Source organism: Microbulbifer sp. ABE4_465 (genome assembly GCF_056160765.1).
Genome location: NZ_JBSWXV010000006.1, coordinates 1 through 57671, shown reverse-complemented (window position 1 = coordinate 57671; position 57671 = coordinate 1). Strand labels below are relative to the sequence as shown.

Annotated in this window: 45 protein-coding genes and 3 tRNA genes (1 of these 48 running past the window's edge); 22 read left to right on the top strand and 26 right to left on the bottom strand. The window is 56.8% G+C overall.

What is annotated here, in order from left to right:
- Together prfA and hemA are read right to left on the bottom strand one after the other, a co-directional pair.
- Window positions 1-464: the start of a peptide chain release factor 1 gene (gene prfA, locus ACXAG1_RS11450; RefSeq protein ID WP_475092177.1), read on the bottom strand. The gene continues 622 nt to the left of window position 1, outside the view; 464 of the gene's 1086 nt are visible here — the first part of the coding sequence; the start codon lies at window positions 462-464; its stop codon lies beyond the left edge, outside the window.
- Window positions 464-1780: a glutamyl-tRNA reductase gene (hemA, locus tag ACXAG1_RS11445; protein ID WP_475119761.1), complete on the bottom strand. Its 1317-nt coding sequence runs from the start codon at window positions 1778-1780 to the stop codon at window positions 464-466. Before hemA ends, prfA begins: the two co-directional genes overlap by 1 nt.
- A gap of 420 nt (window positions 1781-2200) precedes the next feature.
- Here hemA and ACXAG1_RS11440 point away from each other — a divergent pair, with 420 nt between their 5' ends.
- From ACXAG1_RS11440 to ACXAG1_RS11390, 11 genes are all read left to right on the top strand, one after another.
- Window positions 2201-4090, top strand: a complete 1890-nt coding sequence (locus ACXAG1_RS11440) for a tetratricopeptide repeat protein (RefSeq protein ID WP_475092175.1) — start codon at window positions 2201-2203, stop codon at window positions 4088-4090.
- Window positions 4074-4745 (top strand): lipoprotein insertase outer membrane protein LolB, encoded by a 672-nt coding sequence (gene lolB / locus ACXAG1_RS11435; RefSeq protein WP_475092174.1) that lies wholly within the window; start codon window positions 4074-4076, stop codon window positions 4743-4745. The genes ACXAG1_RS11440 and lolB overlap by 17 nt, the downstream gene beginning before the upstream one ends.
- Window positions 4746-4828: 83 nt before the next feature.
- Window positions 4829-5719 (top strand): 4-(cytidine 5'-diphospho)-2-C-methyl-D-erythritol kinase, encoded by an 891-nt coding sequence (ispE, locus tag ACXAG1_RS11430; protein WP_475092173.1) that lies wholly within the window; start codon window positions 4829-4831, stop codon window positions 5717-5719.
- A gap of 21 nt (window positions 5720-5740) precedes the next feature.
- A tRNA-Gln gene (locus ACXAG1_RS11425) sits at window positions 5741-5815 on the top strand.
- Between the two features lie 210 nt (window positions 5816-6025).
- Window positions 6026-6958, top strand: coding sequence for a ribose-phosphate pyrophosphokinase (locus ACXAG1_RS11420; RefSeq protein WP_475093932.1), 933 nt, complete (start codon window positions 6026-6028; stop codon window positions 6956-6958).
- Window positions 6959-7160: 202 nt separating this feature from the next.
- Entirely contained in the window at window positions 7161-7793 is a 633-nt protein-coding gene (locus ACXAG1_RS11415) for a 50S ribosomal protein L25/general stress protein Ctc (RefSeq protein ID WP_475092172.1), read from the top strand.
- Between the two features lie 32 nt (window positions 7794-7825).
- Window positions 7826-8425, top strand: a complete 600-nt coding sequence (gene pth / locus ACXAG1_RS11410) for an aminoacyl-tRNA hydrolase (RefSeq protein WP_475119760.1) — start codon at window positions 7826-7828, stop codon at window positions 8423-8425.
- 67 nt (window positions 8426-8492) lie between these two features.
- Window positions 8493-9584, top strand: a complete 1092-nt coding sequence (ychF, locus tag ACXAG1_RS11405) for a redox-regulated ATPase YchF (RefSeq protein ID WP_475092170.1) — start codon at window positions 8493-8495, stop codon at window positions 9582-9584.
- A 133-nt stretch (window positions 9585-9717) separates the two neighbouring features.
- Window positions 9718-10632, top strand: coding sequence for a DMT family transporter (locus tag ACXAG1_RS11400; protein WP_475092169.1), 915 nt, complete (start codon window positions 9718-9720; stop codon window positions 10630-10632).
- Window positions 10633-10769: 137 nt separating this feature from the next.
- Window positions 10770-10846 (top strand) — tRNA-Met (locus ACXAG1_RS11395).
- A 39-nt stretch (window positions 10847-10885) separates the two neighbouring features.
- Window positions 10886-10960, top strand: a tRNA-Gln gene (locus ACXAG1_RS11390).
- Window positions 10961-11133: 173 nt separating this feature from the next.
- On the opposite strand, the gene ACXAG1_RS11385 is transcribed toward ACXAG1_RS11390, so the two are convergent.
- The 11 genes from ACXAG1_RS11385 to pgi all read right to left on the bottom strand — a co-directional run bounded on the left by ACXAG1_RS11385 (window position 11134) and on the right by pgi (window position 26690).
- On the bottom strand, window positions 11134-12171 hold the full coding sequence (locus tag ACXAG1_RS11385; RefSeq protein ID WP_475119759.1) for a sulfite exporter TauE/SafE family protein: 1038 nt from the start codon (window positions 12169-12171) through the stop codon (window positions 11134-11136).
- 98 nt (window positions 12172-12269) lie between these two features.
- On the bottom strand, window positions 12270-12986 hold the full coding sequence (locus ACXAG1_RS11380; RefSeq protein WP_475092167.1) for a SapC family protein: 717 nt from the start codon (window positions 12984-12986) through the stop codon (window positions 12270-12272).
- A gap of 254 nt (window positions 12987-13240) precedes the next feature.
- Entirely contained in the window at window positions 13241-14248 is a 1008-nt protein-coding gene (locus tag ACXAG1_RS11375; RefSeq protein WP_475092166.1) for a cupin-like domain-containing protein, read from the bottom strand.
- Between the two features lie 100 nt (window positions 14249-14348).
- Window positions 14349-16970: a TonB-dependent receptor gene (locus ACXAG1_RS11370; RefSeq protein WP_475119758.1), complete on the bottom strand. Its 2622-nt coding sequence runs from the start codon at window positions 16968-16970 to the stop codon at window positions 14349-14351.
- Between the two features lie 388 nt (window positions 16971-17358).
- Window positions 17359-18795 carry a pyruvate kinase gene (gene pyk / locus ACXAG1_RS11365; RefSeq protein WP_475092164.1) on the bottom strand — a complete coding sequence of 479 codons (1437 nt, stop codon included), beginning with the start codon at window positions 18793-18795 and terminating at the stop codon, window positions 17359-17361.
- Window positions 18796-18965: 170 nt separating this feature from the next.
- Entirely contained in the window at window positions 18966-19979 is a 1014-nt protein-coding gene (gene gap / locus ACXAG1_RS11360; RefSeq protein WP_475092163.1) for a type I glyceraldehyde-3-phosphate dehydrogenase, read from the bottom strand.
- Window positions 19980-20081: 102 nt separating this feature from the next.
- Window positions 20082-20711, bottom strand: coding sequence for a bifunctional 4-hydroxy-2-oxoglutarate aldolase/2-dehydro-3-deoxy-phosphogluconate aldolase (gene eda / locus ACXAG1_RS11355; protein ID WP_475092162.1), 630 nt, complete (start codon window positions 20709-20711; stop codon window positions 20082-20084).
- A 63-nt stretch (window positions 20712-20774) separates the two neighbouring features.
- Window positions 20775-21485, bottom strand: coding sequence for a 6-phosphogluconolactonase (pgl, locus tag ACXAG1_RS11350; RefSeq protein ID WP_475092161.1), 711 nt, complete (start codon window positions 21483-21485; stop codon window positions 20775-20777).
- 45 nt (window positions 21486-21530) lie between these two features.
- On the bottom strand, window positions 21531-22988 hold the full coding sequence (gene zwf, locus ACXAG1_RS11345) for a glucose-6-phosphate dehydrogenase (RefSeq protein WP_475092160.1): 1458 nt from the start codon (window positions 22986-22988) through the stop codon (window positions 21531-21533).
- A gap of 60 nt (window positions 22989-23048) precedes the next feature.
- Complete coding sequence (gene edd / locus ACXAG1_RS11340) at window positions 23049-24881, bottom strand: phosphogluconate dehydratase (protein ID WP_475092159.1); 1833 nt, start codon at window positions 24879-24881, stop codon at window positions 23049-23051.
- 57 nt (window positions 24882-24938) lie between these two features.
- Window positions 24939-26690, bottom strand: a complete 1752-nt coding sequence (gene pgi, locus ACXAG1_RS11335) for a glucose-6-phosphate isomerase (protein ID WP_475092158.1) — start codon at window positions 26688-26690, stop codon at window positions 24939-24941.
- A 357-nt stretch (window positions 26691-27047) separates the two neighbouring features.
- Between pgi and ACXAG1_RS11330 the strand changes: the two genes are divergently transcribed.
- Window positions 27048-28094, top strand: coding sequence for a LacI family DNA-binding transcriptional regulator (locus ACXAG1_RS11330; RefSeq protein WP_475092157.1), 1047 nt, complete (start codon window positions 27048-27050; stop codon window positions 28092-28094).
- Between the two features lie 323 nt (window positions 28095-28417).
- Here the strand turns inward: ACXAG1_RS11330 and ACXAG1_RS11325 are convergent, their stop codons facing one another.
- The 4 genes from ACXAG1_RS11325 to nagK all read right to left on the bottom strand — a co-directional run bounded on the left by ACXAG1_RS11325 (window position 28418) and on the right by nagK (window position 33043).
- Window positions 28418-29749 carry a sugar MFS transporter gene (locus ACXAG1_RS11325; protein WP_475092156.1) on the bottom strand — a complete coding sequence of 444 codons (1332 nt, stop codon included), beginning with the start codon at window positions 29747-29749 and terminating at the stop codon, window positions 28418-28420.
- Between the two features lie 69 nt (window positions 29750-29818).
- Window positions 29819-30946, bottom strand: a complete 1128-nt coding sequence (gene nagA, locus ACXAG1_RS11320; protein ID WP_475093931.1) for an N-acetylglucosamine-6-phosphate deacetylase — start codon at window positions 30944-30946, stop codon at window positions 29819-29821.
- A gap of 21 nt (window positions 30947-30967) precedes the next feature.
- Complete coding sequence (gene nagB-II / locus ACXAG1_RS11315) at window positions 30968-32011, bottom strand: glucosamine-6-phosphate deaminase NagB-II (RefSeq protein WP_475092155.1); 1044 nt, start codon at window positions 32009-32011, stop codon at window positions 30968-30970.
- A gap of 81 nt (window positions 32012-32092) precedes the next feature.
- Complete coding sequence (gene nagK, locus ACXAG1_RS11310) at window positions 32093-33043, bottom strand: N-acetylglucosamine kinase (protein WP_475119757.1); 951 nt, start codon at window positions 33041-33043, stop codon at window positions 32093-32095.
- A 538-nt stretch (window positions 33044-33581) separates the two neighbouring features.
- Here nagK and ACXAG1_RS11305 point away from each other — a divergent pair.
- The 3 genes from ACXAG1_RS11305 to ACXAG1_RS11295 all read left to right on the top strand — a co-directional run bounded on the left by ACXAG1_RS11305 (window position 33582) and on the right by ACXAG1_RS11295 (window position 37319).
- Window positions 33582-34898, top strand: a complete 1317-nt coding sequence (locus ACXAG1_RS11305) for a substrate-binding domain-containing protein (protein WP_475092153.1) — start codon at window positions 33582-33584, stop codon at window positions 34896-34898.
- Window positions 34899-34947: 49 nt separating this feature from the next.
- Window positions 34948-35808, top strand: a complete 861-nt coding sequence (locus ACXAG1_RS11300; RefSeq protein ID WP_475119756.1) for a DUF6279 family lipoprotein — start codon at window positions 34948-34950, stop codon at window positions 35806-35808.
- Between the two features lie 239 nt (window positions 35809-36047).
- The gene (locus tag ACXAG1_RS11295) at window positions 36048-37319 is read left to right on the top strand and encodes an aspartate aminotransferase type Ic (protein ID WP_475092151.1); all 1272 of its coding nucleotides are present in this window, start codon (window positions 36048-36050) and stop codon (window positions 37317-37319) included.
- A gap of 73 nt (window positions 37320-37392) precedes the next feature.
- Here the strand turns inward: ACXAG1_RS11295 and ACXAG1_RS11290 are convergent, their stop codons facing one another.
- Complete coding sequence (locus ACXAG1_RS11290) at window positions 37393-38409, bottom strand: aspartate carbamoyltransferase (RefSeq protein WP_475092150.1); 1017 nt, start codon at window positions 38407-38409, stop codon at window positions 37393-37395.
- A gap of 99 nt (window positions 38410-38508) precedes the next feature.
- A complete protein-coding gene (gene sbcB, locus ACXAG1_RS11285) occupies window positions 38509-39948 on the bottom strand; it encodes an exodeoxyribonuclease I (protein ID WP_475119755.1) in 1440 nt (479 codons plus the stop codon).
- Between the two features lie 167 nt (window positions 39949-40115).
- Here sbcB and argS point away from each other — a divergent pair, with 167 nt between their 5' ends.
- Window positions 40116-41852, top strand: coding sequence for an arginine--tRNA ligase (gene argS, locus ACXAG1_RS11280; RefSeq protein WP_475119754.1), 1737 nt, complete (start codon window positions 40116-40118; stop codon window positions 41850-41852).
- Between the two features lie 41 nt (window positions 41853-41893).
- On the opposite strand, the gene ACXAG1_RS11275 is transcribed toward argS, so the two are convergent.
- Both ACXAG1_RS11275 and ACXAG1_RS11270 read right to left on the bottom strand, forming a co-directional pair.
- Window positions 41894-42142 carry a putative signal transducing protein gene (locus ACXAG1_RS11275; RefSeq protein WP_475092147.1) on the bottom strand — a complete coding sequence of 83 codons (249 nt, stop codon included), beginning with the start codon at window positions 42140-42142 and terminating at the stop codon, window positions 41894-41896.
- Window positions 42143-42395: 253 nt separating this feature from the next.
- A complete protein-coding gene (locus ACXAG1_RS11270) occupies window positions 42396-44141 on the bottom strand; it encodes a diguanylate cyclase domain-containing protein (protein WP_475119753.1) in 1746 nt (581 codons plus the stop codon).
- A 492-nt stretch (window positions 44142-44633) separates the two neighbouring features.
- Between ACXAG1_RS11270 and gcvP the strand changes: the two genes are divergently transcribed.
- Window positions 44634-47525, top strand: coding sequence for an aminomethyl-transferring glycine dehydrogenase (gene gcvP, locus ACXAG1_RS11265; protein ID WP_475119752.1), 2892 nt, complete (start codon window positions 44634-44636; stop codon window positions 47523-47525).
- 73 nt (window positions 47526-47598) lie between these two features.
- Here gcvP and ACXAG1_RS11260 read toward each other — a convergent pair whose 3' ends face one another.
- The 5 genes from ACXAG1_RS11260 to purU all read right to left on the bottom strand — a co-directional run bounded on the left by ACXAG1_RS11260 (window position 47599) and on the right by purU (window position 52161).
- A complete protein-coding gene (locus tag ACXAG1_RS11260) occupies window positions 47599-48333 on the bottom strand; it encodes an MHYT domain-containing protein (protein ID WP_475092144.1) in 735 nt (244 codons plus the stop codon).
- A 189-nt stretch (window positions 48334-48522) separates the two neighbouring features.
- Window positions 48523-49260 carry an MHYT domain-containing protein gene (locus ACXAG1_RS11255; protein ID WP_475092143.1) on the bottom strand — a complete coding sequence of 246 codons (738 nt, stop codon included), beginning with the start codon at window positions 49258-49260 and terminating at the stop codon, window positions 48523-48525.
- Window positions 49261-49333: 73 nt separating this feature from the next.
- Window positions 49334-50146, bottom strand: coding sequence for a hypothetical protein (locus tag ACXAG1_RS11250; protein ID WP_475092142.1), 813 nt, complete (start codon window positions 50144-50146; stop codon window positions 49334-49336).
- Window positions 50147-50901: 755 nt separating this feature from the next.
- Complete coding sequence (locus ACXAG1_RS11245) at window positions 50902-51306, bottom strand: hypothetical protein (RefSeq protein WP_475092141.1); 405 nt, start codon at window positions 51304-51306, stop codon at window positions 50902-50904.
- Window positions 51307-51324: 18 nt separating this feature from the next.
- On the bottom strand, window positions 51325-52161 hold the full coding sequence (purU, locus tag ACXAG1_RS11240) for a formyltetrahydrofolate deformylase (protein WP_475092140.1): 837 nt from the start codon (window positions 52159-52161) through the stop codon (window positions 51325-51327).
- 111 nt (window positions 52162-52272) lie between these two features.
- Between purU and pepQ the strand changes: the two genes are divergently transcribed.
- The 5 genes from pepQ (at window position 52273) to ACXAG1_RS11215 (ending at window position 57485) form a co-directional block, all read left to right on the top strand.
- Window positions 52273-53583, top strand: a complete 1311-nt coding sequence (pepQ, locus tag ACXAG1_RS11235) for a Xaa-Pro dipeptidase (RefSeq protein WP_475119751.1) — start codon at window positions 52273-52275, stop codon at window positions 53581-53583.
- Window positions 53584-53723: 140 nt separating this feature from the next.
- On the top strand, window positions 53724-54992 hold the full coding sequence (locus ACXAG1_RS11230; protein WP_475119750.1) for a hypothetical protein: 1269 nt from the start codon (window positions 53724-53726) through the stop codon (window positions 54990-54992).
- The gene (locus tag ACXAG1_RS11225) at window positions 54992-55864 is read left to right on the top strand and encodes a hypothetical protein (protein WP_475119749.1); all 873 of its coding nucleotides are present in this window, start codon (window positions 54992-54994) and stop codon (window positions 55862-55864) included. Before ACXAG1_RS11230 ends, ACXAG1_RS11225 begins: the two co-directional genes overlap by 1 nt.
- A gap of 108 nt (window positions 55865-55972) precedes the next feature.
- A complete protein-coding gene (locus ACXAG1_RS11220) occupies window positions 55973-56905 on the top strand; it encodes a LysR family transcriptional regulator (RefSeq protein ID WP_475092136.1) in 933 nt (310 codons plus the stop codon).
- A gap of 31 nt (window positions 56906-56936) precedes the next feature.
- Window positions 56937-57485: a cytochrome b gene (locus tag ACXAG1_RS11215; RefSeq protein WP_475092135.1), complete on the top strand. Its 549-nt coding sequence runs from the start codon at window positions 56937-56939 to the stop codon at window positions 57483-57485.
- Window positions 57486-57671 lie beyond the last annotated feature (186 nt).

Below are 57671 nucleotides of genomic sequence, written 5' to 3'. Positions count from 1 at the left end.
GGGTTTTCACTGATTACCTCGACGCGCCAGCCCTGCTTTTCCGCGTAGCGGGAATACATGCGGAACAGGTCACCGGAGAAAATCGCCGCTTCATCACCACCGGTGCCAGCGCGAATTTCCAGGTAAACGTTTTTGCGATCGTTGGGATCGCGGGGTAACAGCAGAGTCTGCAGCTCTTTTTCCAGGGGCTCCAGCTGGGCTTCTGCTTCACGCAGCTCTTCCTGGGCCATTTCACGCATTTCCGCATCGCTCTCTTCGAGCATTTCGCGGGCCGCGGCCATATCGTCCTGCAGGGTTTTGTAACGGCTGTAGCAGCTGACCACTTCTTCCAGCTCGGAGTATTCCCGGGAGAGATCGCGGAATTTATCCTGATCACTGATGATTTCCGCATCCCCCAACAGGGCGGAAACTTCTTCGTGGCGCTCGACCAGATTGTCGAGCTTGGTTTGTACCGACGCTTTCATTACTTGAGTTTCTTCTTGTGCTGCTTGTCCGATGCGTCGCTATTTTCAGTAGTGGAATCTGCACCGGTATCGTCCGGGTTCAGTCCAATGATCTGGCGCGCCAGACGTAATTTTTCCATGTCGCCCTCGGCGGTGGCCTGTCGCAGTGCCACCGTCGGTGCGTGTATCAGTTTATTGGTCAGGGAGCGGGCCAGTTGTTCCAGTAGCTGCTCCGGCTCACCGCCGGTGCGCAATTGAATCAGTGCTTTTTCCAGTTCGTCTTTGCTGATCGCCTGGGCCTGACGGCGGTAACTGCGAATGGAGTCCACCGCACGCAGACTGCGGTGCTCGCGCATAAATGCGCAAGCGGCGTCACTGACGATTTCGTCAGCCGCTTCGGCGGCCTGTTCGCGCAGCCGCTTGCCCTCGTCAATTACACCGCGCAGGTCATCCACGGTATAGAGATAAATGTCATCCAGCTTGCCAACCTGCGGTTCGATATCCCGCGGCACGGCGATATCCACCATAAACATGGGGCGGTGACGACGCTGCTTGAGTGCCGTTTCCACCGCGCCTTTACCGAGAATCGGTAACTGGCTGGCGGTAGAACTGATGACGATATCCGCACGGGGCAGGTAATCGGGGATATCTGCAAGAAGAATCGCCTCGGCACCGAAGTCTTCAGCCAGTGCCTGGGCCCGATTGAGCGTTCGGTTCGCGACGATCAGCTGCTTCACACCTTTATCCAGCAGATGGCGCGCCACCAGCTCAATGGTTTCACCGGCACCAATCAACAGCGCGGTCTGCTCACGCAAATCGGTAAAAATGCGCGATGCCAGGGAGACGGCAGCAAAGGCCACGGATACCGGGTTTTCGCCAATCGCGGTCTCGGTGCGCACCTTTTTCGCCACCGAGAACACCTGCTGGAATACATTGTGCAGGGTAGAACCCACACTGCCGGACTCCCGCGCCACCGCGTAGGCGGATTTCATCTGCCCGAGAATCTGCGGTTCCCCGAGTACCAGTGAATCGAGCCCACAGGCCACGCGCATCATATGGCGCACGGCAGACTCATCCGTGAATTGGTAGTGGCAGCTGGTCAGTTCTTCGAGAGAGACCCCGTGATACTCGGCAATCCAGGCCAGCACCGACTCGGGAGTCGCCTCACCGTAGATTTCGGTGCGATTGCAGGTGGAAAGTATGGCCAGTTCCGGGCATTCGAGGGCAATCCGCGCTTCGGCCAAGGCACTGGGCATCACTTCCGGGGCAAAGGCCACCCGCTCGCGCACCGCCACCGGTGCGCTATCGTGATTGATTCCCAGAGCAAGGATTGGCATAAGTTCTCGTCATCTCTTCCAGATACGGCGGTGCACCTGGCACAAAAAGGCCGCACATTGTCCGGGCCCACTGCGGCTGGTGCAAGTGGATTGCGGCTATCTGCCTGATAGCACCTCTCAGTTAACACCCCCGGTCCAATCTGGCTCTACCCGGTATAAATAGATGCTGACTTTGCCGCTGAATCTGGTCCAGGGACAACAGGGGGGCGAATTCAGAACTAGAATTATACGGCGATAACCCGGAAAAATACGCCAAAAGGCGTCTCCTCTGCCGGATTGGCATCGCTTCCAGCGCGCCCGGGGCACACCCCGGCCCACTGGAGTTCACAGGAGACGCGAACGTACGGACACGTTTCTATGCAGCTTTTCTTTCCCTTTTTATATGCCCGGAATCACTCACGCTCGCGGTTGAGTACAGCCATGGAAACGGGCGGTTCCACGCAGCGCCACCGCCCGCTGCGCTTCGCGGCCACCGCGGCGTCCATCGCTATCTTGTGCGCCTGTAGCCAGCAGCCACACCAGTCGAGCGAATCAGGCCAGGCGGACTGGCAGTCCGCCTGGGAGGCTGAAGCCTCGGCAGCACCCGCTCCAGCGCCAGCCAAATCAGCAGAAGAAGGCAATCCTGCAGGGCCCAGGGCACAAGACACTGCCAGAGAAACATCACCGACCGCCGAAGAAGCGGTGGCCGACAACAAGTCCAAGCCATTTCCCATCGAGACCTTTTACACCCTTCTGGTCGCGGAAGTGGCGGGCAACAGGGAGCAATACGACCTGGCACTTGCCAACTATTACTTTCAGGCCGAGCGCACCAAAGATGCCGGGGTTGCCGCACGGGCCACCCGCATAGCCCGCTACCTGAATGCTCGCCGCGCCGCTCTGCGCTCGGCGGTACTCTGGGTCGAACTCGAACCGGAAAGTGCCGAAGCCCAGCTGGCCGCAACAGCGGAGCTGACGCTGGCCGGCAAACTGGATGAAGCACTGCACCACGCGGAACGCGCGCTCGAACTGGGTGGCGATGCGCCACTTCAGTCCGTTGCAGCCACTGCCGTTGACAACGAAGAGCTGGCAGCAAAAGTGCTGCCGGAATTCCAGCGGCTTTCGCAAAAGTATCCCGGCAACTCTGAAGTTTCCCTGGCCCTTGCCATGGTGTTGCGCGCCAACAACCGCTCGGAAGAAGCACTTCAGGTCACCCGCCAGGTGCAGGAACGCGATCCCGCCAATCTGGACGCACCGCTACTGGAATCCCACGCGCTGATTGACATGGGACGCGAGCGCGAAGCGAGACGACTGCTGGAAAATCTGGTGGAACTGTATCCCAAGGAAAGTCGCCTGCGCCTGCAGTATGCCCGTCTGCTGATACGCCAGGACCTCGAGCTGGCCGAGCAACAGTTTGCGGAGCTGGTGAAGCAGCGTCCCAACGACAGCAACCTAATCCTTTCACTGGCGCTCATCCATTACGAAACCAAGCAATACGATGACGCAAAACCTCTGCTGGAAACGCTGCTGGCCCAGGAAGAACACGAATCTGCCGCACATTTTTATCTGGCCGGTATCGCCGAACAGTCCGCCGACCCGCAGCAAGCCGTAACCCACTACCGCATGGTTCGGCCGGGCAGCGATTATGTGCAGGCGATTACCCGCGGCACCAGCCTGCTCGCCGCGCATGGGCAAACGGATGCGGTAAACCAGTGGTTTGCCGAATTGCGCCAGCGCCACCCCACACAAGAAGAACAGTTCTACCTTCTTGAAACCGAATTGCTGACCAAGCACGGGTATGTTCAGGAAGCGCAAAGCCTGTTGAGTGGTGCCATTTCAAAAAATGAAGACAGCAACCGCCTGATCTACGCCTACGCGATGACCAGTGAACAGTTAGGCGATGTGGAAAACTTTGAACAGGGTTTGCGCAAGTTGTTGTCTCGCGACCCGGATAATGCGAATCTCCTGAATACATTGGGTTATAAACTGCTTTCTTACGACCACCGCCTGGAAGAAGCGATGGTGCTGATTACCAAGGCATTGGAGCTGAGCCCGGAAGACCCCGCGATTATCGACAGCATGGGTTGGGCGCATCACCGCCTGGGCAACCACTCCGAAGCGGTGCAATACCTGCAAAAAGCCCTGAGCCTGTTACAGGATCCCGAAATCGCTGCGCACCTGGGTGAAGCGCTTTGGGCGCAAGGCGATCGCCAGCAGGCGATGCAGGTATGGGAACAGGGATTGCAGAAACACCCGGAAAATAAACTAATCCCGGAAGCCATGCAGCGGCTGCAGGATCAACAAAGACTGGAACAGCATGTTACGGAAAGCTGACGTTCTCTCTGCCTCTTATCGTTCAATGAGCTTGCCCCAGGGCGCGTGTCGCGCTCTGAAACTAATCGGTGCATCACTACTACTGACACTGGCGGCCTGTAGTGCTCAAAAGCCGCAACCCCAGCAACCGAGTGAACCCACCACTCAGCAGCAGACGTCTGCGTCCGCGCTGCAGCGATGGGAAGCCAAGGGCAAAATGGGCGTGCGTTCGCCAAAAGAAAATGGCAGTGCCAACCTGGTCTGGCAACAAGCGGACAGGGCCAATTACCGCATTCACCTGAGCGGGCCCCTCGGTGCCGGTGCAACCTCAATCAGCGGATCGCCAGGAGGCGTCAGCCTGCAGCGCGGCAGTGATCCCGCCGTGTTTGCTTCGGATCCCGCGCAGCTCACTGAACAGATCATGGGTTGGCCGCTGCCAGTTTCGGAGATGTTTTACTGGGTGCGCGGCCTGGCTGCACCCGGCGCGGTGAGCGGGCAACAGAAGAATGCACAGGGACTGCTACAAAGCCTGCAGCAAGCCGGCTGGGCACTGAGTTTCAGTGGTTACCAGTCTGTGGGCCCTTACAAACTTCCCGGAAAGATCAAAGCGGAAACCAATAACGCCGCTGGCCCGGTGAGTGTAACGGTGGTGATCAAAGAGTGGAGCCCGCGTTAAACGCTGCGCGCGCAAACCATACACACAACAAGAACGGCGGCTGGTAAACTGACCGCCGTTTTTGCTATCGCCCCTCATTCGTCATGCCCACTTCTCACCTGACACTGTCAGCACCTGCCAAACTCAACCTGATGCTGCGTATCCTCGGGCGTCGCTCCGACGGCTATCACGAGCTGCAAACGGTATTTCAGTTGCTGGACTTTGGTGACACCCTGCGTTTTAGCGCCAGTAGCGACGGCCAGATTCACCTGCACTGCCCTGCGATCAACATACCCGCGGAACAGAACCTGGTGTATCGAGCGGCCGAGCTGCTCAGACAAGCCAGTGGTCACATGGATCTCGGAGCTCGAATTTCCATCGACAAATCTCTGCCTGCGGGAGGCGGTATCGGCGGTGGCAGCAGTGACGCAGCAACCGCGTTACTCGGCCTGAATCACCTGTGGCAGTGCAACCTCGATCTGGATACGCTCGCGGAGTTGGGCAGACAATTGGGCGCGGATATTCCCGTTTTCGTGCGTGGTCGCTCCGCCTTCGCCGAGGGCGTCGGCGAACGATTGACCACTGTTTCCATAGAGCCGCGCTGGTACCTGGTGCTCACCCCCGCCTGCCACGTCAGTACAGCGGCGCTTTTTTCCGATCCGCGTTTGACAAGAGATTCTGCCGCAATTACATTAGCGGCCCTTCGCGACAGGCGGCTGAACACACACTGGCTCGATGAATATGCCGGTAACGATTTTCAGCCATTAGTAGAAGACCTCTACCCCGAGGTGCAGCAGGCCAGAGAGTGGCTTGCGCAACATGCCAAGGCATATCTGACGGGAACCGGCGCTTGTGTATTCGCCGGATTCGAATCAGAAAGCACGGCGCAGGCGGTGTTAAATGCACGGCCTGAAGGGTGGCAAGGTTTTGTTGCCAAAGGAGTGGATGAATCACCCGCTCACCGGCAACTCGCGAAATTTGCAGCAACGGTCTAAATTGACTATCTGCAACATTGCTGGGGTGTAGCCAAGCGGTAAGGCAGCGGGTTTTGATCCCGTCATGCGAAGGTTCGAATCCTTCCACCCCAGCCACATTTCCTTTTTTATAGGTATCCCAACCTCGCGGATACAGACGGAGCCTCCGGCCCTGCCGGAACACGCCTTAACCAGATACTTGCACCAATGGTCGCCCAATGAAACGGCATCACACTACCCTGCAAGCAGTTCTCGCTCCGAAACTCACCTGAATTTCACTACTATCTTCTACTCCCAACGAAAAAGGTACTCGCAGTGGCTGACTTAATGGTCTTCACCGGCAACGCAAACCCGGAACTGGCACAAAAGATTGTTGAGCATATGGCGATACCGCTGGGAGAGGCGGTGGTTAAGCGCTTTTCCGACGGTGAGATCGCCGTGGAAATCACCGATAACGTGCGCGGCCGCGACGTATTCGTGGTGCAGTCCACCTGCCAGCCCACCAACCGCAACATCATGGAACTGATCCTGCTGGTAGACGCCCTGCGCCGTGCCTCCGCCGGCCGTATCACCGCGGTTGTGCCCTACTTCGGCTACGCCCGCCAGGATCGCCGCGTACGTTCCCAGCGTGTACCGATTTCCGCCAAGGTTGTGGCCGACATGATGGTGAGCGTGGGCATCGACCGCGTTCTGACCGTCGACCTCCACGCCGAGCAGATCCAGGGCTTTTTCGACGTACCTGTGGATAACGTCTACGGCTCCTCCGTACTGCTGGACGACATCGAGCGCCAGGGTTACGAAGATCTGGTGGTAGTTTCCCCGGACATCGGCGGTGTTGTGCGCGCCCGCGCTGTGGCCAAGAGCCTGGACTGCGACCTGGCGATCATCGACAAACGTCGCCCGGCCGCCAACGTGGCGGAAGTGATGAACATCATCGGTGAAGTCAGTGGCCGTACCTGCCTGCTGGTGGACGACATGGTCGACACCGCCGGCACCCTGTGCAACGCCGCCAGCGCCCTGAAAGAACACGGCGCCAAAAAGGTTGTGGCCTACTGTACCCACCCGGTACTGTCCGGCAAAGCCATCGACAACCTGAACAACTCGGTAATGGATGAACTGGTAGTCACCGACTCCATCCCCCTGGGCGACAAGATGGAGAAAGCGCCGAAAATTCGTCAGCTGACCCTCTCTGCAATGCTGGCCGAATCCATGCGCCGCATCAGCAACGAAGAATCCCTGTCGGCAATGTTCAGGTCTTAAGGGTTCCGCTCTTAAGAGCTCCCCCCTCAAGATCCCGCCTTTAAGCGCTGGCATTCCCCAGCGCTTCCCCTTAGAATACGCGCCCGCCCGGTACTGCCGGGCGTTTACTATTGGGCGTTTCAATAGATTCTGCCCAGCTTATAGCAACGCCAGAGGGTACCGGTCGCAGGTCCTTCTGGACAGACAACCTGAGGTTTTCCCAATGTCTGATTTTAAATTGAACGCCAACGTCCGTAGCGACGAAGGGAAAGGTGCGAGCCGCCGCCTGCGTCGTGAGGAAGCAAAAGTTCCGGCCATCATTTACGGTGGCGAAGCGGAACCGCAATCCATCGCTCTGCTGCAGAAAGATCTGTTCAAAGCACTGGAAAGCGAATCCTTCTTCTCTTCCGTTGTGACCCTGAGCGTCGACGGTAAAGACGAGACCGTGATCCTGCGCGATCTGCAGCGTCACCCGGCCAAAGCCATCCTGCTGCACGCTGACTTCCAGCGCGTTTCCGCCAACACCAAAGTTCACGTAAAAGTGCCGCTGCACTTCCTGAACGAAGACACCTGTAAAGGCGTTAAGGCTGGCGGTATCGTTTCTCACACCCTGAACGAGCTGGACATCAATGCCCCGGCTTCCAAGCTGCCTGAGTTCATCGAAGTTGACCTGGCTGACCTGGAACTGGACGGCACCGTTCACATCTCCGACATCAAACTGCCGGAAGGTGTTGAGTCTGTAGATCTGGCGCACGGTGAAGACCACGACCTGGTTGTTGCCTCTGTACACAAGCCGCGCGGCGCTGTTGAAGCCGACGCTGAAGATGCAGAAGGCGAAGAGTCCGGCGAAGCATAAGCCGGCTTTTCTCCAGGTAAGGTAACAGTACCTTGAGCAAGGCTCCGGACACGCCCATCCAGTTGATTGTGGGCCTGGGAAATCCAGGCCCAGAATACGACCGGACGCGACATAATGCCGGAGCCGACTTTGTCTCCGAGCTGGCCCGTATCCACGGCACCCAGCTTGCGCCAGACAGCAAGTACCACGGCCACTCCGGCCGGGTACGAATCGGCGGGCAGGATATCCGCCTGCTGATTCCCACCACCTATATGAATCGCAGCGGCCAGGCAGTGGGCCCGCTGGCGAACTTCTTCAAGATTCCCGCCGAAGCCATTCTGGTCGCTCACGATGAGCTGGACCTACCCTGCGGCACCGCGCGCCTGAAAAAAGGTGGCGGACACGGGGGCCATAACGGCCTGCGCGATATCATCAGCGCCCTCGGGAACAATCGTGAATTCATGCGCCTGCGCCTCGGTATCGACCACCCGGGTAATGCCCGCGACGTGGCCAACTACGTACTGCAGCGCGCGCCCCGCACCGAACAGGACCAGCTGGCGGAAGCCATCGACCGCGCCGTGGACGTTATACCCACCGCCGCCGCTGGTGACTGGAACGGCGCGATGAAAACACTGCACACCAACGCCAAATAGCAGCCTTTTTTCGGGAGCACTATCCGCGCCCCGATCACAACACGAACACATTATTAGGATTCAGACCATGGGTTTTACTTGCGGCATCGTCGGCCTGCCCAACGTGGGCAAATCCACCCTGTTCAATGCCCTGACCAAAGCGGGCATCGATGCAGAAAACTTCCCCTTCTGCACCATTGAGCCTAACGCGGGCATCGTACCGGTACCAGATACGCGCCTCGACAAGCTGGCAGAAATCGTCAAGCCGCAGAAGCTGATTCCCACCACCATGGAATTCACCGATATCGCGGGCCTGGTCGCCGGCGCCTCCAAGGGTGAGGGCCTCGGCAACAAGTTCCTCGCCAATATCCGCGAGACCGACGCCATCGCCCACGTGGTGCGCTGCTTTGAAAACGACAACGTGATCCACGTGGCCAACCAGGTGGACCCGGTGGCAGACATCGAGGTGATCAACACCGAGCTGGCACTGGCCGACCTGGACACCGTGGAAAAGGCACTGCTGCGCTACACCCGCGCCGCCAAGGGCCAGGACAAGCACGCAATCAAAATGAAAGCGCTGCTGGAAAAAGTTCAGCCGCACCTGGATGAAGCCAAACCCCTGCGCTCTTTCGGTCTCTCCGACGACGAGCTGGAAGGCCTGCGCGAACTGAGCCTGCTCACCGTCAAACCCACCATGTACATCGCTAACGTGGATGAGGATGGCTTCGAGAACAATCCACACCTGGATGCTGTGGCCGCCATCGCCGCGGAAGAAAACGCGGTACTGGTCCCCATCTGCAACAAGCTGGAGTCCGAAATCGCCGAACTCGACGACGATGAAAAACAGGAATTCCTGGAAGAGCTGGGCATGGACGAGCCGGGCCTGAACCGCGTTATTCGCGCCGGTTACGAACTGCTGGGCCTGCACACCTACTTCACCGCTGGTGTAAAAGAAGTGCGCGCCTGGACCATCCCCCTGGGTGCCACCGCGCCGCAGGCAGCGGGCAAGATCCATACAGATTTCGAGAAGGGCTTTATCCGCGCAGAAGTAGTGAGCTACGACGACTTCGTCAGCAACAAGGGCGAAGCCGGTGCCAAAGAGGCCGGCAAGTGGCGCCTGGAAGGCAAGGAGTACGTGGTTGCCGACGGGGACGTAGTGCACTTCCGTTTCAACGTCTAACGCCTGCCTTCCCTTCCCGGCTAATCTAGCCTGACTACTCGCAGACTTTCAGGGGGAGCGCCAAAAGCGCTCCCTTCGATCCCGATCCGCTACCCGCGATCCTCTCACCGCACCACCGTTACCAAAGGTTGCCATGTACCAATCCAACTGGAGAGTCGGCCTTCCCCTCGCCCTGACTACCGCCTTTCTGTGGGCGCTCTTGCCCATCGCCATGAAAGGTCTGATCGAGGATATGGATTCCACCACCGTCACCTGGTTTCGCTTTTTTGGTGCGGCGCTGCTTGCCGGTGCCTGGTACGGCTGGCGGCGGGAACTGGAGCTGAAAAAGCTGCTCAGTGGTCGCCTGCTGCCCTATACCCTGCTTGCCGTAGGTGGCCTGCTCGGCAATTACATCGCCTACGCCACCGGCCTCAACTACATCACCCCCGGCGCCCTGCAGGTACTGATCCAGCTGGCACCGCTGCTGCTGTTGATCTTCAGCGTATTCTGGCTCGGAGAGCGCTTCTCAGCGCGCCAGTGGATGGGTGTGGGACTGGTGTGTATCGGCCTGCCGCTGTTCTTCAACCTGCGTATCAGCGAGCTGCTGGAGGGCCAGGACAAACAGTATCTGATTGGAGTGGGCCTGGTGGTGGTCGCCGCTGTGACATGGGCGGTATACGGGCTCTTTCAGAAGAAGATCGTCGCCGAGTCACGACCGCAGAACCTGCTAATGATGATTTATGTGGCGGGCAGCCTGTGCTTCCTGCCCATTTCCCACCCCACCAGTGCATTGCAACTGGACTGGCTTGGCTGGGCTCTACTGCTATTCCTTACCGCCAACACCCTGATCGCCTATGGCGCCTTCGCCAAAGCCATGGCCGCCTGGGAGGCCTCCCGGGTCAGCGCCACCCTCGCCCTGGTACCGCTGATGACCCTGGCGCTCAGCGCGGTGATCAGCGCCCTGTGGCCCGGCTATATTGAAGTGGAGCCCATGAACTGGATCAGCTGGGTTGGCGCGTTTACCGTCGTCATGGGCTCCCTGCTGGCAGCCATTGGGCGCGGCCGCTGATCCCGTAGACATATTGACAACAAAATGAACGTCGCCCGCCCGCTCACGTAACTTACTGATTAATTTACTAAAAAAGTATTGACAGCCCTACGAGGTCGCCCGATAATGCGCGCCCTCGGTTAGCCGAGACTTTCAGTGGCAAGGTAGCTCAGCTGGTTAGAGCGCAGCACTCATAATGCTGAGGTCGGGAGTTCAAGTCTCCCCCTTGCTACCATTTTCCCTCTGTGAGAAACCAGACTCACAGCACCTTTACTGGGGTGTAGCCAAGCGGTAAGGCAGCGGGTTTTGATCCCGTCATGCGAAGGTTCGAATCCTTCCACCCCAGCCATTTTCCACTCTCACTCTGATACTTCTCAGATTGAGTTATGTGCGCTGAGCGTGCAGGATCAGCGAGCCGAAGGCGAAGCTCATCCTTCCACCCCAGCCATATATAAAAAAGGCGACTTCGCAAGAAGTCGCCTTTTTTATTGCGTCACGATAATGAAGAGCAAGCTCAGTTAGTCATACGACTGACTCCCCGATCGCCACTGTAGAAAGAGGTGGGCCAGACTCCACTCGATAACTCCCAGCATCCTCATTGCCCAGCCGGCGCAGCCACTCAAAGCCCAGCAGGCAAACCAGCACCGCACCGGCAAATATCGCCATACCCCATACACCCAGGGTCTCGCGCTCGGTAAAGCCGGTCCACAGATACTGACCAATACACAGAACAGCCACCACCAGCAGTGTCGGCTTGCGGCCGATTAATCCCACCACAAAGACCCCCAATGGCGCACCCAGCGCCACTACCGGCGCGGCGGCCAGCCAGTTGCCCAGCACGCCCGGCTGCCAGGTGCCGGTGACCGTTTTCACCGCCACACCCACCAGCGAGGTAAATGCCATGATGATCACCGAGGTGGGAATCGCCACCTTGAGGTCCACTCTGCACAGCAATACCAGCAGTGCGTAGATCACCATATCGATCCCCACCCCGGTAATCGCCGCCGCCATACCACCGGCGCAAAAACCGGCCACCAGGCCCAGACGGAAATCCCGCGCCGAAGTATTAGCGCCATGTCCGGAATGAGAGGTGATCTCCCGCAGCCGGTACAGGTGCAGCAGACCAAAGCTGCCCCAGATCACCGCAAACACCAGCTTTATCCACAGCTCCGGGATCAGTGGGGATAAAAACAGAATGCCCAGTGGTGTACCGATCAGTGCACCGATCATGGCACCCCGCAACATACTCCAGGCGAGTGCCTGTCGGCGACAGAGGATAAAGATACTGGCGCTGACCATACCGATGGACTGCACCGCGAAGCTGAAGTCCCGGCCAAGGCTTGCGGGCATATCGAAGAGTAATACCAGCACGGGAAAGCCCACGGTACCGCCACCCATCGGGGTAGAACCGGCGGCGTAACTGCCGATGGCCATGGAGAGGGCCATGGGCCAGTGTTCGGCGACTAAGGGCAGATAATTCTGGGAAAGTACCACAAGCCCCCAAAGAGCGTAAAACAGCCCGAGGAAGGCGAACCAGGGGGAATAGTGCTTGAGAGACATATACAGGAAGGAAAATTGGGGCCTCAGTGGTGAGGCCCCGGAAGCCGGGAGGCGACGAAAGACGCCCTACCCGGCTCGCAGCCTGACTTATAAGCTAATCAGGCGCCGGCTTGCATCTTGGCCAAACGGGAGAACTGATGCATGGAGCTCAGCTGCGCGTACAGCGGCGGCAGGAAGCCACGCTTACGGAAGTCGGCGAAGTCTTCTTCGCTCAGCTCGCCCAGTTTCTTCTCGTCAACCATGTAAATACCGGTCAGGTTGATCTTCTCACCACCAGCGTTAACAGCAACGTTCTGGGTGGTCAGCAGGTCTTTCTCGGCCAGGATGGTGATGAACGCTTTGGTCATCTGGTCACTTTCCAGATAGCCCACCAGAGACTCTTTCTTGGCTTTCAGGTACTCGGACTCTTCACCGGATTCGTTGAACAGGGCATTGCCCTCTTCTTCGCCAACCACCGGGCTGTTCTCAACCAGTCCAACCATCAGCTTTTCTTTGTCGTCACCGGCAGGGGCCAGAACGAAAGGATGGTTGCGCACAGCACCAGGAACGAAAACACCTTTCCAGTTTTCGCCGTCAACAAACAGGTTCTCGCCTACTTTCAGGCTCAACAGCGCAACAGATTGGAACTGACCGGAATCGGAGTTCTTGACGAAAACAATCGGATACTCCGCACCCAGGCGGGCGAATTCGTGAGCAGTAACCGGCACCATATGTGCGTTTTTGACGTGCTCAAAGGTCCCCAACTCACGGACTTTCAGCTTGCCGTGAACGTCGCTGCGCAGAGGTACGATTTTTGGGGCTTCTACAGTGGCCATACAACACCTTATTCAAATTGGAAGTTATTCTAAAAAACCCGCTTAGTATATTTTTTATACTTGAAAAGGGAAGCAAAAAGTTACACCACTATTCAGAAGGTTGCCAGTCTCTTTGTAACCTAATAGACAGCCTAATCCTGCAAGCACGCTTGCTGTGAGCCGCGATGTAACCGGACAGCGCCTATGACTGCGCTCGCCCCCAGACCAGTAGTGAAAACAAATACTCGCTGAGAGAATGCCTGCAGAATACAGGTTTATATAGACAACTGTTTAACCAGCCACTTTTTCAGCGCCTGCGCCTCATCACTGCCAATTTCACCTAGCACCCCCTTCAGAGGGTCAGGTATATGCGCAGACGGATCACCATTAACTCCAAAAATATAGTGGTCAAAAAATGATTTCCATGCATCCCGCTCCTTCACCGGCAGAGACTTTATGGTCAGACACGCTAACAACAACGCATCCTGAGGTGTTACTCCTTTTTCTCCTGCAATGGCGCCGCCACTCCAGAAGTTGATCAATATATTGAATTCACTGAGTGCCTCGACGTGGTGCCACCACAAGGTAGGTATGTAAATCGCATCACCAGGCTCTAGCTCAGCCACATAGCTGTGAGCCAGAGCCTCACGTAGCTTAGGGAAACGCTCTAGATCAGGTGACGTGAGTGAAGCCATACTCACCGGTGTTCCCGCCGGGGTCTTGTTTAGCGGCCCTATATACAGGTTAGGAAGCTGCTCAGGAGGAAACAATGTGAACCGGCGCAGACCTGCAGCAACACAGGCAATGTTTTCGGAATCATCATTGTGTGTAGCAACCACGGTCCGGTTTCCAATCCAGATCCTCGGCCTTACATTGTCCCCACATAAACTTATCCGATGCTCGTGATCGATTCGATCAAAGTACTCATCAAGAAAAGCACTTTGAATCGAGAGAATCGGCGATTCCGATTGTCCGCGTGCCGCCAGCAAGCGATCAACAAAATCGTCAAACGTCGCCACCTTGCGCGAAAAATTGAAGCCTCGAAAATCATCGGAATAAAAGAAACGCCCCCCCGACGCTGCAGGAGCTTCGAGCATCCAGATTTTTCCCGGGGCCGCTTTTTGTTTCAGATACCCCGCTAGCGCATCCACAGACTCGGCCGCACACTGCACGATCGGCCAATGTGCACAAACTCCCCGAAATACCACCGGTTCATTCCGTGGAACAATTTCATTTTCAAACGTCACGCGATCACAGGCTTGGATCACCTCGATCTCCGGCATATCTCCCCCAATAAACTCTGGCTCGCTGCTGCAGAAAAACAAAAAAGCCGGGCATAAGCCCGGCTTTCATACTACTCGTTACAGCTCTAACAGAGACTCCTTAGAAGCTGTAGCGTGCACCGATCACGAAACGGCGTCCGTTCTGATACAGAGACGTCATGCGATCATTGGTTTCACTGAACTGCTCAATTTCTTCGTCGGCCAGGTTAACGGCCTCCAGAGTCAGCTGGGCATTATCAGTGATGTTGTAAGACAGGCTCGCATCCCACTGGCCAAACGCTGAAGTAGACAGCGGATAGTTGTTCCAGTGGAAGCCATTGCTCCAGTCGGAACGATAGTTATACATCAGGCGCGCACCGAAAGTCTCGTTCTCAAAGTAGCCCATCAGGTTGGCGCTATGCTCAGAGATACCAATCACTTCGCGATCACCGGTGTCGGTGTAGGTGTAGTTGGCCTGGGCACCGAAACCGTTACCCAGGTCGTGCAACACTGCCAGTTCGATACCGTTCACCGAGCTGCCGACACCATTTACCGGGCGGTCGAAGTCGACATCGACCATAGTGCCAGTCGCTTCATTCAAACGCGGTGAAGTATAAGTTTCACGCTCCAGGGTGGTCTGGTTGTCCTTGAAGAATAAAGTAGCAGCGAAATTAGATACGTCGCCATAGTACCATTCGTAGGCAAAGTCCACTTGGTTGGCAATAAACGGCTTCAGCATCGGGTTACCGGCCTGACCTTGCGGGTCGGCAACATCCAGAGAACCAAAAGTCTCGTAGGGAGAGATCTGGTTCCAGTTCTGACGCGCCATAACGCGGGCGGCAGATGCACGTAGCACCATATCGTCGTTCAGGTCGTAGGCCAGGTTAACACTAGGCAAAAACTCGCTGTAGTCATTATTCTGGGTTACCCACTCAAGGTGGGCCGGTGTCAGCCATTCGCGATCGAAGGTCGCGAGACCCCAGGTTTCACTACTAAAGCTATAGCCGGAAGAGGCCTGATCGGTAGTCACATAGCGCACACCCACGTTACCGCGGAAGCCGCCATTTTCGAAATCCGCCTGCGCATACAGCGCCACGATATCTTCCTCAACCGCCCAGATCTCCGCCAGGTTATGGTGCTTAGCGTAATCCGCATTCACACCGTTGAGACCGTTAAAGGCGATCTGCTCCATCACGTCCTGCATCTGCGCAATTACAGTGGTGGAATTGCCAGTTACGGGAGTGTTCACCTCGTCAGTACCGCCGGAATTCAGGCCACAGCTCTCCAGATTGGGACACTGCGCAAAGATATAGGCCAGGTAATTGTCGGCGAGATCTTCATTTCCGGCCATGGTGCCCGGGCCGTGCCAGCTGTAAGCAACGCGACCTTGTGTGCGCTCGGCCTGGCGGTACTTGACGCCGGTCTTGAAGGTGTGGAAAGCAGCCGCTTCGATAGGCAGCTCCAGGTCAACCTGGAAATAGGTTTCCTCATCAGTGGTCGGCTTTTCGCCACCCCAGATCCAGCCCGGCGCGTACTGATCGCCTTCAACCGGAGCTGGATCAATGTCCAGAGATGGGTCGCGCAGGTCGAAAGAGTAATCGGCGTTGGTGGCAAGATATTCCCAGGAAGTCTCGCGCAGGGTACCGCCTTCCGCATTGGTCTGCCCCACAACACCGGTCAGGCTGAAAGCGTCGGTAGCGTATTCCGCGGTCAGAGTATAGGACTGGGACTCAGAGGTAGACTGGCGATTGATCCAGTTCAGCAGCGCAGTACCGGTACCCTCGTGCGCGACTACGGTATTGCCGCTCAGCTCGCCATTGGCAACCATATCGGCCACGTTACCCGCGACATCGCTGGTCCGGATCATCCAGTTGGCGTTGCCGTTGTTGGACTCCATGGTGGTGTCCAGAACATCCAGGGTGAACTGCAGCTCGTCGGTAGGACGGAGCTGGGTGGACAGGTAGAAGGTATCGCGCACACGCTCCTGCTGGAACACCGGCGAACCCATCAGGTCAGGGACCATGGTGCCAGGGGTGCTATCGTCGGTCCAAGCCAGCACCTCGAATCCGGAGCGCTTGACGGTGCGTTCCTGGTGAGTTGCAGATACCAACACGCCGAAGGTTTCGCTGTCATTTTTCCAGGAATACTGACCGGACGCACTCGGCTCATTTTCTCCAGAGGCTTCGGAATAGGTGCTTTCCACAGCCAAGGAGACACTGTTGGCATCCAGGTCAAACGGACGATAGGTGACAATATTGACGGTACCGCCGAGCGAACCTTCGTCCTGAGAAGCCTCTGGGCTTTTCGCCACAGAAAGAGTTTTAATCAGCGTGGAGGGCAACAGAGAAAAGTTAAAGCTACGCGCCGGGTTATCTAGGATAAACCAGTCGGAAGTCGCTACGCTCTGGCCATTCAGCGTGGTGCGGTTGTAGTCCGGACCGGCACCGCGGATAGAGACCTTTTCACCTTCGCCGAAATCCCGGCTGACGGTGATACCGGTCATGCGCGAGAGGGATTCAGCGATATTCTTATCCGGAAATTTACCGGCATCTTCTGCAGAAATAGCATCGACAATGCTATTGGAGTTGCGTTTTACTGCCGTGGCATCTATCAGAGATCCGCGAATACCAGTAACGGTAATCTCTTCCAGAGCGTCATCTTGAGCAACTGCCAGCGGAGCCATCAGGCCACCACTCAGTACAGCTGCGCTGATCGAGAGAGCGAGTTTGTTGCGCTTAAGCATCGATTTCCCCTTCCTTTTTTATAGATATAAAGGTTTGGTTAGAAACTTTTATTCACCTTGTACCGCCAAATGATAGCGCTGTCATTCGTTTTTATGATAGCGCTGTCATTCTCACGATCGACAATACACAGAATGAAATAAAAAAGCTACAGGCCTTCGGGGAATTTATCTGGATATTTTGCAGTTTTTTGTAACAGCTGCCTGTCATTTGTGACAGTTGGGAGTGATTTTACATGGGGATGAGAGCTTCTGCAGGATATTTTTTGTACAGCATGAGTGACCAACCAGTCCAAGCTATTGTCCGAACTTGGCGCTTCAGAAACCGAAAACAGAACTCCCGGCATATAGCCGGGAGTTTGCGAGGAGTCAGCTCAGTATCAACGAGAGATCACTCGATCTCCTTGATTCGCATGGAGCTGGTACCGCCACCCATATTCAGGCGCTCGCCCTGGGTGATCAGGATACGCTGCCCTTTTTCCAGGTCGATACGCGATCCCAAGACCTCGACAATGGCGTCGGTCAGGTGACCGAGCGGTACCGAAGCCGGGTCGAACTCGATGGGTTCAACACCACGCAGCAATACCAGCTGGCGAGCGACACGGGAGTGGCGAGTCAGTGCGTAAATCGGCAATCGGCTGGTCGCCCGTGACATGATGCGCGGGGTGCGGCCGGATTCGGTTAGCGCGGCAACCGCACACAGGTTTTCGACGCGGGCTGCAGATTCGATGGCTGCCTGAGCGATAACAGTGTCGATGGACTCAGAAGCTGACCGGTCTGCCTCAGGACGCGTGGTGGTACCGAGATATTGCTCAGCACCCACAACCACTTCGGCCATGGACTCAACAGCAGCCACCGGGAAATCACCCGCCGCAGTTTCCGCCGACAGCATGACCGCATCGGTGCCATCGAGCACGGCGTTCGCCACATCCATCACTTCCGCGCGGGTCGGCGTGGGGTTGGTGATCATGGATTCCATCATCTGGGTGGCAGTGATCACACCGCGGTTCAGGGCATTGGCACGGTTGATCAGCTTCTTCTGCACACCAACCAGTGCCGCATCACCGATTTCCACACCCAGGTCGCCGCGGGCCACCATGATGACGTCGGATGCGAGGATGATGTCGTCCATCTGCTGGTCGTTATTCACCGCTTCTGCACGCTCAACCTTGGCAACGATGGCGGCATTGCTGCCGGCTTCGCGCATGGCCTTGCGAGCGATTTCCAGATCTTCGCCGCTGCGCGGGAAGCTCACTGCGAGGAAATCCACATCCAGCTCGGCGGCGAGTTTGATGTCTTGGTAATCTTTTTCAGTCAGCGCCGGCGCAGACAGGCCACCACCCAACAAGTTGATACCTTTGTTGTTGGACAGCTTGCCGCCCTGCAGTACACGGCAGAACAGTTTGCTGTTGGTGCCGCCGGTGACTTCCAGGCGGATCTTGCCGTCGTCCAGCAGCAGGATATTGCCGGGCTTGCAGTCGGCGATCAGGGACGGGTAATCCACGCCCACTTTCTGCTGGTTACCGCCCTCTTTCGGGCAGTCGGCGTCGAGGGTGAACTCGGCATTGTTCTCAAGGAAGATACTGCCCTCGGCGAAACGGGCGATACGGATCTTCGGGCCCTGCAGGTCGCCCAGCACGGCAACCAGTTTGTTTTGCTCTGCAGCGGCGCGGCGCACTTCTTCCACACGCTTGCGGTGATCGTCGGCGCTGCCGTGGGAGAAGTTCAGGCGTACAACGTTAACGCCGGCACGGATAATCTCGTCAATAACACGCGGCTTGTCTGTGCCCGGGCCGAGTGTGGCAACAATTTTTGTATGGCGAATCATAGTGGTGATTTTTGTTTGTGAATTAGGTGTGAGACAAATTTGTAATTATGGCAGTCGGCGTTGACTGCGAAGAAAGCAGCCGGAGCAGGTATTGCACCCGCCCCGACAAGATAACGAAACGTTATCAGGCTGTTGTTTATTAACAGTTACAGCCGTTTTACTTGGCTCGCTTAAAGACCCTGAGCCTTCGCCATCGCCAGGCTGGTGTCGAGCATACGGTGAGAGAAGCCCCACTCGTTGTCGTACCAGGACATGACTTTCACCAGGTTGCCGTTTACACGGGTGTGGTTGGCATCGAAGTGGCTGGAAGCTGCGGTGTGGTTAAAGTCTACGGAGACCAGCGGCTGGTCACAGTAAGACAGTACACCGCCTTTCATGCTACCGGCGGCGTCCTGCAGGATCGCATTGATTTCATCAGCAGTCGTTTCGCGGCTGGCGATAAACTGGCAATCCACCAGGGATACGTTGTTTACCGGTACGCGAACGGCCATGCCATCCAGCTTGCCCTGCAGTTCCGGCAGAACCAGGCCAACCGCGGCGGCAGCACCGGTTTTGGTCGGGATCATATTGTCAGCCGCTGCGCGCGCACGGTAGATATCTTTATGTACCGCATCCTGGGTGTTCTGGTCGTTAGTGTAGGCGTGCACGGTAGTCATAAAGCCGCGCTCGATGCCGATAGACTCGTTCAGAACCTTGGCTACCGGTGCCAGGCAGTTGGTGGTGCAGGACGCGTTGGAAACAACCTTGTGTTCTGCGGTCAGCTTGTCGTCGTTCACACCGTAAACCACGGTCAGGTCGGCGTCTTTGGACGGCGCAGAAATCAATACCGCTTTGGCACCGGCTTCCATGTGTTTGGAGGCCGCCGCTTTATCAGTGAACAGGCCGGTACATTCCAGAACCAGGTCCACTTCCAGCTCCGCCCACGGCAGAGCAGCGGGGTCGCGCTCCTGGCAAACTTTTACGGTGTCGCCACCGATCACCAGGTTTTCGCCTTCAACGGCAACTTCGGTATTGAAACGGCCGTGTACGGTGTCGAAACGGGTCAGGTGGGCATTGGCCTCAACCGGTGCCAGATCGTTGATAGCAACCAGTTGGATGCGGTCGTTATAGCCGGACTCGTAGATAGCACGAGTTACGTTGCGTCCGATGCGTCCATATCCATTAATAGCAATTCTGAGTTTCATATCGCTACACCCTCTGTGTCTTAAAAATTGTGGATTATTTGTTTGTTCTAAGCGCCGGGTGATCGGTCCCCCCCAGCACAATTCTGCTCTGTGAAACTACTTTTAGCCTTTCAGCAAGGAGGCCTCTTTGGCCAGACGGGTAATTTCCGCCCAGTTTTTCTCGGCAACCAGTTTCGGTGCTGCCATCCAGGAACCACCCACACAAACTACGTTGGACAGCGCCAGGTAATCACTTGCATTGTTCGGGCTGACGCCGCCGGTGGGGCAGAACTTCACTTTCGCCAGCGGACCACCGATGGATTTCAGCATCGGGATGCCACCCGCCGCTTCCGCGGGGAAGAACTTTTGATAACCGTAACCGCGCTCGAACAGGCGCATTACTTCAGACGGATTGGCAGCACCTGGCAGCAGCGGTACGGAGACGTTACCTGCCGCGTCCAGCAGCGCTTCGGTAGCGCCCGGGCTGACCATGAAAGTCGCACCGGCATCAACGGAGCGCTGGATGTCGCCGGCGTTCAACACGGTACCGGTACCTACGTGGGCGTCCGGCAGATGCTTGGCGATCTCTTCTACAGCGGCCAGCGCAGCTTCGGTGCGTAGGGTCACTTCCAGTACATTCAGGCCGCCTTCCACCAGCGCCTGCGCCAGAGGCAGTGCGTCGCTGACGTTGTCCACTACGATTACCGGCACCACACCGGCTTGTTCCAATACGGGTACGAGAGTCTGTTGCATTGTCACTTCCTAAAACTCGTCTATTTCGTTGTTATTCGCCGATCCTGAATCCGGACCAAACCGTTAAGGCGCCCAGTAAACAGTGACCGGCTTGTGTCCCTGCTTGAGAATACTGCGCACCGGCATCTCCGCCTTGTCATCACCGAGCAGCGCCTGGCGATAGACCTTCAGCTTTTCTTCACCGGTGATCAGCAGCTTGATTTCCTTCGCTTGCAGGATCGCCGCGAGCGTCAGGGTCATGCGTTCGGTGTGCGCTCCGGTTACCGCACTTTGTTTTGCGGTAATGGCTTTACACAGCTTTTCGCCTTTGGCATCCAGCGCGTCTTCAAGGCCTTCTGCATAAGGGAAGAAAGAGGCGGTGTGGCCATCGTTACCCATACCGAGCACACAAACATCGAACGGGCGCACCAGCTCTTGATAGGCGCGCTCGCAATCCGCTTCACCCTCCGCCGGAGTGGCAGCGGCATTTTTCATACCCAGGCAAGGTGCCTTGGCCGCTTCATTTTGCAGCAGGCTGTTGGTGATAAAGGCCAGATTGCTGCCTGCTTCATCTTTTTCCACCCAACGCTCATCCACCAACGCCACATTGACCTGTTCCCAGGGCAGCGGGCGACGGGACAGCTCGCGGTACACAGGCTCCGGGGAGCTGCCACCGCTGACCAGAAAGGTCGCCTGACCGTTGGCCTTGATTCCGGCGTGCAACGCCGCTGCACACTCATTGGCCAGCGCCAGCGTGAGCCTTTCCCTGTCTGCAAAAAACTTTTCTTCAACCATGTCGTTTTGACCTTTGCGTATTTTGCCGGTGGCTGTCAGGTTAAATTACGGGTTAAACCAGTGGTGACCATTTTCGGCCAGCAACTGATTGGATGCTTGCGGCCCCCAGGTTCCCGCGCGGTACAGCTGCGGCTGATTCGCGGTATCGCGCCAGTGATCGATAATCGGGTCGACCCAGGCCCAGGCCGCAGCCACTTCTTCGCGGTGAATAAACAGCGCGGAATTGTTTGCAGCGGCGTCCAGCATCAGGCGCTTGTATGCGTCACTCTTGAAGCTGTCGTAGGTGTCGGACAGTGTCAGGTTCAGCTCTACCGGTTGCAGCTCCATGGTGAGGCTGTCCATCTTCTTGGCCATCAGCACCATTTTGATGCTTTCTTCTGGCTGCAGACGGATCACCAGGCGGTTCGGTAACACCTTGCCCGCTTCCGGCTGATACACACTGTGGGAAACGTTCTTGTACTGAATCACGATTTCCGCACAGCGTTTTTCCATGCGCTTTCCGGTGCGCAGATAAAACGGCACGCCGGTCCAGCGCCAGTTATCGATATGTGCGCGAATGGCCACGAAGGTTTCGGTGGTGCTGTTCGGCGCTTTCAGTTCTTCCAGGTATCCGGGCACCAGCTCCTTGCCGAGACCACCGGCCACGTACTGGCCGCGCACGATGTTCTTGTCGACATTGCTATCGGTCAGCGGGCGCAGGGCCTCCAGCACTTTGATTTTTTCCGAGCGGATATTGCGCGCGGACATGCTGTTGGGGGATTCCATGGCGATCAGGCACAGCAGCTGCAGCAGGTGGTTCTGCACCATGTCGCGCATTGCGCCGGTGTCATCGTAAAAACCCGCGCGCCCTTCCAGGCCCACGGTTTCGGAAATGCTGATCTGGATGTGATCGATGGTCTTCGCATCCCACAGGTGCTCGAACAGCACGTTGCTGAAGCGCAGGGCCAGCAGGTTCTGTACGGTTTCTTTACCCAGGTAATGGTCGATGCGGAAAATACTGTCTTCCGGGAAGTACTCGGCGATCTTGCTGTTGATCTCGTCGGAGGTCTTGGCGTTGTAGCCCAGGGGTTTTTCCACGACTACGCGGGAGTTTTCGTGGATCAGACCTTTTACCGAGAGGTTTTCGCAACAGGGGCCGAACACTGCCGGCGGAATCGCGAGATAAAACAGGCGGGTGCGCTTGGTGTCTTTACCCAGAATATCCACCAGCCCATCCCACTGCTCGTCGGGCTTGGCGATATCCAGATAGACGGCGCGCAACAGGCCGCTGAATTCTTTCCAGTTTTTATCGCTGTACTCGCCATCGCGCAGATGGGTTTTCAGCGCTTGCTGTGCGGTCTTCATGTAGGTGTCCGCGTCTTCCTGACGGCGAACTACGGGCAGGATGCGCGTGTCCTTGTTCAGACCGCCTTCAATATAAGCGCGGTAGAGTGCAGGAATCAGTTTGCGCAGGGACAGATCGCCGCCACCGCCAAACAGTACCATGTCGAATGAATTTGCCATTTCTTTGCTCTCAAACAGTTGCGCGGGCCTGATGTGGTATCAGCACCCGCGCGAATTCAGTTAAAAAAGAATGCTACCGCCGGTTTCCGCGCCGCTCGCAAGCTTGCGCATATTCACAAACAGATCCCGCCCCATGCCGCTGTTGTTGGCAGACAGGTCGCATTCCGCTGGCGCGCGCGCGGCCAGCTCTTCATCACTTACTTCTACTTTGAGAACGCCGGCTTCCGCGTCCAGCTCTACAATATCTCCGTCCTGGATTTTTGCGATTACGCCACCTTCCAGCGCTTCCGGAGAAAGGTGGATGGCCGCCGGCACTTTACCGGAGGCGCCGGACATGCGGCCGTCGGTGACCAGTGCCACCTTGAAACCGCGGTCTTGCAGTACGCCGAGGGATGGCGTCAGTTTGTGCAGCTCCGGCATACCGTTGGCCTGGGGGCCCTGGAATCGCACCACGGCGACAAAATCTTTTTCCAGCTTGCCCGCTTTGAAAGCATCCAGCATGTCGTCCTGACTGTTGAACACAACTGCCGGTGCTTTTACTTTCAGCTGCGGGGTTTTTAGCGCGGAAACCTTGATCACGCTGTTGCCCAGATTGCCTTTCAGCAATTGCAGACCGCCGTGGCTGGAGAACGGATCCGCTGCCGGGCGAATGATGTCCGGGTTGCCGGACTCTTCTGCAGTGGGGCGCCACACCAGGCCGTCCTTGTCTTCGTTCAGGAACGGGTCGTAGGTGTAGGGCTCCATACCGGAATCGCCGAGTACGGTAGCCACATCGTTATGCAGCAGGCCTGCGCCCAACAGTTCGCGAATCAGATACTGCATACCGCCGGCAGCAGCGAAGTGGTTGATGTCCGCGGTGCCGTTCGGGTACACGTGGCACAGCAGCGGCACTACTTCAGACAGCTCGGCCATGTCCTGCCAGGTAATCTGGATACCGGCGGCGCGCGCCATGGCGATCAGGTGCATGGTGTGGTTGGTAGAACCACCGGTTGCGTGCAGGCCAACGATGCCGTTGACGAAGGCTTTTTCGGTCAGGATCTTGGCGATCGGTGTGTAGTTACTGGGCTCCGAGTTCTGCACCAGCTGCTTCACCGTCGCTTTATTCATGGCGTCGCGCAGCTCGGTGCCCGGATTGATAAACGAGCTGCCCGGCAGCTGCAGCCCCATGATTTCCACCAGCATCTGGTTGCTGTTGGCGGTACCGTAGAAGGTGCAGGTACCGGCGCTGTGGTAGGAGGCGCTTTCCGCTTCCAGCAATTCTTTGCGACCCACTTTGCCTTCCGCGTACAGCTGGCGAACGCGTACTTTTTCCGCGTTGGCGAGACCGGTTGGCATGGGACCTGCAGGTACGAATACCGCAGGCAGATGACCAAAAGACAGCGCGCCGATGACCAGGCCAGGGACGATCTTGTCGCAGATGCCCAGGTACATGCCGCCGTCAAACATATCGTGTGACAGGGAGATGGCGGTCGCCATGGCGATGACATCGCGGGAAAACAGTGACAGTTCCATGCCCGGCTGACCCTGGGTCACGCCGTCACACATGGCGGGCACACCGCCGGCAACCTGTGCGGTTGCGCCGTTGCGCAGGGCTTCGGCCTTGAGCATTTCCGGGTAGGTGCCGTAGGGCTGATGCGCCGACAACATATCGTTGTAGGCGGTGACGATGGCCAGGTTGGGGCCGTGCCCGGAGGCGATCAGATTCTTATCGTGATCGCTGGATGCCGCCATCGCGTGCGCCAGGTTGCCGCAGGACAGCTTGTGACGCGCGCGGCCTTTGCCCTGCGCGCGCTCAACCTGAGCCAGATAGCTGGCCCGGGTTTCTTCACTGCGGCGGATGATCCTGTCGGTCACCGCCTGTATGCGACTGTGTACCACTGTTTGGTTTGCCATTTTTGATCAACTCTTCGTTTTTTATCAGTTCGTTTCACGCTGCAGCACAATGTGCGTTTAAGCCTGTTCTCCAGCAGGCTCAGCCACCTCAACTTCAGGCGACTCCGTGGACGTAACCGTGCCGTTTATCCGGCGGTAGTATTCGATCAGCTGGGCAGTTGAACCGTCTTCGTCTGCCAGGTCACCAGCAGCCAGTTTTGGCTCCAGTTTATTGGCGAGACCTTTACCCAGTTCCACTCCCCACTGATCAAAGGAATAAATTTGCAGAATCACGCCCTGAACAAAAATCTTGTGCTCGTAGAGTGCGATCAGCGCTCCCAGTGATCGGGGGTCCAACTCCTTCAAGAGTATTGTGTTACTTGGCTTTCCACCCCTGTGGACCTTGAACGGGGTGAGCCTTTTTATTTCTTCTTGCGACAGCCCCTTGGCTGCCAGTTCACGACCGACGGACTCTGCATCCACACCGTTCATCAGTGCCTGACTCTGGGCAAACATGTTTGCCAGCAAAATCTCGTGGTGACCGTCGAGATCGTGTCCCGGGGTCACACTGCCGATAAAGTCGGCGGGAACCACTTCCGGACTCTGGTGCAGATACTGGTAAAACGCATGCTGCCCGTTGATGCCCGTCTGCCCCCATATTAGAGGGCCGGTGGTGTAGTCCACCTCCACCCCTGCACGGGTGGTAGATTTGCCGTTGCTCTCCATATCTGCCTGCTGCAGATAAGAAGGCAACATGTGCAATGCCTGCTCGTAGGGCAATACCGCATGTGCCGGGTAGCCCATAAAGGTGCAGTACCAGACACTCAGCAGCGCCATGATCACCGGCGCATTGGCTTCCAGAGGTGCCTCGCGGAAGTGCTTGTCCATACTTGCCGCGCCATCCAGCAGTGCGCGGAAGTTGTCGTACCCACAGGCAATGGCGATGGGCAGACCGATGGAAGACCACAGCGAGAAGCGCCCGCCTACCCAATCCCAGAAGCGGAAGGTCCGCTCCGGCAGCACACCAAACTGCTGCGCCTTGTCCGGGCTGGAAGTCACCGCTACAAAGTGCTGCCGCAACAGCGCCTCGGCGTCAGCCTCCGGCATCGCCTTCTGCAGCCACTTCAGGCCACTACTGGCGTTGGTCATTGTCTCGCTGGTCGTGAATGTCTTGGACGAGACAATGAATAAAGTCGAATCGGCATCCAGGCCGGCCAGCACATCCGTGAGCTGGGATCCATCCACATTGGATACAAAATGCACTGCGACATCGCCCTTCCGATGGGCACGCAGTGCTTCGATGGTGGTTTGCGGCCCGAGATGGGAGCCACCTACCCCAAGATTGACCACATCGGTAATTCGTTTACCGCTATAGCCAGTCAGGGCTCCATTATGTAGTAAAACTACAAACTCTTTCAAGCGCTCCAACTCGGCTTCCACCTGGCTGGTGACGGATACGCCGCCGATCTCAATATCTTCCGCCAAACCGCCGCGCAGCGCGGGATGCAGTACTGGCCGGCCCTCCGTGGCATTGATGGGCTTGCCGGCGAAGAAGTCCGCCCGCCACCGTTCCAGATCCGCGGCTTCCGCCAAGCGTAATAAATTTACAAAAACGTCCTGATCCAGCTGGTTCTTCGAGTAATCCAGCAGGAATTCCGGCAATTCCAGGGAGAAACGCTCCGCCCGCTGCGGGTCTGCGGCAAACAGTGCTTTTAGAGACTGACCTTTCAGGTCGGCTGCCTGCGCCCGCAGCGCCTGCCAGATTGGCGATTGCGAAAGAGGATCAGAAGAAGATTGAGCGTGAGACGTGTGAGAGTGTGCACTGCACATAGCGAGCCCCCTGAAAGTGGCGCCCGCCGTGGTGTTGCAGGCACCGGTTATTGTTATTTACCTGATTATCCAGCAGCCCACTCCCGCCCGCGGGAGCCACTGCCAGCCTGTATGAAACCGAAATGACAACGCTGTCAATTTGGCGCCAGAGTCACATAGTTGGCAAAGGGTGTCAATTGGGTTTGTAGTTTTATTTCAGGAATACCAACAGGGTGCAAACCTGTGACCCGCAAGCCATCGTCGTTCTGCCCATAACCGGTTAAACTTGCTGGCTGGGCAACAGGAATTATTCCAACAAGGACCTCTTAAGGCCCCATCAAGGACCCATCAAGGACCCATCAAGGATCACAGCCGACAATGAAAAGCACCATCAACGACGTGGCCGCAAGAGCCGGGGTATCGATCAAAACCGTTTCCCGGGTGATCAATAACGAACCGTCTGTACGCCCCGCGACCCGAAAAAAAGTGATGGATGCGGTGGAAGCGCTGCACTACCAACCGAACCTGGCAGCGCGCAATCTGGCGGGCACCCGCAGCTACACCATTGCCCTGATTTACGATAACCCGAACGCCTACTACGTGATCGATATGCAGAACGGTATTCTCGAGGCGTGCAAGGCGCGGGGCTACGAACTGCTGATTCACCCGAGCAACTCCAAATCCGCCAGCGTGAACGATGAGCTGCGCGCGCTGGTGGAACACTCCAAAGTGGCAGGCCTGGTGCTGACCCCACCTTTCTCGGAAACACAGTCGGTCATTGATGAGGTGAAAAAACTCGGCCTCGACTATGTGCGTATCGTTTCCAGTGCCGCCGCCGAAGGGGATGAGGACAACTGCATTCAGGTAGACGATACCGCAGCCGCCTTCGACATCACCAAGCATTTGATTGAGAACGGACACAAACGCATTGGATTTCTGGCGGGTGGCGAGGAGCACGTTTCCACCCACGGGCGACTGGATGGCTACAAGGAAGCACTGGAACAGGCGGGCATTGGCATCGACCCCGATCTGATCATTCCCGGCGAATACTCTTTCGACTCCGGTGTGTCCGGGGCCAAGGCATTACTGGAAAAAGACAACCCGCCCACCGCCATTTTTGCCAGTAACGATGAGATGGCGGCCGGCGCGCTCTTCGCTGCCCGCCTGATGCACATCGAAATCCCCGAGCAGCTCTCCATCGTCGGCTTCGAGGACAGCCCCTTCTCCCGCCAGACCTGGCCCAAACTCACCACCGCCCACCAGCCCAACAGCGAAATCGCCAAGTGCGCCGCCGCGCTGGTACTCAACAAAGCCCGCAGCAAGAGCGCCACCGAAAGCGCCTCCGCCAACAAGGATGCCGGCATCACCAAAAAATTCGTCCCCGAACTCCTGGTCCGCGACTCCACCGGCCAATCTCCCGCCTAAATGAACCCGCTATAACCCGTAATACTGCGCACTTAACGCAGCTGAGGGGGAAGGTGACGGTATCGGGTGCGGTCTTGTGAGACCTTCACCGCCAGGGATGGCGGTGCAGAGCCCCCAAGGATGGGTTTACGGCGTGTCTCACAAGACCGCACCCGGTAGCGGCACCGCCACAGAACCCCTTAGGTAAGTAAAATTATTCAATACCCCAACGATTTCGAGACAAAAAAAAGCCCTCATTAAGAGGGCAAAGATGACGAGAACCAAAGAGAGAAACTTTAAAAAGAAACTTAGACTGACTGTGACGCCAGCTGGATAACCGGAGGTTATTTCCAGCTGCGCATCTTGTGCCCTTTCAGAGCGTAAAACAGGATAAACAGGTAAGCCGGGATGGAAATCACGTAGGCCAGCTGACCGTCGCCGGTGTCGGCGAAATGACCGTACAGGGGCGGCAGTACCGCACCACCGGAGATACCCATAATCAGCAGGGCGGCACCTTTGGAGGTGAACTTACCCAGTCCTTCCAGCGCCAGCGGCCAGATTGCCGGCCAGCACATGGCGTTGGCGAAGCCCAGCAGCGCTACGAAGTAGACCGCGTTGGGAATTTCAGGCAGACCGAACAGCGCCAGGGTCGCGGAGGACATTACGGTGCTTTCCATGGAACCGGTCATCACCGCGATGGTGAAGACAATACCCAGCACCGCAGAGATCAGCAGCGCAGTCTGCTGACTGATAAAGCGCGGAATGGCGATGGTGCCCCAGATATAACCCAGCACCATGAACACCATGGTGTAGGAGGTCAGAACAGAAGCGACCGCCGTATCCAGACCCGCCTGCTTGCCCAGCAGACCAATGGCGTCACCGGCAATCACTTCCACACCCACGTAGAAGAACAGCGCGATAGAACCCAGGATCAGCTGCGGGAATTTCAGCAGCGCTGGCAGGTTTACCGCCATCTCTTCCTGACCTTCCACCACTTCGTCTTCAATGTCCGGCAGGGGGGCGAACATCATGGCGATGGCCAGTACAAAGCCGAGAACCGCCATTCCGATATACGGGCTCACCATTTGACCCGCCAGTTCGTCAAGCTTGGCATCTTTGGCGGTGGCACTCAGCGCAGCCAGCTCTGCTTCAGAAATACCACTGATACCAGACATAACCAGCGCCGCAAAAACCAGCGGCGCAACAATGCCGGCGCCCTTGTTCAGCAGGCCCATGATGCAGATACGTACCGCGGCGGTTTCCGGGGAGCCCACTCTCACTACGTAGGGGTTGGACGCGGTCTGCAGAATGGTGAGGCCAGAACCCACCACGAATTGCGCCAGCAGGAAGATACCGAACATGCGGCTGTAGGCGGCGGGGATAAAAATCAGCGCGCCGACGGCAACCAGTGCCAGACCCAACGCCATACCGGTCTTGTAACCGGTGCGCTCGATAATGGCCGCCATAGGCAATGCCATAACGGTATAGGCGATATAGAAAGCAGAAGCCACGAGCATGGCCTGGAAAGCACTCAGCTCACAGATGGTTTGCAGAAACGGGATCAGGGCCCCATTCAACCAGGTAACAAAACCAAAAATAAAAAACAGCAGACCGATGATGGTCATCGGCAGGATACTGCTGCGGGTTTCCCCCTGGCTAACAACTGCGGTATTCATAGGCTCACCTTTCATTATCGTTATTTAGCGTCGACTAAATTCGTCATCGGTTTTCTTGAATGCGCGGAATCACCCGGCCGTGAACACTTCCTGTCCGCCGATCCAGGTTTTCTGTACCTGTAAATCGTCGTTTACCAAAATCATATCGGCGGCAGCGCCTTCGGCGATGCGACCACCTTTCGAACCCAGAAACTCAGCCGGATAGAGTCCGGCCATGCGCAGGGCTTCGGTCAATTCAATGCCACACCAGTCGCGGATATTGCGCACCGCGCCGATCATATCCAGGTGCGAACCGGCCAGCTCTCCGGTGTTGGAGGTCAGCTTGTCGCCATCGCGGGTCACGGTGCGGTTAAACAGCGGGAAGCTCTGCTCGTCGCTGCCCACCAGTGACATTGCATCGGTCACCAGCATGATCTTGCCGCGAGGCTTGGCCTTCAGCGCCAGGGTCATGGCTTCCGCACTCACGTGGTGGCCATCGGCAATCAATCCGCACCAGCAGTCGTCGCTGATCAGTGCGGTGCCCACCATGCCGGGGTCGCGGGAATGCAGTGGCGACATGGCGTTGTACAAATGGGTAAATCCGCTCGCGCCTGCGGCTACGGCCGCGGCGGCGGTCTTGCCGTCGGCATTGGAATGACCGAGGCAGACTTTCACCCCGAGCGACACCAGCTTGGCGATATCTTCCGGAGAAACATTTTCCGGCGCCAGGGTGACCATCTTCAGGCCGAGATCGTCCCGGGCATAAATCGCCAGCTCTTCATCGCTGAGCGGGCGAATAAAACATTCTTCGTGGGTGCCTTTTTTCGGCGCACTCAGGTGCGGGCCTTCAAAGTGCACGCCGAGGACACCGGGCACGCCTTCTTTCAGGGCGGCACTGACCGCGTCCGCGGCTTTTTGCATTACGTCCACCTGATCGGTAATCAGGGTGGGCATAAAGCCGGTGGTGCCGAACTGGGCGTGAGCCGCAGACATTTTTCCAAGGGCGTTGACGCTGGTGTCGTTATTGAACAGCGCACCACCGCCACCATTGACCTGCACATCGATCAGGCCCGGCGCCAGCAATCCCTGCAATCGCACAGCGTCCGCCGCAGGGGTTCCGCCGAGGGAAACCACCTTGCCGCCGTCAACGGTCAGCGCTACATCCTTGTGTAGCTGCTCACCGTCGAATAACTGTTGTGCGATAAATGCCTGTACCACGTCCAAAATCCTTATCCGCGATCAAACGGTCTGGGTCACTTTCTTCAGACCTGCCGGCTCGTCCGGGTTGATACCCCGGCTTACCGCTACATGGGCAACGTCGATGTAGAAGCGCTGCAGCAGGGGCAGCGGTGCAACACGCGGGTGTACGCCCTTGCTCGGCACATGCAGATTGATCAGGGTGCCGCCGCGACGGATGATGTCTGCGATCTGCTCGCTGTGGGCCTGGTAGGATTCATCTTCGATGGGCACGTTCACCACGGTGAGCTTCTGCTCTACCAGAGTGACCGGGCCGTGCAGGAATTCCGCACTGGAGAAAGATTCCGCGTGCACGCTGCACACTTCTTTCAGCTTCAGTGCCAGCTCGCGGGTAATGCCGTAGCCGGGGCCGCGGCCGAGAACCACCAGGTTTTTTACCGCGGCCAGGTCTTCCGGGCGCAGCTGCACATCGGATTCAATGGCGTCGGTCAGGGTTTGCGGCAGCATTTCAACGCCGGCTTTCAGCTCTTCATCCTGGGTCCAGTAAGCCACCAGTTGCAGCACCGCAGACAGGGTGCACAGGTAGCTCTTGGTCGCAGCAACAGCCAGTTCAGGGCCGGCTTTCAGCGGCACAACCTGATCGACAATATCTTTGATCGGTGCGGTTTCATCGTTCACCAGCGCCACGGTGTAGGCACCGGCGTCTTTCGCCATTTGTGCCTGGGCGAGGATGTCCGGGCTGCGGCCGGATTGGGAAATCACGATGACCAGCGCGTCTTCGAGCTTCAGTTTTTTGCCATAGACGCTGGAGACGGACGGCGCTGCGGCAAAGGTCGGAGTGCCGGTTTCAATTTCAATCAGGTATTTGGCAAATACGCCAGCGTGGTCGGAAGATCCGCGACCAACGATCATTACAAAGCGCGGCGGCTTGCTGCGCAGGCGCTCGCCCAGCGCCTCCATGATCGGCGCGTTGTTCTGCAATTGTTCGGCAACTCGGCTCGGGGCTTCACGGGCCTCGGTTTCCATTACTGTCATCGCCATAGATGCATCCACCTTATTGGCCTCACCTGAGGTCACTGCGCTCATAAAATCTATCCGTAACTTTTTCTATCGTCGTCTTCCGACAACCTGTGTGTTCTAACGATTCGACGCTCTTATCCAAAGAACTTATCCAAACAGCGCCTTGGCATCCGCCTCTTCCCGCGCTTTGGACTCACTGTCACCCAGTGCCGCAAGGGAGTGCTGGGCGAAGTAGGCGCAACCCAGCTCTGGCGGATCCAGCGGGTCGGAAACCCGCTCCGCCACATGGGGCTTGAGCCAGGGCTTGAGGCGCGGCGCCAGGCCGCCAATCATGGCCAGGCGCGGCGGCTTGCCTTCCATCAACTTGTCTGCGAGATCACTGATATAAGCAGCACCATCGCGCATGATCGACGCAGCAATAGGACAGTTCGCCTCGGCGCACTCCACCACAGGCACCGCCAGCTTGGCGTACTGACTGGAGGGCTTGCCCGCCATCATTTCAATAACATCGTAGGGATCGTCGGTCCCCAGCGCAGATTGCAGCTCGCCTTTCAGCGCTGAATCCTCCGCCAGACCTTCCATCGCCATTAACAGATATTTCACCGCTTCCATACCCAGCCAGGCACCACTGCCTTTGTCGCCGTGGGGGAAACCGTGGCCGCCGACAATCTCGCTGCGGCCATTGACCCAGGAGTAACCCACGGATCCGGTGCCGGCAATGATCACCGCGCCGTCACCACCGCGGTGCGCACCCAGACAGGCGGAGTGCTGATCGGTGGTGAGGAACATCTGTTTGAACGGGTGCGCCCAGGCATTCATCTCGTTATAGAGACGGGGCATATTGACCCCGGCCAGCCCCACACCAGCCACCAGCTCACCCAGAGTTTCCGCGGGCAGACCAGCGTCCGCCACCGCCAGTGCGGCAGAGCGCACGATGGAATCAATGGTTTGTGCATAACCGTGAAGGGGGTTCGCGGGCCCGGAGACACCGGTACCCAACAGGCGATTGCTGGTGTCGAATATAGAGGCGCGGCATTTACTGCCACCGCCATCGACGCCAATGAAAAGAATGTCCCTGCTGTCTCTCAAAGCAACCATCTAACCGGCCCCTAAGATTTTCTATTGTTATGTGTCCTTGCCGAATTCCCCACCGCATTCGCTGCGCCCCAGAGAAATCCGGCTGGGCGTCGCTGACGCCTCTGCCAATATGTGAGAAATACTACAAGACAAATGACAGCGTTGTCATGCCTTTTTTCAAAAAAAAACTGAAGATTTCTCCCATTATATGCTGATTTTACGTGCCGTTTGGTGAAAAAAACGCCGGCAAAGCCCCTCAGAGCCAGCCCTCCCGGACGCTCGAGCTCAAAAATCACCCAGCCATTTTTTCGCAGTACCGGCAGTCCACCCCGGGCAACCTCCTCGCCACTCGCCGACCAGTTCAACCCAATTGCAATAAACCCGTCACACTTTTCTGCGATAAAGCGCGCGCCCGCGACGGACTGGATGCAATACAACGATCAACAAACAGCAACCGGACGGGCACTCGGAACAGTATTCAGAAGTGATAGGGGGCAGGATGAAACGCGTAAACGCGGGCAGGGGATCGAATTCAGGAATAATCGGCGCAAGATGGGTTGTGGCGCTATTGCTGCAACTGACTCTGGCTGCAGGCCTCATCGCTAGTGGCCAGGCCGCTGGCGCAGACCGTGATCGCGTGCTGTTCCGCCTGACTGGCTCCAACACCGTAGGCGCAGATCTGGCGCCCGCACTGGTAAAGCGATATCTGGAATCCCGGGGCGCCAGTGAGGTCAGTCAACGCTCGGAAGGCGAGAAACACTGGATTCACGCACGCCTGCAGGGTGAGCCTGTAGTTGTGCCCATCATCGCCCTGGGCTCCAGCACCGGCTTCAAGGCTTTGAACGGCGACACCGCCGATATCGGCATGGCATCTCGCCGCATCAAACCCAAAGAGGTAGATATGCTGGCGCGTTTCGGCGACTTCACAGGTCCACAGGCGGAGCATGTGATCGGCCTCGACGCCCTGGTGATTACCGTCCACAAAGACAACCCCATTAACCGCTTGAGCCTGGCGCAGCTGGCGCAGATTTACAGCGGAGAGATCCGCAACTGGCAACAACTGGGGGGACCGGACCTTCCGATACGCCCGCTGCACCGGGATATCGAGTCTGGCACCCGGGCTACCTTTGACGGGGAAGTCTTTGGCGGCAGCCGCCCGGCCAAAGGATTTGTATACGAGGTTTCCGGCAACCACGAAACCCGCGCACTGGTACAGCGGGATCGCGCGGCAATCGGCTATCTCCCGTTTGCCGACTCTGAAGGCATGCACAAGGTCGCGATCAAATCGGGGGAACTGGCCGCGGTGGTTCCAGACAGAGGCATTATTGCCACGGAAGACTTCCCCCTCACCCGTCGCCTGTACCTCTACCGCAATCCCGGGCGCTACAACCCACAGGTAGATGCCTTTCTGCACTTTGCGGAGTCCCACGCCGGGCAGCAAATCGTCGAGCAGATCGGCTTTATCAACCTGACCCCCGTGTCCCTGCAGATGGCGCCATACGCTAACGCGCCAGAGAGCTACCGCAAATTGATGGAGAACGGGTCGCGTCTCAGCATCTCCTTCCGATTCGCCGATGGCAGTACCGAGCTGGACAACCGCGCCCTGCGCGACCTGCACCGGTTACAGGACTTTATGGCGGAAAATGAAAACCGCGAATTATCGCTGACCCTGGTTGGCTTCTCAGATCGCAAATCCAATCAGAACATCTCCGACCTGATTTCCCGCTTCCGCGCACTCAAGGTACAGGGCGCACTGCTGCGGGATCACCAGATGGGAGACAGCCAGATCATGGCCGTTGGCGCCTTCGCACCACTGACTGGCGACAGCGAGCAGGGTCCGGTGAAAAACAGTCGGGTAGAAGTCTGGATCAATTGATCCACCGGTATCAATGCGGTGTAACCGGCGAGCAACTATATTTATCGCCATGAGCACCGCAACCTCCACAGGCGTTAACACGCGCACCGCCCTGCTGATAACCGCGGTAATACTGCTGTTATTCAGCGGTTGCTCCAGCATCCGCCTCGTCTATGGCCACCTGGATTGGTGGATGGACCGCACCTTCAATAAATACCTCGACCTGGATGGCGCTCAGAAAGACCTGCTGCAATTGCGAGTCGACGAATTCCATCGCTGGCACCGCCAGACCCAGCTGCCCCGCTACGCCGACTATTTCGAAGAACTGGCCGCCAAAGTGGACGACGCCGACACCAACCCGGCCCAGCTGGATGCCATCGAATCCCAGGTGGATACCTTCTGGCACTCCTCGGTGACGATGCTGAGCGACCTGATGCTGCCGATCCTTACCCAGCTGGACGACAAGCAGATCGACCAACTCGCAGAGAACATCCGGGAAGAGCGCGAAGAGTCATTAAAAAAGTGGGACAAGGCGCAGCGCAAGCGGGAAAAAGAGTTTCGCAAACAGGCTGAGCGCTGGCTCGGGGATCTCACGGAGGCTCAGGAATCCATGATTGATCGCCAGGTGGCCACCACGACTTTCGATCCGAAGCGCCGGGATGCGCAGCGGCAAATATGGGCGAATGCGTTTCTGGACACCTTGCGCAGCAAGCCCGATGGCTATCAAGCCCGGTTGCGCGCGCTGCTGATTGATCCCCAAACCCTGTGGCCGGAAGACTACCGCAAGATGCAGGACCAGTTGCGTCTTCAGGCCCGGTCCCTCGCCACGGAAATTCTGCAAAGTGCCACCCCTGAGCAACGCGCCCACCTGAAAAGCACGCTACTCGAATACGCCAGTGATTTCCGCCACCTGGCGGTTCAAAAACACTGACGGCGACGCGCGACAGCGCAGCCGGTGTGATACTACCGGCACAATCATCCAGTCCGTTTCAACTGCAACAATTGCGCCGCCACTTTATCTACCGAAATGCGCTGTTTTTACCGGGTTTTCCTGCAAAAAAGTGTCATAAAACATGACGCAATCCGCCCACTGCTGATAAGCTCCCGTCCCCGTAACTTCCTCCGGAAGTTGCCTGTCAAGAGTTGTCCATCAAGAGAAGAGGATTTTCCGTGCGTATCGAGACCGCCCAACGCGAACAGCTGCAACAGTGGGAAAAAGAACTGGACCAGCAATACCAGCGTATTTGCCAGCACAGCCTGAGCCTGGACCTGACCCGCGGCAAACCGGCAGCGGACCAACTCTCTCTGTCCGACAGCCTGGACGGTATCCTGAATGGCGACTACCGCGCTCCCGACGGCACCGACACCCGCAACTACGGCGGCCTCGAAGGTATTGCCGCCGCCCGCGAACTGGGTGCGGATATTCTGCAGGTGCCGTTTGAAGAGGTACTGGCCGGCGGCAACAGCTCCCTGACCCTGATGTACCACGCGGTTCTCACCGGCTACCTGTTCGGCTTTGCCGGCAACCAGCCGTGGAAAGAAATGAGTGCGCCCAAGTTTCTGTGCCCGGTACCCGGCTACGACCGCCACTTCGCCATCTGCGAGCAGCTCGGGATCGCCATGGACACGGTCCCGATGACCGCCACCGGCCCGGACATGGATGTACTGGAACAGAAGATCCGCGAAGACGACCAGATCATCGGTCTGTGGTGCGTACCCAAATTCTCAAACCCCACCGGCGTAACCTACGACGCAGACACCGTCGACCGTCTGGCGCAACTGGCCAAGATCGCCAACCCGGGCTTCCGTATTTTCTGGGACAACGCCTACGCCATTCACGACCTGGACCACCAGGTAAAACTGCCGAACATCCGCGAAGCCGCGCTGGGCAATGACACCGCCGATTCCGTACTGCAATTTGCCTCTACCTCCAAGGTGACCCACGCCGGCGCCGGTGTGGCCTTTGTGAGCGGCAGTCCCGCCAACCTGGCGTCCCTGAAACAGCAGATGTCGGCCATGACCATCGGCCCGGACAAGATCAATCAGCTGCGCCACGCGCGCCTGTTCCCGGAACTGACCCAGCTGAAAGAGCACATGCAACAGCACGCGGAAATCCTGCGTCCCAAGTTTGCCTGTGTACTGGAACATCTGGAAAAGAACTTCGCCGATACGGATCTGGGCGAGTGGGAAAAACCCGAAGGCGGTTACTTCGTTTCCTTCAACACCCGCCCGGGTGTGGCGGCAGACGTGATTCGCCTGTCTGCGGAAGCCGGCGTAAAACTGACACCCGCCGGTGCGACTTTCCCCTACGGAAAAGACCCGGAAAACACCAACATCCGTATTGCACCCAGCTTCCCGCCGCTGGAAGAACTGGATACCGCCATGTCGGTGTTTGTGTTGTGTGTGAAACTGGCGACGGTGCGTAACGCGCTGGCCGGCTGATTTTTCACAGCATCAGAAATAAAAAAACCGGCAATTTTGCCGGTTTTTTGATGCCTGAATTTCTACACAAGTATCAGATCTGATTGCGCCGTGTCTGCCAGGTAATCGGCCGCGCGTACTGCTCCACCTTGTCTTCCACCCCCAGCAACATGGCAAATAATGCCATGCGCACCAGCAGGCCGTTGTCCGTCTGGCGGAAAATCGCCAGGCTCGGGTGTTCATTCAGATCCGAATCCAGTTCATTGGCTTCCGCGCGGGAATCCCGTGGCAGCGGGTGCATGATCACGGTATTGGGTTCCGCGTGGCGGGTAAAAATATCGCGGTTCAGGCGGAAACGGCCGCGGTAGCGATCGGCGTCGGCCTGGGATTCAAAACGCTCTTCCTGGATGCGGGTGGAATAGACGATATCCACATGCTTGATCGACGGCTCCAGCTGATCGGTTACCGTCACCTGATGCCCCACTTCGCGCAGTTTCTCCACCACTACTGCCGGCATCGCCAACTCGCCCGGAGAGACCAGCACCAGTTGAACATTTTTGAACAGGCACAGCAGTTTGCACAGGGAGTGCACGGTGCGCCCGTGCTTGAGATCGCCAATCATGGCGATGCGGAAGTTATCCAGGGAGCCGCCTTTGCCTTCCAGCTCCTTGCGAATGGTGTACAGGTCGAGCAGTGCCTGGGTCGGATGCTCGTTGGCGCCATCACCGCCATTCACGATTGGCACCCGGCTGGCCGCGGCGAACTCCGCCACAGACCCCGCCTGTGGGTGGCGCATACAGATTACATCGGAGTAGCCGGAAAGAACCCGCGCGGTGTCGTACAGGGACTCGCCTTTGGCCAGGGAGCTGGCTGACACCCCCACCGTCTCGCGCACGGTGCCACCGAGCAGATTGAACGCGCAGCCAAAGCTCACCCGGGTACGGGTGCTGGGCTCGAAAAACATATTGCCGAGGATTGCGCCCTCGAGGACACGGGTGACTTTTTCCCGGCGGGCGTAGGGAACCATGGTGTCGGCCACGGCAAAAATTCGGTCGATGTCGTCCCGCTCAAACTGGCTGACGGAAAGGATATTGGCACCGATAAAGTCCATTGCTGCTCCACTTACTCAAGGTTGCGCCGGGATCACCGGCGGCTGGGCGGGCGGTATTCTACGCGCACCATCGCGGGCGGAACAGCCGCAATTGGCGGATCAACCCAGCAGTGCATCGCCCCAGGTTTCCAGTTGATCCAGCAGGTCACTGCGCTCGGGAAACTCCTCCCGCAAGCGCGCAATCTCCTCGAAATAGGCTTCCATGGTAATACTCGCCCCGAACTTGGGGTCCGTCAGCCGCTGGTAGCGCCACTCTTCCCAACGCTCCTGCTCTTCCTCATTTAGCGTCTCGGGGAAGTTACGCGCCCGCAGGCGAAAGAGTAGCTCCGGCAGGCGCGAATCGGAAAACGAGGGCTGCCCGGCCAGGGCTTCCGGGCCGCGGCTGATCAGGGCGTTGTGCAGCTGGCGGCACGCGTCGCGATCGGCATCGTTCATAAAGCCGTCGTAGAGGCGCGCTTCCACATCCTTGGCCGGGAACTCTCCATCGAGAAACACCTGGTGTAACTTCTCGGTCAGATCCAGCCCCTGCAGCTTCTGCCAGTTGGCCTCACAGGCCTCTTTGTCGATCTGCAGGTCGGCCGCGCGCTGACCGGAGAGCATATTCGCCGGCGCCAGCACCGGGCAGCGGTTCATATGAATCAGCTTCAGGCCGGCCGGCAGCTCGCCTTCGCCCAGCTTGTCACGGGCGGTGTAGAGGCGCTCGCGCAGGGCGTCCGGCTCCAGGTCGAGAATCGGCTGCGGGTCCATGGCCAGGTTGGCACAGATCACCGCATTGCGGTTCACCGGGTGCATGGCCAGGGGAAGCACATAGGTCAGGTGACCGTGGGTCGCGGGGACCTTGCCGGAGATATGCAGCAGCGGTTTGCGATCCCGCGGGTTGAGTATCTTTGCCACTTCCTGCTTGCGGCGCAGCTTGTACACGTAATCGTAGAGCTTGGGCTGCTTGTCGCGGATCAGCCGCGCCATATCGATGGTGGCGCGCACATCCGACAGCGCATCGTGAGCGCCCTCATGGCTGATGCCATTGGCCGCGGTAAGCTCTTCCAGGCGGAAAGAAGGCACCCAAACGCCGTCTGCCACTTCCCGCCGGGGCCATTCAATGCCCTCCGGGCGCAGGGCATATGTCAGCCGCACCATATCGATAATGTCCCAGCGGCTGTTGCCAGACTTCCACTCCCGTTCGTACGGGTCTAGCAAGTTGCGGTACAGGGTATGGCGGGTGACTTCATCGTCAAAGCGCAGGCTGTTGTAGCCCACTCCACAGGTCCCGGGCGCACCCAGCTCGTTGAGGATCCGCTGGATAAACTCGATTTCCGGCAGCCCTTCGGCAAACGCCTTCTGCGGTGCCAGCCCGGTCACCAGCGCCGCCATCGGCTGCGGCAGGCAGTCACTGGCCGGCTTCGAATAGATCATCAGCGGTTCACCGACCACATTCAGATCTTCATCGGTGCGGATACCGGCAAACTGGGAAGGCTTGTCCGCCCCCGGGTCCACGCCCCAGGTTTCGTAGTCATGCCAGTAAAGCGTGGTCCCGGACATTGTGCTCGCCCCTATTCCTGTTACCTTTCGTCAATAGCGCGCCATGTTACCGCAGCCGACCGGGCTCGCGCAGGTTGCAAACCCCTTCCCGGCCATTAAAATCCCGCCTTCTTCTATATTATCCAGACTCCCATTTTCCAGAATCGCCACGGGATAACGCCCCCCTTATGAATATTCGCCAGCAGCTCAACGATATTTTCCAGACCGCCATGACCGCCGCGGGGATTCCCGCCGAGTGCAGCCCGGCGGTGGCCCCCGCCAAAAAGGCGGGCTTTGGTGACTACCAAGCCAATGGCGCCATGGCGGCGGCCAAAAAAGTGGGCAGCAACCCTCGCGAGCTGGCGGCGAAGATCATCGAGAACCTGGGCGATCAGCCGATGATCGAGAAGACCGAGGTTGCCGGCCCCGGCTTTATCAACATTCACCTGAGCGAATCCTGGCTGGCCGGTACCCTCGCCGCGGCCCGCGCCGATGAGCGTCTGAATATCGCCAGCGCCGATGAGCCACAAACCGCAGTGCTGGACTACTCCCACCCCAACCTCGCGAAAGAAATGCACGTGGGCCACCTGCGTACCACCATCATCGGTGACGCCCTCGCCCGCCTGTTGGAATTCCAGGGCCACACGGTGATTCGCCAGAACCATATGGGCGACTGGGGCACCCAATTCGGCATGCTGCTGGCGCACCTGGCCGACAAAATGGAAAACCAGGACGCCGAAGTGGCACTGAAAGATCTGGAAGTCTTCTACCGCGAGGCCAAGGTCCGCTTTGATGAGGAAGAAGGCTTTGCCGACCGCGCCCGCGAATACGTGGTGAAACTGCAGGGTGGCGACGCCGACTGCCTGAAACTCTGGCAGCGCTTTATCGACATCTCCATCAGCCATGCCGAAGAGATCTACGAAAAGCTGGGCGTTACCCTGCAGCGCAAAGACGTGTATGCGGAAAGCCAGTACAACGACGACCTGCCGGTGCTGGTGAAAGACCTGATCGATCGCGGCATTGCGGTGGAAGACCAGGGGGCCATTGTCGCCTTCCTGCCTGAAATGGCCGACAAGGAAGGCAATCCCAGCGTGGTGATTATCCAGAAGAAAGGCGGTGGCTACCTCTACGCCACCACCGACCTGGCCGCCATCCGCTACCGCGCCAATACCCTGAAAGCGGACCGTATTCTTTACGTTGTCGACGCGCGCCAGACCCTGCACCTGCAGCAGGCGTTCACCGTGGCGCGCAAGGCCGGCTATATTGCCGACAGCCAGACGCTCGAACACTGCGCCTTCGGTACCATGATGGGCAACGATGGCAAACCGTTCAAAACCCGCACCGGTGGCACCGTAAAACTGGCGGAACTACTGGACGAAGCGGTAGAGCGCGCGACTGCACTGGTCGCAGGCAAGAACCCGGAGCTGAGCCCGGAAGAGCAGGCCGAGATCGGCCGCGTGGTGGGTATCGGCGCGGTCAAATACGCCGACCTCAGCAAAACCCGCACCAACGATTACGTGTTCAACTGGGACGCCATGCTGGCGTTTGAGGGCAATACAGCGCCCTACCTGCAGTACGCCTACACTCGTGTGCGCAGTATTTTCCGTCGCGCCGGAGTGGACCCGTCTGCGCTAAACGGCGATATCGTACTGGGCACCGATGCCGAGCGCGCACTGGCGATCAAGCTGAATCAGTTTGGTGAGGTACTGGACCAGGTAGCCAAAGACACTTTTCCACATGTGCTGTGTACATACCTCTACGAACTGGCAAGCGCCTATATGGGCTTCTACGAAGCCTGCCCGGTTTTGAAAGAAGGTGTGAGCGAAGAGGAGAAGCAAAGTCGCCTGCAGTTGTGCGACCTGGTTGCGCGCACCCTGTCCACAGGGTTGGGCCTGCTCGGAATCGAGACCCTCGAGAAGATGTAACCCTACCGGCAGTGGTGCCGATAGTGTTGCCGAAAACGCGGTCAGGCGCTTTCTCTGGAAAGTGCCTGCTGCAATACCTGCTGGGCACTGGCCAGGTCCGCATCGCGGATCAGCCAGAGCTCGGACTGCCAATCCAGATTCCCCGCCCCATTTTTTCCCTTATCCCCCGCGTCCACAGAGGGCTCCACCCGGGTTTGCTGTGTCAAAACCGGGAAGCCGGCGGATTGCAGTAAGTTGCGTAGATAGCTACTGAGAAGCTGGTCGTCGGTAGTGTAAATTTTGCTCGCCATAGTGCGGACTGGTTAACCTTGCAGACTCTGGGTACCGGGCTTGTGGCTCGGTGTCAGGTCGAACATCAGTTGTGAAAAAGTATTCCGCCGTTCCAGCACTCTGGGGGTACATCCGCGTGGAAAAACGGATCGGGATAAATTAAAGATAGACCAACCGGACAAATAGCGCCTGTGCACAGCGGAAGAAACTCGCGGCAGCCACATCCGCAAGGCGTATTCGTTCGCATTTGCGAGATAGATTTGCGCGCGGTAATTAACGAGGTTTAAAAGAAGTGACCAATTCCAGTGGGCGCACCACCCCATCGAGAGGCTTTTCAGCACTTTGCCCCGAAAGTGCCGGTAAGGACGCCGAGTACAACTGATATTTGTTTTTGCCGTGACGCTTGGCGTGGTACATCGCCAAGTCCGCTTTTTGCAGCACCCCCTCCAGCGTATCTTCCTGCCCCTCCACCGCAACCACGCCCACACTCATGGTGACGGTAACCAGGTTATCGGAAATTTTTACCGGCTGCGCCACGGTATTCAGCAGCTTCTCTGCCAGCGTGCGATAGGCATACACCCCCTGCACACCCCGGACAAATACGCAGAACTCATCGCCACTGAGTCGAGCGACAATATCGCCACACCGCATAACACTGAGCAGGCGCCGGGCAATCACGCACAAAAGTTCATCACCGCCCTGGTGCCCCAGAGTGTCATTGACCTGCTTGAAGTCATCCAGGTCGATAAAAAACAGGTAACACTGCTCGTGCACTCCGTCCGGCTGGTGTCGGGCAAGCTGCAGATGAAACTCCAGTTGCTCGAGCAGACTGAATCGATTAGCCAGCCCCGTAAGGCTGTCATGCATGGCAATCTGCTCCAGCTGCGCCGTCTTGCGCGTCACCATGTCATTCATATCTTCAAGCTGGTCGCAGACCGTGAGCCCGGTGTTGTCGAGTACGTCCAGCTCATCAAATTTATCCAGATTTTTATGCACCGGACGGATCAACTGACGCGCGTCGCTGAAGCGGCCATTCGTCAATAGCGGCAAGGCCTGGGCCAGACGTCGCAAACGCACAATTGGCCCCCACAAAGTCCCTGCGACTGCGGCGCTAAAAATCAGCGCACCGAGGACAGAAAACAGCAGCAGTAACTGCACCGACTCATCGATGTGCTCGACCTGATCGGAAACATCCTCGATAAATACAAACTGCGCGCCGTTGTCGTCGACACCCACACTCATGGTGCGAATATCGAACTGGCGATTATCCAGTTCGTGTATCCGCGCGCGCTGCAACCCGCCCACCGTCGACACCTCATTGGCCACCCGGTTCAGCAATGGCAAAACACGCTCGCGGGATGTCAGAGACAATACCTCACGCTGCCAGCGCGCAAGGTAATTAAGCCCTGCCCTGGGCGGAGGAAGGGTACGCACCGCCGACAGAATACCAATATCAGAGCCGGTCATTTCGCGAAAGCGCTGTAGTTGCTTCACCAGCGGCCGGTCGATCTGCAAAACATAGTCACCATCTCGGGCACGCATGGGTACCGACAGGCTCTGAACACAGCCCGGCTCACACTGGATCCGTTCCAGTGGCTGACCGCGCATCAATACCTGAGCCACCTGCTCCGCACTCAACTGGCTGTAGGACGCCCCCCAGCTCAGCACCGGCTTGCTTTCCGCATCGTAAATTTTCAGGGAGTGGAGATCCCAGCTTTGCTGGAGAAGCTCCCATTGGCGGTCCATGGCTTTGCGCAGCTCTTCCCGGGAAGATATGCGCCCACGGGGACTGAGGGCAATCAGCTCTGCAAGTTGCGCCATTTCCTGGCGGGACTGCTGCAACAGGCCGGAAACCTGAAATTGGAAATTGAGGTGGCGATGTTCGCGGTTTTTCGCCAGCAGAGACTGCAGGCTGCCGTTGCCGAGCAGGATAAAAAACAGGCACATGGCCACGACCAGCAACGCGGAGAGCAGGCAGGCTTTGAAGCGCAAAGTGTTGACGTTTGCCCGAGGCAACACGGTGAGTCCTCTTGATTCCCTGGCTCGATGGCTGTACGCAACTCCGGCGACAGCTTCTTTTTAATCATTGAGTATGGCGCAAATTTTCAGGCCAACCCGCTCGAGTGCGCGCTCACAGACAAAAATAGCGCCACAATGCCAAAAACAGGATTTATGTCACAAAACCGTCCCGCTCCCAGCATAACTTTGACCGCATAGTGCCCCAATTGCCCACACACACTGCGGTTGCTAAGATGCGCGCCTTCTGGCAACCGGTATTACCTCACCGCCCGTGCTTGTCTCTCTTACGCAGCGGTGCCGGTAACTGGGCAAGTTCACTCTGCCACACCATTATTACCGAATGCCGAACTCGGGAACCGTTGGTCACTGACCCGCGTGTCCCGTGAACTTGGACGGATCCGCTTTCCCGATCCACTTTGCTATTTTTGAGCGTTCGCGTTTCCCGGCAATCTCCCGGCAAGCGCCGTCAGCGTTTACAGGAATCCAACCACCATGACCCAGCCTTCCCTCAAGCAGTTGGAACAGCACGACGCCTTTATCCGCCGCCATATTGGCCCGGACGCCGCGCAGACCCAGGCCATGCTCGACACCCTCGGCGTCGCTACCCTGGATGAACTGATTGCAAAGACCGTACCCGCCGCCATCCGCAAGTCCGATGACCTTGCCCTGGCCGATGCGGTCGACGAGCAGGAAGCGCTGGCGGAGCTGAAAGCCCTGGCCAAGCGCAACAAGATTTTCCGCACCTTTATCGGTATGGGTTATCACGACACCATTACGCCGAACGTGATTCTGCGCAACGTGCTGGAAAACCCGGGCTGGTACACCGCCTACACCCCCTACCAGCCGGAAATCGCCCAGGGCCGCCTGGAAGGCCTGCTGAATTTCCAGCAGATGATCATGGACCTCACCGGCATGGACCTGGCAAACGCCTCCATGCTGGACGAAGGCACCGCCGCCGCCGAAGCCATGGCCATGTGTAAGCGCCAGGCGAAACGCAACAAATCCAACGTCTTCTTTGTGGACGCAGACTGCCACCCGCAGACCATCGCCGTAGTACAGACCCGCGCCGAACACTTCGGTTTCGAAGTGGTTGTCGGCAACCCGGAAACCGAGCTGCCGGAAGAACTGTTCGGCGCCCTGTTCCAGTACCCGGGTTCCACCGGTGTGGTGCGCGACCTCACCGACCTGATCGCCAAGGTGCACGACGCCAATGCACTGGTCACCGTGGCCGCGGATCTAATGAGTCTGGTAGCCCTGAAGGCACCGGGCACCATGGGCGCAGACGTGGTGGTTGGCTGTAACCAGCGCTTCGGTATCCCTATGGGATACGGCGGCCCCCACGCCGGTTTCTTCGCCTTCCGAGAAGCCTACAAGCGCTCCGCCCCCGGCCGTATCATCGGTGTGTCCGTCGATAGTAAAGGCAAGCGCGCCCTGCGCATGGCCATGCAGACCCGCGAACAGCATATCCGCCGCGAAAAGGCCAACTCCAACATCTGTACCTCCCAGGTACTGCTGGCGGTCATGAGCGCCTTCTATGCGATCTATCACGGCCCGGAAGGCCTCAAAACCATCGCCGCGCGCATCCAGCGCCTCACCGATATTCTCGCCGCGGGCCTGAAAGAAAAGGGCCTGGATCTCACCCACGACAGCTGGTTCGATACCCTCACCGTTGCCGTGGGTGACAAGCAGTCTGAAATTTTTGATCGCGCCATCGCCGCAGAAATCAATCTGCGCAAAGTGGGCAGCGACGCGCTGGGCATCAGCCTGAACGAAACCACCAAGCTGGCGGATGTCTCCGAACTGCTGAACATTTTTGTCGGCGGCGACCACGGCCTGGACCTGGACAAGATCGACAGCGAACTGTCCGCCAAAGGGGTGGCCGGCGTACCGGCCAACCTGCAGCGCGACACCGACTTTATGACCCACCCGGTGTTCAACACGCATCATTCCGAAACCGAAATGCTGCGCTACCTGAAGACCCTCGAGTCCAAGGACATCGCCCTGAACCACAGCATGATTCCGCTGGGTTCCTGCACCATGAAGCTGAACGCCACCGCGGAAATGATCCCGGTGACCTGGCCGGAATTCGGCAAGCTGCACCCGTTCGCCCCGGCCGACCAGGCCGAAGGCTACCGCGAGATGTTCAAACAGCTGGAAGCCATGCTGGCGGAATGTACCGGCTACGACGCCGTAAGCCTGCAGCCGAACGCCGGCTCCCAGGGTGAATACGCGGGCCTGGTCGCGATCAAGAAATACCTGGAAGCCAAGGGCGAAGGCCAGCGCGATATCTGCCTGATCCCCGCCTCTGCCCACGGCACCAACCCCGCATCCGCGATGATGGTGAGCATGAAGGTGGTTGTGGTTGCCTGTGACAACAAGGGCAACGTGGACGTGACCGACCTGAAGGCGAAGATCGAAGAGCACGGCGACCGCATCGCCGCGCTGATGGTCACCTACCCGTCCACCCACGGCGTATTCGAGGAAGGTATTCGCGAGATCTGCGAACTTGTCCACAACGCCGGCGGCCAGGTGTATATCGACGGCGCCAACATGAACGCGCTGATCGGTGTCGCGGCTCCGGGCAAGTTCGGCGGTGACGTATCTCACCTGAACCTGCACAAGACCTTCTGTATCCCCCACGGTGGCGGCGGCCCCGGCATGGGTCCGATCGCCGTCGGCGAACACCTGAAGCCCTACCTGGCCGGTCACCCGGTGACCGAGGTACCGGGTAACGATCCGGTCAACGGCACCATTTCCGCAGCACCCTGGGGTTCCGCCAGTATTCTGCCGATCAGCTGGATGTATATCCGTATGATGGGTAAACAGGGCATGAAACTGGCCACCGAAACCGCGATCCTGAACGCCAACTACGTGGCCAGGAAGCTGAGCGAGCACTACCCGCTGCTGTACAAAGGCAGCAACGGTTTTATCGCCCACGAATGCCTGATCGATCTGCGTCCACTGAAGGAAGCCAGTGGCATCACCGAAGAAGACATCGCCAAGCGCCTGATGGACTTCGGTTTCCACGCGCCCACCATGTCCTTCCCGGTGGCCGGTACCCTGATGATCGAGCCCACGGAATCCGAGGCCCAGGAAGAGCTGGACCGCTTCGTCGAAGCCATGGCGACCATCCGTCAGGAAGCGGAAGACGTGGCCAGCGGTAAATACAGCGCAGAGGACAATCCCCTGCACAATGCGCCGCACACCCAGGACGACGTGATGACCGACGAGTGGACGCATCCGTACAGCCGTGAAGTCGCCGGCCGCCCGGCAGCCTGGCTGAAGCACCACAAGGTATGGCCCGCATCCAACCGTATCGACAATGTGTATGGGGACCGCAACCTGATCTGCTCCTGCCCACCGGTCGAGAGCTATATGGACTGAGTCCGGGACAACAGGCACAAAAAAGCCGGAGCATTGCTCCGGCTTTTTTGTGCCTACAAATAGGGCAAAATAATCATGCGGGGACTAACTGACGATTTCGGTACCAGTAATTGACCCGTAAGGTCAGCACGATAATTCCGATACTGATGGCCACCGTCGCCACACTCAGATGCTCACTACTGAGCGCCCCCAGAAAACCGGATTCCGGCATGGTGCCGGTGTGCTGGTAACTGGCCGCCGCCATCCCGGTGTAATGCATACCGCACACCGCAACCCCCATGACCAGTGCACTGCCAAATTTTTGCCAGGAGCCATGCAGATGGAACGCCATCCACAGCGCCGCAAATGACGCCGCCACCGCGATAAGTACCGAAATAAGCAGAATATTCAGGTCATACTCGATTTCCGCCGGCATCAGCATGGCTTCCATCCCCATGTAATGCATACCAGCTACGGCACCGCCCATAAATATGGAGGTAGGCATCAGTTTTTCCAGGGTGAAACGCCGCGCACCGAGAATCGCGAGGCCCGCGGTACAGGCGGCTACCGCAATGACGATTGATAGAATGGTTTTAAACACGTCGTAGGACATGGGCATATGGGACTCAAGCGCCAGCATACCCACGAAATGCATAGACCAGATGGCTCCGCCACCCATGGCCAGACCGGCAAAGGCAATGGCTCGCCAACGGTCGGCCTTGAGAATAGCCTCGCGGATACCGGTTACCAGCTGCAGCGCTGCAAACGACCCGAAAACGGAAATTGTATAAGAAAGAATAACCAGTGGCAGGCTGTACTGATCAAGCATTAAGTTTTCTCCCTGAAAAATAGCGCCGAAGCGAAAAGCGGCGGATTATAGGGAGGAGAAAAATGTGACCGTCAGTCCTTAACGGTTCTTTACATGATATTGGTCGACCAGATGATCATGGCGCCAATGGAGAGAGTTTTGACGCCAAAGCCGGCGCGTAGCACCGGCTTTCAGACGGGAAATATCGATTCAGATAGCCAACTCTTCCCGCTGGCGACGGCGGTGGCTGCCAATGGCAAGTGTCAACACCAGCGAAGTGGTAACAATAAGGAAGATACTGATACCGAGATATTCACCGCCCAGCGAACCGGCAAACCAGGCCTCATTGACAACATTAGTGTGCTCGTAACGCGCGGCGGCCATACCGGTATAGTGCATGCCACATACCGCCACCCCCATTAGCAGGGAGCTTCCAATCATCTGCAACTTTCCACGCATATGGAATGCCATCCACAAAGCGGCACAGGATGCGAGCACGCCAATAATTACGGAAATAATCAGAATATTCAGGTTATAGGAGACTTCCATAGGCATAAGCATTGCCGCCATCCCCATATAATGCATACCGGCAACGCCGCAGCCCATAAAGATCCCTGCCGGCAAAAGCTTATCAAAGCTAAATAACCCAATCCCGGCAATACCAAGACCCACCGAACACGCCGCCATTGCGATAAACGCAGACAGTACCGTCAGGAAGACGTCGTAAGTGACCGACATACCCATATCGTAGGCCAGCATTGCAATGAAATGCATCGTCCAGATAGCGCCACCACCCATCGCGGCACCCGCTTTGAGAATTGCTTTTTTCTTTTCCGCTTCATTCTGCGCAGCCGGAATAGCGACCGCTAACTGCAAAGCAGTATACGACCCTAAGACGGCAACCAAAAATGAAAGCCCGACCAATACTGGATTATATTCAGCGACCATATCCCTTCCCCATTTTAGGATTTATTGTTAAAACCACATCTGCAAATAAATAACTACCCTGTTATTTACCGGATCAATCGACTACTTCGAACACACACTCAGAAGCCCCTTCGCTTCGGCACTGAACCTCTCTCACCACCACCCGGCTACTCGCTCCCGACTCATGCAAGAGTCCCTGCAAGAAGCCACAGAAGAAGTCACCATTGCGACAGTGTGAGCCCGGCAAACAAAACGGATTGTTTTTCACGTGTACCGCGTAATCTTTCGTTTCTACGGGCAGTAGGGCACGCAATGCCGGCTGTGCAATCTGACGCAGTGCACTTTTGAGATCCAATTGGCCGCCCAAAGCGTAATCTCTCTTGTACACCCAAGCTCCAACGCGCACGCCAATAAACTTAAGACTGGGGCCCCATTGAGCATCGGCAACCTGCTGCTGTAACTCGAGCAGCTGGGGGAAGATTTTCGGATAGCTTTTCGCCAACTTGGGCAGCACCGGCTCTACGATGCTGATATCCGGCGCCGCCGATGCGGGCTTCTTTCGAGCGCCCGGGGAAGCCTGAGACGGCCTGGGGGCCGGTGGTGGTGTTCTGCGTGGGGTAGTGGCCGGCCGAGCCACCTGAGGAGCCGTACTGGCGGCGCCCCCACTCTGCACAACAGGGGAATGATCAGCTTCAAATCCAGTTACCAGGGGGTGGGAGCTCAAACGATCCTCAAGTTCCAGTAACCTGCCCCGCTCGCCGGTGAGCTTCAACCACAACTGCACGCCCGTTGGCGTCGACATCATGCGCTGGCGGTGCAACGTAAAGCCACACGCTATGACCACACTCCCCATTTCCCGCAGTAAGCCATCTTTAATGTCAGAGAATACAGTTACTTCTATATCCATGTTGCCGCCTGTTTCTTTTAATAATCTTTCTACTTCGAGCTAATCGCTATTTTTATTACTGCATCCGGTAGTGGCGCGCGCCCATACCTGTGACCGGAAAATACTTTCGATTCAAAAGAAATGACTTCACGGTGTTAACCAGTTCACTAATTTAATAATTAGTTATAGCACTTTTCTCCTATTTTTTAGTTCGGACTCTGGCAATCGTCAAATCCATAAGTGCGATACAGACGTACCAGTCGAAGCGGGGAGGGTTTACAGAGGTAACTTAAAGAGTTTTTGTGACTTTCTAGTCAATACAAATGGTTACAAATGGTTAAAGGACCATCAATCTAACCAAATTAGCATCAAATTCGACATCAATAATGCAGGCAGAATTTGCAATGAAACCGCTAAAAAATTTGGATAAGCGCTAGTTCATCCTAATTGAATGTAGCTATATAGACCCGATGAATAAAAATATCCGCCTGGTTGAAAAAAATGACAATTAAGGTCATTAATTTTAACTATCAATGGATTTTTCGAAATACAAAAAACATGTTTTTTGCCGAAGAATTGAGCAGCAGAAAATGCGTAATGGGGAAATGGCGAGATGGGCACAGCAGGCTTGTGCTGTTTTGCCGGGCAATTAGCGGTATAAATTCCTAACCAGATAGTTTAACCTCCCCGAAATTGCACCTTATTACAGATTATTAGTACATTTGTTCCAATCTGCGCGCGATTTATAGGTTAGTTTTCAGACACCAGTCAGAAAATCAGCGTTCAGCAGCATCCCGACACTCGCCCCGAACCTCGCCGCCGAGCTGCGAGACCACTCGATCGATCACAAAATACCCGTCTCGGCAGAACGCTGTCTCCTTTAGCTTTAGCGCCAACGCATAATCGAAGTCCAAACGCTGACCACGGCTAGCACGCCCTCTTCCCAGATCCTGCTGCCGCACCATGCCGCCGCGCATTTGCGGGCTCTCGGTATAGGGCCCGCGCAGCTGAGGCGCAGCCATTTCCAGGGTATAGGTAAAGCGCTTGGCCCCATTCGCCGCGACCTCAGTGTGAAATGACTCCTTCAGCCCGGGGTTGGGCGCAGTAGGCTCACTGGCGCAGCCGGTGAATAGAGAGACCGCAGCGGACAGAGTTACAGTGAAGAGATACGTTCTGTTCATTTCTTCTCCAGGGATATCCTATTTAAAAACAACCGTGCGGTTACCGTGAATAAAAACCCGCTCCTCCAGCACAAGCTGTAATGCTCGGCTCAGCACCTGTTTTTCCACATCCCGCCCGGCGCTCGCCATGGATTCTGCGGAATAGCCGTGGTCCACGTGGATAACATCCTGCTCAATAATCGGCCCCTCATCGAGGTCATCCGTGACAAAATGTGCGGTGGCACCAATGATTTTCACTCCGCGCTCAAAGGCCTGCTGATACGGCTTGGCGCCGATAAACGCAGGAAGAAATGAATGGTGGATATTGATAATGCGGCTTTTGAAGTGGGCGACAAACTGCGGCGTCAGCACCCGCATATATTTGGCGAGAATTAGGTAATCCGGCTGGTAACTGTCTACCAGCTCAATCACCTGTGCTTCGTGCTGTGCCCGCTCCAGGTTATCGGCAGGAATCCAGTGGAAAGGGATATCAAACTTTTCCACAAGTGGTTGCAGCACCTGGTGGTTTCCAATTACCGCGGCAATCTCAACATCCAAAGCCCCGGAGTAGCACTTCATCAGAATATCGCCCAGGCAGTGGGACTCTTTCGTCACCATCAGGACCAGCCGCTTGCGCCCGCTAGCCACCAGCTTGCGCTCCGCACCATCTGGCAGCGTAAGGTCCAGATCTTCCAGAAGCGTCGCATCATTAAATATGCCTTCAAGCGCAGTACGCATAAAGAAGCGCCCCTGAGCCCGATCTACAAACTCATCGTTCTTGATGATATTTAGTTGGTGCTTGTAACAAATGTTGGTGATCTTGGCGATCAGCCCTTTGGCATCCGGGCAGTCCGTTAGCAGTATCTTCTTTTCCATCGTCAAAAATCAGACTAATTATTCAGAGGCCTGACTATACACTATGCGCATTCTTGTACCTGCCCTACAGGTCAATCTTTACACAGCTTAGGGGATAGAACCGGGAGATTTATGGATAAGCAGCTTTTCGCCGACCACCTGGCCACACTTCGCAAACGCTACGACGAAATTCTCGATCAGTGCGGCTTTGAGACTCTCAACGTATTCAGTGGTGCACCTTCCGTACAGTTCCTGGATGACAACTACTACCCCTTCCGGGTGAACCCCCAATTCAAGGCCCTGGTCCCCGTTACCGACAATCCCCACAGCTGGGTGATTTATAGACGCGGACAGAAGCCCAAGCTGCTGTTTTATCGTCCGGTAGACTTCTGGCATTACGTCCCGCCCGCACCGCAAACTTTCTGGAGCGATGAATACGATATCGAACTGCTTGCCAAGCCCGACGAAGCCAAGGCCTTTTTAAGTGGTGAAAATGCGGCATTTATTGGCGAAACCGTAAGGCTCGAAGGCTGGGAAATCGGTCAGCGCAACCCACAGCACCTGATCGATCAACTGCATTGGGCCCGAGCCTACAAAACCCCCTATGAATTCGCCTGCCTGCGAGAAGCCAACCGCATCGCCGTACATGCACACCAGGCAGCCGAAGAAGCCTTCCGCGCGGGCGCCAGTGAGTTTGAAATCAACCTCGCATATATGAAAGCCGCCGGACAAGGCGAGAACAGCATGCCATACGGCAATATTGTCGGCCTGAACGAACACGGCGCGATCCTGCATTACACCCACCTCTCCACGGAAAGACTACCGGAGAGTGACCGCCGCAGCTTCCTGATCGATGCCGGCGCTGACTGCAATGGCTACTGCGCGGATATAACCCGCTCCTACGCCTACCGTGACGGCGAGTTTGCAGAGCTGGTCACCGCAATGCACGAGAAAGAACAGGAACTGGTCGCAGGTCTCACTCCCGGAGCCTCTTATATAGAGCTGCATAAAAGCTGCCACCACAAAATTGGCCAGCTTTTGCAACAGTTCGGCGTGATCAAAACCTCCCCCGAAAGCGCCGTGGAATCCGGCCTCACCGGCACCTTTATGCCCCACGGACTTGGCCACTTCCTGGGGCTGCAAGTACACGACGTGGGCGGTCATCAGTCAGCCCCCGAAGGCGGCACCACCCCACCACCAGCGGAATACCCCTTCCTCAGAACCACGCGTGCCATCGAGGAGAACCAGGTATTTACCATCGAGCCAGGCCTGTACTTTATCGATAGCCTGCTGGCAGAACTGAAAGAGTCCCAACTGGCTGATGAAGTGAACTGGGACAAAGTGGAAAAACTGCGTCCGTTTGGAGGTGTGCGCATCGAAGACAATGTCATTGTGCACGCTGATCGGATTGAAAATATGACGCGGGATTGCTACGGAGAGTAACCTGCCTATGGGAGTCAGCCTGCAAGGCTGGCTTCCATAACCCAACCAACACGTGCGTACCAATTCCGTACAAATAATAGCCAAGCCTTGCTCTCTTATATATGATTCCTCCCATTCAGATATTCAAAGGGAGTTGAATCATGTTTGCGAATAAAGGCGTCAAGCATAATATCGTGATTGCCGGCAAATCCGCCGGTAAAGTGGTCACCATCACCCCGCAAGCGGAACCCGTTTACAACGAAATCCGCAACCTCGCCAAACAGGGCAACTACTGGGCCCAGATCACCGTCAATGCCCTGCACCAACTAACCTCCGGCCGCCTCCACCAAGACAATATCTTTATCAAGCCCGGTCCCGTACACCGCGGTGGTGAAGAAGAGTTCGTGATGATCCTGCCCGGGTGCAAAGTGACCGTGGAGAAGCAGTCCAAGGATGCGTTCAAGGTTGTGTATTTTGAGGCGGATGCTGGGTATGCGGAGTTGCAGAAAAAACATGATACGCCCGGAATTTATGAGGCAAAATTTACCAGGCAAAAAGTTTGGGCCGCAGACAAAAGTAAAACCGGTAAGATAGTACCCAGTGAGGGCAGACTTGTAGCTGTGTGTAATACGGGCTACCAAAATCCAAGCAGCGCAGCTGGATCAGCAGCACCTAAAGTAGCCGCCAGCCACTACAGTGCCGAAACGGGCGAATCGTTTCTTAAAAGCACGAAATTTGATCTTCACTTTACCCCTGGGAAAAAGAAAATTGGTGGATTTATAAATTTTAGAGATGCTCGAAAGCCTCTTGCTAAGGAAGACATACTTGCGTCCGCAACATTACTTGCTCGAGCCATGTATGAATCGAGAAAAGTAAAAAACGTTAAGTGGATTGCTGAATACGGGGGCTCTGCTGTACTTACTCAGGCAATGAATATTCTCGCCAGCCAACGGGTTAAGCTAAAAAACCACCAAATCTTTCTCTATGAACCCAAAACGTCCCAAACTGAAGTACTAAAAGCTGCCAGAGCTATCGAGATAGAAATTGGGAGATCTCTGAGTAAGCTATCTCCAATCAATTTTTACGGGGTCCTTGGACAACCATCAGCATCGATTAATAGAATCTCTAACGAAAAAGACTATGGGTTCGGTCGCGCCATTGGTGACTGCGTACAGATGGGAACCTTAGCCACTGGAGGACTAACTTTTGCAGGAGCCATCGCCGGTTACTCAGGTATCAATATCGGAGTTATCGCTGGAACAGTGGGTGTAGCTGGTGCTGCCACAGTTCCAGCTCTAGGGGCATTTTTGACCGCAGTCGGTAAAGCAGCCCCATACACCAAAGAGATCAGTAAATTCGTGAAAACAGTCGATACTGCCGCAGCCCACTGGGCACCGCAGTTGCACAATAGTATTAAGAGTAAGTTTTAATGCTGGACTTTATCAAATACAACCGGCTGGGCCTAAGAGAGCACGAAGGTTTTTGCGTGCCTCAAGGGCCGAAGTTTAAGGGTGCTCGAAAATTTACCTATGATTTACTTGGCAGTAAACTCAGCTTCCGTGCGCCAAAACAACTTCATATTTTTCGCCCGGGATCTGAACAGTTTACACCGAAGTGGTTTGAGGACGATTTAGAACAAATCCGCCCGGGTAATGACCCGACAAAAACTTGGTGGTCGACCTTACTATTCTTGCGAAAGTATGCGTTTTATGGGCCCTGGTTTAGCGGTGAAAAATCCAATGCAAGTTTTGCCATCTCAGCAATAGCACCTGAGTTACAACCTGAAAATATTAACTTCCTGCATCCCAATGCTTTGGAAGCAGCAATAGCAGGGTACTTAACGGCAGAGTACGGTCACTATGAATGGGATAAAGGTGAGGCAAGGTATAAAGCTCCGTTGCAATGGAAAGCAATTGACAACCTAGCTGTACCGGCGGCACGTTTTTTTGTTGAAAATAAAATCGACATGTACCGTACGGCATATCTGTTCCTCCCTGTGACCAAAAACCGAATTATCGTTTTTAGTATCTTCTATAACCAACTAGCCCCTGGAAATTTAGAGGAAAAAGAAAAGATTGTAAGCTCTCAATCAATACAAGAATTAATTGAGCGTATCATCAACAGTATAGAGTTCTCTCCATCTCCAGAGCTAGAACAAGAGCTGGCCGAGCTGCGCAAAACCTGCCCAGACTTATCTGTAAGTAAAGACTTCCCACCCCTCAAGTGGCCGGCAACGGTTGATGAGACCGGTTTGAATATCGTGGAGCTAAATGCAGAGCGCCGAAAGGCATTGGCAGGATAGAACTCAGCGGGCTCCTACATTGCCCGTTAATTTCAGGGTTGATTTTACCGGTGACGTGATATTCAATTATTTTCATGTTTTTACCACCAAGCATGAGCCTAGCTAAAGATGATTGAACTGCGACACCTGAAGGCCCTGGTCACACTGCGGGAAACCGGCAGTATGGTGCGCGCTGCTGAGCGCTTGCACCTGACCCAATCTGCCCTGTCCCACCTATTCAGAGAGATGGAAGACCGGCATGAGCAGGCGCTGTTTGTGCGCAAGTCCCGTCCGCTGCAATTTACCAGTGCGGGGTTGCGGTTACTGCAGCTGGCTGACGATGTTCTTCCCAGGGTCGCAGTTGCCCAGCGGGATATTGCCCGGCTCGCCTCCGGTCAGGCCGGGCGGCTGAATATCGCCATCGAATGTCACAGTTGCTATCAGTGGCTGATGCCCACCCTGGATGCCTACCGGGACGACTGGCCAGAGGTCGAGCTCGACCTGTCCAGCGGCTTCCACTTTGCCCCCCTACCTGCCCTCACCCGTGGCGACCTCGATCTGGTGGTCACAAGTAATCCCGACGATTCGTTGAAAGGTATCCACTACGAACCGCTGTTCAGTTTCGAGATGTGCCTGGCCGTCAGTCGCAAGCACCCACTTGCTGACAAGAAGTGGGTCACACCGGAAGATCTGGCAGGCGAAGTGCAGATCACCTATCCGGTAGAACGGGAACGGCTGGATATCTTTCAGAACTTTCTCGACCCGGCGGGTGTGGAGCCGCACTCGGTGCGCACGGCAGAGTTGACGGTAATGATGGTGCAGCTGGTGGTCAGTGGGCGCGGTGTGTGTGCGCTCCCTAACTGGGCACTTTACGAATATTTACAGAAAGGTTTGGTACAACAGCTTAGACTGGGAAAAGGTGGTCTATGGAGTACACTCTATGCGGCCGTGCGCGAAGAGATGCTGGAACAGGCATTTCTGCAGGATTTTTTCACCACCGCGAGAGACACCTGCTTCGCCAACCTCAATGGCGTGCGCGCGGCAACCACTGGCGTAACCTGAACGATAAAACGAACACCATAAGGGGAAGTATATGGCCTCCACGCCCAATAGCTGGAGCAAAGCACTCAAAACGCTGCACTGGCTGATTGCCTTTTTTATTCTGTTTGCGTGGGGCTCCGTCGAGCTGCACGAGTTTTACGAGAAGGGCGACCCCATGCGCGGCTGGTGGATGGTCTTACATTTCTCCCTCGGGTTTTTAGTACTCTTCCTGGGCATATTCCGCCTCTACTGGCGCGCCACCCACGGGCGCCCGACTCTCTACGGCAGTGGTCTGCAAAAACCCGTATCGCTACTGGTACAAAGCCTGATGTACATCATCATGATCGGCATGCCGCTTTCCGGGCTGATGATGCGACAGTTCGCCGGCCGCGATACACCGCTGTTCTGGCTGTTTGACCTGCCGTCTTTCGTGGCAAAAAACACCGACCTCGCCAAGCAGCTGGCATTTATCCACAAGGAGTTTTTGTGGAATGCGCTATTGGTACTGCTGGTACTGCACATCGGCGGAGCCCTGTGGCATCACTTCGTCACCAAGGACAATACCCTGCGGCAGATGTTGCCGTTCGGGAAAACGAAATAGTGGGTAGGAATTTCGGATAAACAAAAAGGGCACCGCAAGCGGTGCCCTTTTTGTTTGGCTGGATACCGGCCTTCGCCGGCATGACGGGAGACTGCGCCATGACGGGAGCGTGTCATCCCGGACTTGATCCGGGATCCAGATGGCTCGGAGTGCGGAGCTTCGCTTCCCTGGATACCGGCCTTCGCC

Bases quoted from the DNA above. Each gene is read 5' to 3' on its own strand.
- hemA (WP_475119761.1), bottom strand. From the start codon at position 1,780: ATGCCAATCCTTGCTCTGGGAATCAATCACGATAGCGCACCGGTGGCG.
- ACXAG1_RS11440 (WP_475092175.1), top strand. From the start codon at position 2,201: ATGGAAACGGGCGGTTCCACGCAGCGCCACCGCCCGCTGCGCTTCGCG.
- lolB (WP_475092174.1), top strand. From the start codon at position 4,074: ATGTTACGGAAAGCTGACGTTCTCTCTGCCTCTTATCGTTCAATGAGC.
- ispE (WP_475092173.1), top strand. From the start codon at position 4,829: ATGCCCACTTCTCACCTGACACTGTCAGCACCTGCCAAACTCAACCTG.
- ACXAG1_RS11420 (WP_475093932.1), top strand. From the start codon at position 6,026: ATGGTCTTCACCGGCAACGCAAACCCGGAACTGGCACAAAAGATTGTT.
- ACXAG1_RS11415 (WP_475092172.1), top strand. From the start codon at position 7,161: ATGTCTGATTTTAAATTGAACGCCAACGTCCGTAGCGACGAAGGGAAA.
- ychF (WP_475092170.1), top strand. From the start codon at position 8,493: ATGGGTTTTACTTGCGGCATCGTCGGCCTGCCCAACGTGGGCAAATCC.
- ACXAG1_RS11400 (WP_475092169.1), top strand. From the start codon at position 9,718: ATGTACCAATCCAACTGGAGAGTCGGCCTTCCCCTCGCCCTGACTACC.
- ACXAG1_RS11385 (WP_475119759.1), bottom strand. From the start codon at position 12,171: ATGTCTCTCAAGCACTATTCCCCCTGGTTCGCCTTCCTCGGGCTGTTT.
- ACXAG1_RS11380 (WP_475092167.1), bottom strand. From the start codon at position 12,986: ATGGCCACTGTAGAAGCCCCAAAAATCGTACCTCTGCGCAGCGACGTT.
- ACXAG1_RS11375 (WP_475092166.1), bottom strand. From the start codon at position 14,248: ATGCCGGAGATCGAGGTGATCCAAGCCTGTGATCGCGTGACGTTTGAA.
- ACXAG1_RS11370 (WP_475119758.1), bottom strand. From the start codon at position 16,970: ATGCTTAAGCGCAACAAACTCGCTCTCTCGATCAGCGCAGCTGTACTG.
- pyk (WP_475092164.1), bottom strand. From the start codon at position 18,795: ATGATTCGCCATACAAAAATTGTTGCCACACTCGGCCCGGGCACAGAC.
- gap (WP_475092163.1), bottom strand. From the start codon at position 19,979: ATGAAACTCAGAATTGCTATTAATGGATATGGACGCATCGGACGCAAC.
- eda (WP_475092162.1), bottom strand. From the start codon at position 20,711: ATGCAACAGACTCTCGTACCCGTATTGGAACAAGCCGGTGTGGTGCCG.
- pgl (WP_475092161.1), bottom strand. From the start codon at position 21,485: ATGGTTGAAGAAAAGTTTTTTGCAGACAGGGAAAGGCTCACGCTGGCG.
- zwf (WP_475092160.1), bottom strand. From the start codon at position 22,988: ATGGCAAATTCATTCGACATGGTACTGTTTGGCGGTGGCGGCGATCTG.
- edd (WP_475092159.1), bottom strand. From the start codon at position 24,881: ATGGCAAACCAAACAGTGGTACACAGTCGCATACAGGCGGTGACCGAC.
- pgi (WP_475092158.1), bottom strand. From the start codon at position 26,690: ATGTGCAGTGCACACTCTCACACGTCTCACGCTCAATCTTCTTCTGAT.
- ACXAG1_RS11330 (WP_475092157.1), top strand. From the start codon at position 27,048: ATGAAAAGCACCATCAACGACGTGGCCGCAAGAGCCGGGGTATCGATC.
- ACXAG1_RS11325 (WP_475092156.1), bottom strand. From the start codon at position 29,749: ATGAATACCGCAGTTGTTAGCCAGGGGGAAACCCGCAGCAGTATCCTG.
- nagB-II (WP_475092155.1), bottom strand. From the start codon at position 32,011: ATGAGCGCAGTGACCTCAGGTGAGGCCAATAAGGTGGATGCATCTATG.
- nagK (WP_475119757.1), bottom strand. From the start codon at position 33,043: ATGGTTGCTTTGAGAGACAGCAGGGACATTCTTTTCATTGGCGTCGAT.
- ACXAG1_RS11300 (WP_475119756.1), top strand. From the start codon at position 34,948: ATGAGCACCGCAACCTCCACAGGCGTTAACACGCGCACCGCCCTGCTG.
- ACXAG1_RS11290 (WP_475092150.1), bottom strand. From the start codon at position 38,409: ATGGACTTTATCGGTGCCAATATCCTTTCCGTCAGCCAGTTTGAGCGG.
- sbcB (WP_475119755.1), bottom strand. From the start codon at position 39,948: ATGTCCGGGACCACGCTTTACTGGCATGACTACGAAACCTGGGGCGTG.
- argS (WP_475119754.1), top strand. From the start codon at position 40,116: ATGAATATTCGCCAGCAGCTCAACGATATTTTCCAGACCGCCATGACC.
- ACXAG1_RS11275 (WP_475092147.1), bottom strand. From the start codon at position 42,142: ATGGCGAGCAAAATTTACACTACCGACGACCAGCTTCTCAGTAGCTAT.
- gcvP (WP_475119752.1), top strand. From the start codon at position 44,634: ATGACCCAGCCTTCCCTCAAGCAGTTGGAACAGCACGACGCCTTTATC.
- ACXAG1_RS11260 (WP_475092144.1), bottom strand. From the start codon at position 48,333: ATGCTTGATCAGTACAGCCTGCCACTGGTTATTCTTTCTTATACAATT.
- ACXAG1_RS11255 (WP_475092143.1), bottom strand. From the start codon at position 49,260: ATGGTCGCTGAATATAATCCAGTATTGGTCGGGCTTTCATTTTTGGTT.
- ACXAG1_RS11250 (WP_475092142.1), bottom strand. From the start codon at position 50,146: ATGGATATAGAAGTAACTGTATTCTCTGACATTAAAGATGGCTTACTG.
- ACXAG1_RS11245 (WP_475092141.1), bottom strand. From the start codon at position 51,306: ATGAACAGAACGTATCTCTTCACTGTAACTCTGTCCGCTGCGGTCTCT.
- purU (WP_475092140.1), bottom strand. From the start codon at position 52,161: ATGGAAAAGAAGATACTGCTAACGGACTGCCCGGATGCCAAAGGGCTG.
- pepQ (WP_475119751.1), top strand. From the start codon at position 52,273: ATGGATAAGCAGCTTTTCGCCGACCACCTGGCCACACTTCGCAAACGC.
- ACXAG1_RS11230 (WP_475119750.1), top strand. From the start codon at position 53,724: ATGTTTGCGAATAAAGGCGTCAAGCATAATATCGTGATTGCCGGCAAA.
- ACXAG1_RS11225 (WP_475119749.1), top strand. From the start codon at position 54,992: ATGCTGGACTTTATCAAATACAACCGGCTGGGCCTAAGAGAGCACGAA.
- ACXAG1_RS11220 (WP_475092136.1), top strand. From the start codon at position 55,973: ATGATTGAACTGCGACACCTGAAGGCCCTGGTCACACTGCGGGAAACC.
- ACXAG1_RS11215 (WP_475092135.1), top strand. From the start codon at position 56,937: ATGGCCTCCACGCCCAATAGCTGGAGCAAAGCACTCAAAACGCTGCAC.